Source organism: Sphingobium abikonense NBRC 16140 (assembly GCF_001598335.1).
GTDB lineage: Bacteria > Pseudomonadota > Alphaproteobacteria > Sphingomonadales > Sphingomonadaceae > Sphingobium > Sphingobium abikonense.
Genome location: NZ_BCYT01000014.1, coordinates 1 through 57671, shown reverse-complemented (window position 1 = coordinate 57671; position 57671 = coordinate 1). Strand labels below are relative to the sequence as shown.

Here is a 57671-nt window from a genome sequence, read left to right as displayed (position 1 = left end):
TCGCCGCCCCGGTCGCGGCATCCAGATTGCCCGTGGGCTCGTCGGCAAAGAGCAAGGTGGGGCGCGGCGCCACCGCGCGCGCGATGGCAACGCGCTGCTGCTCCCCGCCCGACAATTGCGCGGGATAATGATCCAGCCGGTGGCCAAGGCCCACCGCGCGCAATTCGTCCGCCGCGAGGGCAAAGGCGTCCGCCTGCCCCGCCAGTTCGAGAGGGACCGCGACATTTTCCAGCGCGGTCATGGTGGGAAGCAGATGAAAGGATTGGAGGATAATGCCAATCCGCCCGCGCCGCGCGCGCGCCAGTTCATCTTCCCCCAAGGCGCCGAAATCGACGCCACCAATGTTCACCGTGCCGCCGCTCGCGCGTTCCAGCCCCGTCAGCACCGCCATCAGCGAACTTTTCCCAGAGCCGGACGCGCCCAGGATAGCGACGCTTTGCCCGCGCAGCACCTTCAGGTCGATCCCCTTGAGGATCGTAACCGGGGCCTCACGGGTTCCCAGCTGCAGCGTGACATTGCGCGCGCATATGGCGATAGTTGCAGGATCACTTGGCGAATGCATGAAGGGAATGGTCCTTGGCGGGCAGGTTGACGCAATATGGGTCTTTGGCGCTGATTGTCCATCTGACGACGGGCTGTTCGCGCGATGCCCCGCCCCCTCCCCCCGCGACGGAACAGTTGCAAAAGGCGCAGCCGCCAGCGGATGCGACCCCAGCCGCCGACCGCAAGCTGGTCGTCGCATTCGGCGACAGTCTCTATGCGGGCTATAATCTGGACCAGGGCCAGGGCTTGGCGCCTGTGCTGGAACATGCGCTGGCCGAGCGCGGCATCCAGGCGCGGGTGGTGAATGCCGGGGTGTCGGGTGACACCACCGCGGCGGGGCGCGCGCGGCTGGCCTTCACGCTGGACGGATTGCCGCGCACGCCGGACCTGATGCTGGTAGGACTGGGCGGCAACGACATGCTGCGGGGATTGTCGCCGCAGGACACGCGCGACAATCTGGACGCGATATTGCGTGAAGCCAAGGCGCGCGGGATCAAGGTGATGCTTACGGGCATGTTGGCCTCACCCAATATGGGGGCGCAATATGCCGCCGCGTTCAACCCGATCTTTCCCGACCTGGCGCGCAAATATAACGCGGCGCTCTACCCCTTCATGTTGGACGGGATTCTGGGCGACCGGACATTGCTGCTGGCAGACGGCATCCATCCCAATGCCCGTGGCGTGACCGTGATCGCCAGCAGGCTGGCGCCGCTGGTGGCACGCGCGCTGGAGCCTGCTTCGGCCGATTGAAGCTGCTTTTCTCGATCGAAATAACAGAAATGGGAGGAAGCGAGGGCCGAGACTGCCGACAGCCGATGGACTATCAAGCAGACTTTCTATAAAGTGCTTATTGTTAAATTATGTCATCTATCTGTCTAGGAAATGGTGTAATTTTAGGTAGCATTAAAGATATGGTCCGAGGCTGGTTTTGAAGGAAGATCCTGGTCTTACCTACGCTCGTGGACAAGAGGCATTGGGGCGTCTGGAGGAGCGGATGCGGCTTAGCCCGGTGCGCGCGGCCTTTCGCGTCCGCGCACAGATTGCCGAACGGCAGGCATTGGCGGCCATCGATATGGCGCCGTTGAGCGATCACGATATTGAGGTCGACGGCCGACGCGTAGTGAAGACGTCGGTTTTCGATCTCAGCATTGGGCGACGGTTGGTCGGAACAGCGATCAGCCTTGATGCGATGACCGGGGATGCTGCGGCCGTGCTGGACTGGCTTGGCGTCGACGGCGGCGCGGCGGACTTCGGTGACAGAGTCGCCCGTGTGGAATCATGGCAGCGCGCAATAGAGGGCTGGCGAACCTCCCCTCCCCTGACCGGCGGCGCGCATCTGGGGGCATCCTGGCGCCTGCATGCTCCGCTTGGCCAGAGCGACCTGGCCGCCAGCGTGCTGATTGGCGATCGCTGGGGACCGGGGCGCTGGGATGGGTCGCAAGGTGGGCTGGTCGCCATGGGTCTGGACAGGCAGCAGAGTGGATGGCGCGTGGCGCGAGGCGAGGAACTGGAGGCGCTTTGGCTCGACGCCATTCGGAGCGGCGCGGGCATGTTGCTGGATATGGAACAGCGCTTGCGCGGCTTTGCCGGACGCGCGCGGCATTTTTTGGAGTCAAGGCGGCGCCCCGGCCGGTTGGGCGAACTGCTGCACCTCGCGATGGTGCGGCCCTATGTCACGAGCGCGATGGCCGCGAGGCAATTGGGCCTGACCAGCGCCGGCGCGATCAAATTGCTGACCATCGCAAGTGATGCAGGACTGCTGGTCGAACGCACCGGCCAAGCCAGCTATCGTCATTATTCGATCCCGGTAGCGCCGCCTTCGGAGGTCCCGCGCAAAAGCGACAACCCGTTTGAGCTGTCGGAACCCATGGCCTGGGATTGACGTAATACTAGGCGATCCGCTGGAATGGGATGATGAAGACATACTCTGTTGAAGACGCCCGGCGCGGCAGCGGCGGGGGATTCTCCGATTCAAGGGATTCTAAGATTCGGGCGCAGCAAGCTTCTCTTTTTATTGCAGGATTCGAAGTGATCCTGACCCGATGGGGGCGAATCCCTGTCTTGGCGGGGGCTTTAGGCTGACCTTCTGGGGGACGGTTCCTGTCCTGTTGGGGCCTATCCTGACCTGCTGGGGGCCGAAGCGTGATCTTACTTTGCAGCGGTAATCGGGGCGAGATTGTGGTTGGGATTCCCAATCAACGCGACTCGCGGAGCTGCAAGCCTTGTTCGGATGATTCACCGTAATTCCATCCTGACCTCATGGGGGCAGCGGGCGGTAGCCATCCTGTCCTGACTTGACGCGCCACGGCAGGACAGGCATTTTTATCGCCTCACCGGGGTGTGCCATGACCGATTCTGCCAGAGCCGAGCAAGGGGAAGATGACGAACAGGCGGCGACGCCGCGATCCATGCGGGTCGCAACCGCGCTCGCGCGCAAGGGTAGCGATGAGTTCGTCAAACCAGGTCGCCTGGTGGAAGTGCGGTTCGTCAAAGGCCAGTCGCTCAGCCTGACCGCCTCGCGCTTGCTGGCACTAATGATCCTGACCGCGGGAGGCGATGCATGGCGCGACATTCCCCACCGCATGCGCAAGGCCGATATCCGGCGCGGCCATAAAGGCAATGAGCGGATCGTCGATATGCTGGAGGAACTGCATCGCACCTTGTTTGCGGAGGATGACAAGAGCTGGCGGGGCAAGCGCGCAACCAAGCGGTTCAACCTGATCCAGGCATCCTGGGAAGAAGTGGAGGATGGCGACAAGGAGACCGGCTGGATCGAATGGCAGTTCACGCCCGATGCCCGGCGATTGATCCAGGAATCGGAAACCTATGCGGTCATGAACCGGCAGGCAGTGCTGGGGTTCCGCTCTGCCTATGCGCTAAAACTATATGAGGAGGGCGCCCTTCGCCTGCACCGCCGGCAGCCGGTCTGGAAGGTCGATATCGTCGGCTTGCGAGCAGCGTTGGGCATCGATCCCGATAAATATGGCGATTTCGCGCAGTTGCGCCGGAAGGTGTTGAAGATCGCCAAAACGGAGATTGACCAGCTCGCCCATTTTACCGTGGAGTGGGAAGAAGTGCGTCGGGGGCGCGCCGTGGTGGAGATCGAATTTCGTTTCGCGCCAAAGGGCGCGCCATCGCAGATCGCCACTGTTGACGAGCTGGCGCGCCATTCTGCCGGACGCAAGGCGCGGCGGGAGCAGGCGGTAGAAACGGTGGTAGCGATCAGCGACCAGAAAGCTGCCGATCCCGCTGAGGTCACGCACCTGCTGAAGGCTGTGACGACGTCACTGTCGACCAAGAAGGACAGCGAGCCCGACACATCGGCACAGCCATGGGCGCGATTCCCGCGTGGGAAACTGCATTTCGGAGTGACTGAGCAAGCGGCGCGAGCGATCGGCCTGCGGCACGGCGGTGGCTGGGACGTCGACTTGATCGCTGATGCCTATCGCGAGACGATGGGCGATCGGCTGGAGAGCCTGTCCGGTAGCAAACTGGAGAAATCCTGGAAGGGGTTTTGCGAGGCGTTCTTCGCGCGGCGCGGCCGTCCCGGATAGCCAAATTGCAGCCCTGCAATTTCGGCGCTTTTAAAATTTGGCGTAACCGATCGGGATCGGGTCTTACCAAGGAAGTCTGCGCGGTTCTTCGAAACATTCAGTGGTGTGATCGGCACCGACCGTTTCTGGGGATCACATTAGCGCGCCAGCGCCCTTCCCCACTGTCCTAGCAGCCGGCGTCTGCTTCGCTTCATGTTCAGGATCGTTCCATGAAGGCAAACCGATTGGCTTTGCCATCAGGCAAAACCAACATCGAACAATGTGCGACGAACCACCCGGTCGGGGTGGCGAGGCCGCAGTAACGATGGCGAATGCCCTACAAAGCGCGCCGAGCTTTAGATCGCAATTGGCCCCATTGGGGGCTGCGCTCATGCCACCTCTAGTCCAAGACGGAACGCCCCGCAGAGCGACTACAAGAAGCAAATTGCAGCCCTGCAATTTCGTGTTGGCTTCCCCCAATAGGTCAGGTTGCTTCGCCCGCGCTCTGCTATATTGCCCCCAATAGGTCAGGCTACGATCAGTTGCTTGCGTCGCAAATGTCGCGTTATCCTGATTTGCGAAAGAGAGGCCCATATTGACGAGAAAGTGAAAATCGGGGATGTAACACGCTAGTTTCACAAGGAGCAGCTATGGCTTCCGCATTTGAACAAGTGCGGCTGGGGGAAGCACTGGATGTTGCCACTCTAGCCGCGCGATCATCGTCTGTCCTCGAAAAACTGCGCAATTCTGCGCGCAATGCCCGCGCAGACGAACGGCGTGAGCCGACATTTCAGATTGGCAAGGCGGCCGATCTGGTCGGGCGGACGACAGCGGCGATTCGGGAAGCGGAGAGCGATGGTCGGCTCGTCCCCCCTCCCCGCGCCGACAATGGACGACGCATGGGCTATACGCTGGCGCAGCTCAACGACATGCGCGGCACGTTCGGCACGCGGCCCTGGCGCGATCGCGAGGATCCTTGTTCGATCATCGCCGTGCAGAATTTCAAGGGTGGCGTGGGCAAGTCCACGATATCGGTCCATCTCGCTCAATATCTGGCGATCCGCGGCTATCGGGTGCTGCTGATCGATTGCGACAGCCAGGCGTCGGCCACGACCCTGTTCGGCTATGTTCCCGACCTTGATCTGGACGAGAATGAGACGCTCTACCCCTATCTGCGCGAAGGGGAGCGGGCGTCGCTCGACTATGCGATCAAGAAGACGCATTTCGATGGCCTGGACCTGATTCCCGCCAATTTGCGGCTGTTCCAGTCCGAATATGAACTGGCCGCGCGGATGGCGCGGGGGCAGGGGGCGTTGCTCGACCGGATGGCGCATGGCATCGCGTCGGTGCAGGATTTGTACGACGTCATCATCCTGGACCCGCCGCCCGCGCTTGGCGCCATTTCGCTGTCGGTGCTGCGGGCGGCCAATGCGCTGGTCGTGCCGGTGCCCCCGACGGTTATGGACTTTTCCTCAACCGCTGCTTTCCTGGCCATGCTGGACGAGACGATCCAGGAACTGGCGTCCTACGATCTTGCGCCGCAGCTCGCGTTCCTGCGGTTCGTGGCGTCCAAGGTGGATGAAGGCAAGTCGATGCAGAAGGGGCTGCTCGACCTGATGCGGCAGGTCTATGGCAATGCCATGGTGCGTACCCCGCTCAAGGACTCGGCGGAAATCGACAATGCGACTGCGCGGTTGATGACGGTCTATGAACTGGAAGGGCCGATGACCAGCAAGGCGGTGCGCGACCGGTGCCTGACCTATCTGGACGGGGTGAATGCGGAGATAGAGCTGGATATTCGCAAGACTTGGCCCAGCCATCTGGGGCGGCTGCGCAAGGAGGGGCATGCATGAGCGCGCCAAATTGCAGCCCTGCAATTCGGGATGAGGGAGGGGTGGCATGAACTCCAGAAACAAGAGTTTCATGGCTGATCTGGTGTCTGCCGTCGATCCGGGCGCCGAAGGGCAGGGCAGGCCGACGCGGCTGGGCGTCGGCGTGCTGGGCGGTCGCAACAATCGTCTGGCAGAGCTGGCGTCGGGATCGGTTGTGAACAACCCCCAGGAACTGGTCGACCCCGCGCGCTGTCGCATATGGCATCGGCATAATCGCGACTATGCCGCGCTGAACGAGGATCGGTGCAACGATCTCATTGAAAGCATTCTGGCGCAGGGTAAGCAGGAAGTGCCCGCGATCGTTCGGCGGGTTCAGGACCCGGATTATGATTTCGAGGTGATTTGCGGCGCGCGGCGACATTGGGCGGTGTCGTGGCTGCGGCAGCATAATCATCCCGAGATACGCTATCTCGTTGAAATCAGGGACTTAACTGACGAGCAGGCGTTTCGCGTCTCCGATCTGGAGAATCGTGCGCGCGCGGACCTTAGTGATCTGGAGCGCGCGCGCGATTATTTGAAGGCGCTCGACCTCTATTATGGCGGCAGTCAGAAGCAGATGGCCAAACGGCTCAACCAGTCGGAAGCATGGCTAAGCCGCTATCTTGACCTTGCGCGGCTGCCGCAGGATTTGGTGCAGGCGTTCCCCGATCCCTTCGATCTCAAGATTTCGCATATCGGCAGTTTGAAGCCGATCCTGAAAGCCGACGACATGCGCGCGGCGGTGCTGGGCGAGGCAAGGCGGATTTACGAGGCGCGACTGGCAGGGGAGGGGGATGGTCCGGCCAATGCGCCGGAAATGATCCGGGCTCTGGTGGCGGCGGCCGGCATGACCGGCACAATGCGGGACAAGGCGCGCCCGCCCAAGGCCCCCAAGAGGACAGGATCGGATGCGGTCATCATTCATAGCGGCAGTGGTGCGCCGCTGTTGCGCGTCGATGCGAAAGACCGGCGCGGCGTGACCGTGACCTTGTTTCACAAGGGTGGGGGCGAACGGGCTGAGGTTGAGGCGGCATTGCGCGATCTGTTGGACAATCACTGGCCCGCCGGATGAGGCGAATGCCGCCAATGGCAAGAGGTCCTGTTCAAAATTGGCAAGTGCGGACCAACCGCTCCGTTGGTTGGCGCGTATTTGTTTGAATAGCCTTGCGTCGTCGCGACCGGCTTGCAATATGGCGGCGCGGCGTGGGGGCGCTGTGACGAAAGAATGAAGACACGATGCCCTCCCTGTTCGGGATGACCCCGGCGCGATCAGCGACGTTGCTCCCTCTAGCCCTTCTGATCCTGATGATCCCGCCTTTTCTGGCGGATACGGCATTACCGCTCGGCATGTCGGTATGGGTGCTGTACCTGCTCCCCATAACATTGTCCTACATGACGTCACGGGCGATCATTCCGCCGTTGCTGGCGGCAATCGCGACGTTGCTGATGGTGATCGGCTATCAGATTGCGCCGGCGGGCGTCGATCCGGTGGTGGCGCAGGTCAATCGCTCGCTTGGAGGCCTGACGGCCTGGCTTCTGGGTGGCCTTGGCTATCTGTTCATCCGCACCAAGCTCGCGGTGCGGCGCGAGGAGTGGGTGCAGCGGTCGCAGATCGGCATTGGCCGGGCGATGGCGGGCGAACGCAGTCTGGCCACGTTGGGCGAAGACCTGCTCCGTTATCTCACGACCCGGCTGGACGCGCAGGCGGCGTTGCTGTTCGTCGATGATGGCGCGGCTTATCGCCGGATCGCCAGCATCGGGGTGCCGCAGGGCGCTGACATCATTGCGTCGACCGGGCCGGACGATGGCTTGATCGGCGTTGCCATCACGGAACGGCGGACTGTTCGGATTGGCCCGGTGCCATCTTCCTATTTGTCCTATGGCACCGGCATGGGTCAGGCCGCGCCCACAACCATGCTGGTCGCGCCCGCTTGCGCCGACGATGATGTGGTTGCCGTGCTGGAGATCGGCTTTGCGCAGGAGCCTGACGCGCAGGCGTTGGTGCTGTTGGAACGGGCGGGGGAAGCGATCGGCAAGGCGATCCGCGCCGCGCGCTATCGTGAGCGCTTGCAGGAACTGCTGGAGGAAACGCAGCAGCAATCGGAAGAATTGCAGGCGCAAAGCGAGGAATTGCGCAGCGCGAACGAGGAACTGGAGGAGCAGAGCCGGGTGCTGCTTGATTCGCAGGCGCGGCTGGAAACGCAGCAGGCGGAACTGGAACAGACCAATGTTGAGCTGGAGGAGCAGACCCAGCAACTGGTCCAGCAACGCAATGACCTGACGCGCGCGCAGGCGTCGCTGGAGGAACAGGCGCGCGAACTGGAGCAGGCGAGCCGCTACAAATCCGAATTTCTGGCCAATATGAGCCACGAACTGCGCACCCCGCTCAATTCCCTGCTGATCATGGCGCGATTGCTGGCCGATAATCGGGCTGGCAATTTGACTCCGGAGCAGGTGCGCCATGCCGAAACCATCGAGACGTCCGGCAACGACCTGTTGCTGCTGATCAACGACATATTGGATATTTCGAAGATCGAGGCGGGGCATGTAGACCTTCAGACGCGCCCCATGCGCATCGCGCCGATGGTCGAGAAGCTGCATGCTCTGCTGGAGCCGGGCGCCCGCCAGAAAGGGATTGCGTTGCGGATACCCGCGGTCGGGGCGATGCCGGTCGAGATTGAGAGCGACCCTCATCGGGTGGAGCAGATCCTCAAGAATTTCCTGTCGAACGCGATCAAGTTTACTGACAAGGGCGAAGTGACGCTGACGGTGGAAGAGGCGGGCGACGATGCCATCGCCTTTACCGTGCATGATACGGGCATCGGCATCCCAGCCGAGCAACAGCAGACGGTGTTCGAACCCTTCCGACAGGCCGATGGGTCGGTCAGCCGCAAATATGGCGGCACGGGGCTGGGCCTGTCGATCTCACGCGAGCTGGCGAAATTGCTGGGCGGCGAGATCAGTCTGGTGAGCGCACCGGGGGAGGGGAGTAGCTTCACGCTCACCCTGCCGCGCCATTTCGCCGAGACGCCCGTTACCCGTTCGCATTATCGGCCCGCGCCGCGCGAGGCGGCCCCGCTGCTGGCGACCCGCACCGACCTGCCAGCGCCGCTTCCCCGTGCCCGGTCCGTCGAGGATGATCGGGACGCGCTGACCGGCGACAGCCGCGTCATCCTGTTTGTCGAGGACGATCCCGCTTTCGCCCGCATATTGTGCGACTTGGCGCGAGAAATGGATTTTCAGTGCCTGCTGGCCGAAAGCGCGGACGAAGGGGTGACGCTGGCGCGCCAGTTCGTGCCGCAGGCGATCATCCTCGACATGGGGCTGCCCGACCATAGCGGCCTGTCCGTGCTCGACCGGTTGAAGCGCGACGTCAATACCCGGCATATTCCGGTGCATTGCGTGTCCGTGGCCGACCATGCCCATGCGGCGCTGTCCAGTGGCGCGGTGGGCTATATGTTCAAGCCGGTCAAACGGCAGGAGCTGGCCGATGTCCTGGAAGGCTTGCAGCATCATTTTTCCGCCCGCATGCGCCGCGTGCTGCTGGTGGAGGATGACGCGACCCAGCGGGAAAGCCTGCGCCTGCTGCTGGCGACGCGCGACGTGGACACGGTGGAGGCAGCCGACGCAAGCGAATGTCTGGACCGGTTGTCGACCCAGACATTCGATTGCATGGTCATGGACCTCAACCTGCCCGACGCATCGGGCTTTGAACTGCTGGAAAAGCTGAGCCGCGACGACAGCCTCTCCTTCCCGCCGGTCATCGTCTATACCGGCCGCGACCTGTCGGCCGAGGAAGAGCTGCGCCTGCGCCGCTATTCCAAGTCGATCATCATCAAGGGGGCCAAGTCGCCCGAACGGCTGCTCGATGAGGTGACGCTGTTCCTGCATCAGGTGGTCGCCGACCTGCCTGCGCGGCAGCAGGCGATGCTGGCGACCGCGCTCAATCGCGACGCGCTGTTGGAAGGGCGCAACATCCTGGTGGCGGAGGATGATGTGCGCAACATCTATGCGCTCACCAGCCTGTTCGAGCCGCATGGCGCGACCGTCCATATCGCGCGCAACGGCGTGGAGGCGCTTACATTCCTGGAGGGCGAGCGCGGTCGGGAAATCGACCTGGTGCTGATGGACGTGATGATGCCCGAAATGGACGGGCTGACGGCCACGCGCGAGATCAGGGCCAATCCGGACTGGCGCGACCTGCCGATCATCAGCCTGACAGCAAAGGCGACCGCGCAGGATCAGGCGCAGTGCATCGCGGCGGGGGCCAATGACTATCTGGCAAAGCCGCTGGACGTCGACAAGCTGCTGTCTCTGGTCCGCGTCTGGATGCCGCGATGACGATGGACATGGTTGTGGCGGACGACGCCGGCGACGAGCTGCAATTGCTGGAGCTGGACAGCTTGCTCGACCTGCTGTGGCGTCGGCATCAGTTCGATTTTCGCGGCTATTCCCGGGGATCGATGCTGCGCCGCATGGTGCGGGCGCAGCAATATTTCCGGTGCGAAAGCCTGTCCATGTTGCAGCATCGCATGCTGCATGAGCCCGCGATCCTGCCCGACCTGCTGAGTTTCCTGACCATCCATGTCAGCGAGATGTTTCGCGACCCCGCCTATTTTCGCGCGCTGCGCGAGGAAGTGATTCCCCATCTCGCGACCTTCCCCTCGCTCAAGGTCTGGGTGGCGGGATGCAGTACGGGGGAGGAACTTTATTCCCTCGCCATTCTGTTCCGGGAGGAGGGGCTGGACAGTCGCACGCTGTTTTACGCGACCGACATCAGCCCGGCCGCGCTGCGCAAGGCGGAACTGGGCATCTATGACTTGGACCGGCTGGCGGGCTTTACCGCTAATCATCAGGCGTCGGGCGCGCGCACGTCTCTTAGCGATCATTATACCGCCGCTTATGGCGGCGCGCGTTTCGACCCCGGCCTGCGGGCGCGCACGGTCTTTGCCGAACATAGTCTGGTCAGCGATCAGGTGTTCGGCGAGGTGCATCTGATATCCTGCCGCAATGTCCTCATCTATTTCGATCGGCCCTTGCAGGACCGGGCGATCGGCCTGTTCCGGGACTCGCTGGTCCGCGGCGGTTTTCTGGGGCTTGGTGCAAAGGAAACCTTGCGTTTTTCAACCCATGCAAATGCATTTAGCGAATTTGCCGCGCAAGAGCGCGTCTACAGGAAAGCTGCAAGCGCAGGAAATGTCATCCATGTCTGAAGAACCGCCGATCAATTTCCTGCTGGTGGACGATGTGCCGCAGAATCTCGAAGCGCTCGAAGCGCTGCTCGCCGCTGACGGATTGCGCCTGTTCAAGGCGCAGTCGGGGGCGCAGGCGCTGGAACTGATGCTGGAGCATGAATTCGCGCTGGCGCTGCTAGACGTGCAGATGCCGGAAATGGACGGGTTCGAACTGGCCGAGATCATGCGATCGACGGAGCGGACGCGCGCTATCCCAATCATCTTTCTGACGGCGGTCGCGACCGATGAACAGCGCCGTTTTCGCGGATATGAGGCCGGCGCGGTCGATTATCTGTTGAAGCCCATCGACACGCGCATGCTGCGCAGCAAAACCGATGTCTTTTTCGAATTGAGCCGGCAGCGGCAGACACTAGCGCGCCAGCGCGACGCGTTGCGCGACACGGCCGAGCAACTGGCCACCACGCTCAACCGGCTCAATGCCCATCGCGACAATTCGCCGCTCGCCATTGTGGAGTTCGAGCCTGATCTGCGGCTGATCAGCTGGACGCGAGGGGCAGAGCGGCTGTTCGGCTGGTCGGCGGAAGCTGTGCTGGGACGTCACGCCGGGACGATCGGGTGGATGGACGCGGAGACGGCGGGCGCGGTGACGCGCCATGTCGCTGCGCTCACACTGGGCGGCGAACAGCGGGACATGCAGGTCCATACGGTCAAACGGATCGACGGCGCCGCGCTGGAATGCGAATTTTATTATTCGCTGCTGCTGGATCATCAGGGCCGGCCGGCATCGGTCAGCGTCCAGATACTGGATATCACCGAACGGCGGCGGGCGGAGGAAACGCAGCATCTTCTGATCGGCGAGCTGAACCACCGGGTCAAGAATACGCTGGCGTCCGTGCAGGCGATCGCGTTCCAGACACTCAAAGGTGCGCCTAGCCCCGCTGAATTCGCCGACAAATTCACCGGTCGCCTGCAGGCTCTGGCGCAGGCCCATTCCCTGCTCAGCCGTCAGACCTGGCAGAGCGCGAGCCTGTCGCAACTGGTGCAGGACCAGCTGGACCTGGGCACGATAGATGAGGGGCGCTGTTCCGTGTCCGGCCCTCAGGTCGAATTGCCGCCCAATCTGGCGCTGCATCTGGCGCTGGTCCTGCATGAACTGGGCACCAATGCCGCCAAATATGGCGCATTGTCCAACCGCGAAGGGCATGTGTTCATCGACTGGCGGATAACGGATGACCGGTTGTTGCTGAGCTGGCGCGAGAGCGGCGGTCCTGCCGTCACCCCGCCCACGCGCAAGGGCTTTGGCACGGTGCTGGTCGAACGAAGCCTGTTGGGGGAGGGCGGGGTCGTCAGCGCCGACTATCCGGTGGAAGGCGTGCACTGGCAGTTCGACCTTCCCTGGTCGCCTGTCGTCGTGGCGGATATGGGACCAGCGCGCCTGTCGACCGGCGGCGCGGCTCCCGAGCCGGTCATCTATGGCGAGCGTCTCAACAGCCACACCATCCTGGAAGGATTGGACTTTCTGGTCGTCGAGGATGAGCCGTTGATCGCATTCGAACTGGCCGATGTGCTGACCGATGCGGGCGCGCGCGTTGTGGGCACGCCATCGACACTGGACGAAGCGGTCGATGCGGTCGAAACGCTTGCGTTCGACGCGGCGATCCTGGACGGCAATTTGCAAGGAGCGGCGGTCGACCAGATCGCCGAGGCGCTGGATCGCCGGGGCATACCTTTTCTGTTTCTGTCGGGTTATGGCCCCGAACATCTGCCCGTCGCCTTCAATGGGCGGCCGCTGCTCAACAAGCCGTTCGACCGGGGCAATCTGCTAACCCTTTTGCGCCACATCGTCGAAGCCGACGCACCCGAACCGTTGCCGGGCCGCCGGGTCGCGGGCTAGGGGGCCAGCACCGTATCGACCGCCTGGGGCAGCGTGTCGGGATAGTCGAGCGTATAGTGCAGGCCCCGGCTTTCCTTGCGATGGAGCGCGGAGCGGACGACGAGGCGCGCGACCTCCAGCAAATTGCGCAATTCGATAAGGTCGGGCGTCACGCGGAAATTGCCGTAATAATCGTCAACTTCCCGCGCCAGCAGGTCGATGCGGTGCTGCGCCCGCTCCAGCCGCTTGGTGGTGCGGACAATCCCGACATAGTCCCACATGAAGCGACGGATTTCCTTCCAGTTATGCTGGACGATGACTTCCTCGTCGCTGTTGGTGACGCGGCTTTCGTCCCAGGCGCGGATCGCGGGTGGTGGGGGCAGCTGATCCCAGGACCCGCGAATATGCTTGGCCGCCGCTTCGCCGAAGACGAAACATTCGAGCAGCGAGTTGGACGCCAGGCGATTGGCGCCGTGCAGGCCGCTTTCGGTCACTTCGCCGGCGGCATAGAGGCCGGGCAGGTCGGTGCGCCCGTCCAGATCGATGATGACGCCGCCGCAAGTATAATGCTGCGCCGGGACGACCGGGATCGGCTCTTTGGTGATGTCGATGTCGAGGTCCAGTAGGCGCGCATAGATGGTGGGGAAGTGATGCTTCACAAATTCGGGCGGCTGGTGGCTGATGTCGAGATGGACATAGTCCAGACCCAGGCGCTTGATTTCATGGTCGATCGCGCGCGCGACGATATCGCGCGGGGCGAGTTCGGCGCGATCGTCGAAACGCGGCATGAAGCGCTCGCCCCCGCCCGGCACCCCGGGGGGGAGCTTCAGATGGCCGCCTTCGCCGCGCACCGCTTCTGTGATAAGGAAATTCTTGACCTCCAGATTATAGAGGCAGGTCGGGTGAAACTGGTTCATCTCCATGTTGGAGACGCGGCAGCCCGCGCGCCAGGCCATGGCGATGCCGTCACCGGTCGCGCCGCGCGGCGCTGTGGAAAAGAGATAGGTGCGGCCCGCGCCGCCGGTGCACAATATGGTCGCGCGGCCGATAAGGGCATCGACGCGCTTGGTCGCCTTGTTGAAGGCATAGACGCCCCAGACATGGCCGTCGCCCGAATAGCGCTCGCCATGGCGTGAGGTAATAAGGTCGATCGCGACCATATCCTCCATCAGCGTGATGTTGGGATTGGCGCGCGCGGCTTTCAGCAAGGCGACCTGCACGGCGTGGCCGGTGGCGTCATCGACATGGACGATGCGGCGGTGGCTGTGCCCGCCCTCCCGCGTCAGATCCCAGCGCTTGCCAAAGGCCTCGCCGCCATCCGCGCTGGGGTTGAAGGGTACGCCCAGCGCCGCCAGCCGCTCGATCGCGGCGGGCGCTTCGGATACGACGAACTCCACCGTCTCGCGATTGTTGAGGCCCGCGCCCGCGACCATCGTGTCATCGACATGCGCCTCGAAACTGTCGCCTGCATCGAGTACAGCGGCAATGCCCCCCTGCGCCCAGTTGGTCGAGCCGCCATCGAGCGCGCCCTTGGCCAGCACCAGCACCTTGCGGTCCTGCGCCAGATTGATGGCGGCGGTGAGGCCGGCGGCGCCGGAACCGATGATGATGACGTCATGGGTGATTGTGGGCATGGATGCCGCTCCTAGCTACGGCTGAATAGCGAGCGAAAGAAGCTGCGCTGTCGGGGTGTGACGGATGTTTGCTCGATGATTGTCCAGTCTGGTCGGCGTCCATCTATTTCCCAAAGATCATGTCGAAAGCCTGTGATGCTTTGGGCCAACTCAATCGGAATTTCGAAAATGAAATCAACCTCAGCGCTATTCCGGTCCTCCTCCTGCTGTTCACGTAACAACCTGCTTCTGATTTCGGGAAGGGTGCTCGGCAAGTCACCGACTAAGGTAAGATCATGCAACGCGGTTTGCGTATCATGAGAGACGCTCCATTTTTCAGCTCCGTCATCAGCGCCGCGTGCCGCGCTGAACATTAGGCCTTCATGCAGTTGGCAGGCAATTGCTCTCTGGGTTGGAAAGGGAAGTTTGACGGATTGCGTTTCTATCCAGCCAAAATCATTCGACCAGATGATGCTCCACCCGTTAGGCAACTGAGCAGCGGAGAAGGGAGCTTCGTTAGCTTCGTCCGATACACCGGTGTCATGGAAGCCGAGCGCATCGAGCAGGGTGGCCTTGTCGAGCGCTTCAAATGCCAGCCATGAAATCTTGAAGCCCATAATATCCCCTCCCTCTTGCCATTTACGCCGCCGCCGTCAGGTGCAGGAAGACGTCCTCCAGGTCCGGATCGCGCGTCACTACGTCCACGATCGACAGGCCGCTGGCCTGCACGGCGCTCAGCACCTGGCCGGCATTGGCGCGGTCCTTGCTGTAGGTGATGGTGAGCGTGCGTTCGCCGGTCAATTCGACCTTTTCAAAGCAGGGCGCGTCCGGCGCGGCCGTGAGGTCGCGATCGACCGTCACCTGCACCACCTTTTCCTGCGCCATGGCGATGAGCTCGCGGGTCGGCTTGTCGGTGATGACCTTGCCATGGTTGATGATGCCGATGCGATCGCACAGTTCTTCGGCTTCCTCGAGATAATGGGTGGTAAGCACGATGGTGACGCCCATGGCATTGAGTTCGCGCACATAGTCCCATAGCTGCTGACGCAATTGCACGTCGACGCCGGCGGTGGGTTCGTCCAGCACCAGAATGGGCGGGGAATGGACCATCGCCTTGGCGACCAGTAGGCGGCGCTTCATGCCGCCCGACAGGGTGCGGGCATAGGCATTGGCCTTGTCATCCAGATGCACCGCGCGCAACAATTCCATCGACCGACGCTTGTCCTTGGGCACGCCGTAGAAGCCCGCCTGGTTTTCCAGCGTTTCCAGCGGCGTGAAAAAGGGGTCGAAGACGATCTCCTGCGGCACGATGCCGATCGAATTCTTGGCATTGCGTGGATTGACGTCGATGTCGAAGCCCCAGATGCGCACGTCCCCCGCGCTCTTGTTCACCATCCCGGCCAGGATGTTGATGGTGGTCGACTTGCCCGCGCCATTGGGACCGAGCAATCCGTAAATCTGGCCGCGCGGAATGGTGAGGTCGATGCCATCGAGCGCACGCTTTCCGCCCTTGTAAACCTTGGTGAGGTTACGGATTTCGATGGCGGCTTGCGGGGCAGGGCGGTCAGTCATTGCTGCTCTATGGGGATCGTGACGGCAGAAGGGAAGAGGGCGGAAGCTTTGATCGGGCAAGCCTGGACCGGCGCTTATGGGCGATTTGGGCCGGCGCGGTGCGGGGTGCGTCAATCGGGCTGAATATGGGCTTGATGATTTCCGCTGTGGCATTTTTCGTGTAGGGACGAGATTCCCAAGGTGTGGGCATGCGTTCCAAAACCTGCACCGCTAATGGCCTTTCCATCCGCCACTCATTTGGAGACTAATGATGAAAATCGCCCTGATTACGGAAAACAGCCAGGCGGCCAAGAATGCGACGATCCATTCGGCATTGACCGCCGTCGCCGAACCGCTGGGCCATGAAGTGTTCAACTATGGCATGTATACGGCCGAGGATAAGGCCTCGCTGACCTATGTCATGAACGGTATCCTGACCGGCATCCTGCTCAATTCCAAGGCGGTCGACTTCGTCGTCACCGGCTGCGGCACCGGCATGGGATCGATGCTGGCATGCAACGCCATGCCCGGCGTGTTCTGCGGACTGGTGATCGACCCCACTGACGCGTTCCTGTTCGCGCAGATCAACGATGGCAACGCCATTTCCATGCCCTATGCCAAGGGTTTTGGCTGGGCTGCCGAGCTGAACCTGCAGGATGTCTACCGCAAGCTGTTCGAAGGCGAGCGTGGTCTTGGCTATCCCAAGGAGCGGGCGGAAATCATGGCGAAGAACCGCGGCATCCTGAAATCCCTGAAGGACGCATCGTGCAAGGACATGGTGACCGTGCTGAAGTCGATCGATCAGGATCTGCTCAAGGCCGCGATCGCTGGCGAACGCTTCCAGGAATATTTCTTTGCCAACGCGCAGGATGAGGCGATCCGCGATTATGTGAAGGGCGTGCTGGAAGGCGCGCCCGCACTCGCAGACGCCTGAGCCTGACACAACCGGGCGGCCATCGCGCCGCCCGGTTCGCCCTCAAAAATCTTCGGCGATGTCCATGAGGCCGAGCAGCGTCTTCGGCGCGACCTGCCGCCAGCTGGCGCGAAGCCGATCGCTGATATGGTCCCAGTCGTTGACGCCCTGGTCCAGCCGGATGCCGACCCAGTCCGTACCGAAATAGGCGGGGCGGTAATAGCGGTCCGGGTCGGCTTCGATCAGCGTCGCCTGTTCATCCGGCGCGGTGGTCTTGACCAGCAGCGCCACTATGCCGTCGCCATGATGGTCGCGGGTGAACCAGGCGAATTTCTTGCCCTTTTCGATCCCGAAACACGGCATGCCGTGGGAGATGACCTCGTCCGCCTGGGGCAGGGCAAGGGCAATTTCCCGGACGCGATTGAGCATCCATTCGGGCTGCTGTTCGCGCGTGACGAACTCCGCCAGCGTGCGCGAATAGAGCTGATGTTCGGCGATAAGAATACGGGCGGCCAGGCTGTCGGCGCTGTCGCCGGGCAGGATGGCCACGGGGGTTTGCGCCAGCACCGGTCCATCGTCCAGTTCCGCCGTGACGATATGCACCGAACACCCGGCATGGCTGTCCCCGGCATCGATCGCCCGCTGGTGCGTGTCGAGGCCCTTATATTTGGGGAGCAGGCTGGGATGGATGTTGAGCATCCGGCCGTCCCATGCCCGCACGAATTCGGGCGACAGAAGCCGCATATAGCCCGCCAGCGCGACATAGTCCGCACCCGCAGCGCGCAGTTGCGCATCGATGATCGAATCAAATTCGGCGCGTTTCAGCCCTTTGTGACTCTGGCCAAAGGTCGCGATGCCCTCCGCCTCGGCCAGCGCCAGACCCGGTGCCGCCGGATCATTGGCGGCGACTAGCACGATCTCATAAGGACAGCTGTGCGCCTTTGCGGCGTAGAGCAACGCCGCCATATTCGATCCCCGCCCGGAAATCAGAACAGCGACCCTGGCCTTTGCCATCATTTTCCCTCCGTTCCGCCGGACAAGGTTGGTGGCATCACCCCAGATGGGTGGCCGACCAGGCGGCTTTGGCGCTCCAGCTTTCGGCGCTGCCCCGGACGGTGCAGCCCTTGTCCCCGGTCACGACGGCGCCGATGGCGAACACGGTTTCGCCCGCATCCTCCAACGCCTTTGTGACGGCGGTGACATGCGCTTCATCGACGGCGAGCACCATGCCGATGCCGCAGTTGAAGGTGCGCGCCATTTCTTCGGGTTCGATATGCCCCTGCGCCTGCAGGAAGGCCATCAGCCGGGGCTGGTCCCAGGCGTCAGCTTCAATCACGGCGTGGGCGCCGTCGGGCAGGACGCGCGGGACATTTTCCAACAGCCCGCCCCCGGTGATATGCGCCAGCGCGTTGACGAGGCCCGCCCGCACCAGCGGCAGCAGGCTCTTCACATAGATACGCGTGGGCGCCATCAGCGCGTCGACCAGCAGCATGTCCTGGTCGAACAGGGCAGGGCGGTCGAGCTTCCACCCCTTGTCGGCGGCGAGGCGGCGGACCAGCGAATAGCCGTTGGAGTGCACGCCCGAAGAGGCGAGGCCCAGCAGCACGTCGCCGGCCTTGACCCGATTACCGGTCAACGCCTTGGATCGTTCCACCGCCCCTACGCAAAAACCCGCAAGGTCATAGTCGCCGTCCGCATACATGCCCGGCATTTCGGCGGTTTCGCCGCCAATGAGCGCGCAGCCCGCCTGACGACATCCTTCTGCGATGCCGGCGATGACGCGTTCGGCGACGCCGCTTTCCAGCCGGCCGGTCGCGTAATAATCGAGGAAGAAGAGTGGTTCGGCGCCCTGCACGATGAGGTCATTGGCGCACATCGCGACCAGGTCGATGCCCACGCCATCATGGCGGTCATGGTCGATCGCCAGCTTGAGCTTGGTGCCGACGCCATCATTGGCGGCGACCAGCAGTGGATCGTCATAGCCCGCCGCCTTCAGATCGAAAAAGCCGCCAAAGCCGCCCAGTTCCGCGTCCGCACCCGGCCGGCGCGTCGCCTTGGCCAGGGGCGCGATGGCGCGGACCAGGGCATTGCCAGCGGCGATGTCGACGCCAGCCTTGGCGTAGCTGTAGGATTCGTTGTCGCTCATGATCAGCGCCCCTAGAACAAAGAGGCGCAAAACGGAAGCTTGGCATCCCGGGCATTACACGCCAAAAGGGCGCGCGTGAGCCTCAGCCCGTCCCTGTCCCGTCCCCTTTCCCGGCCCGTGGCGCTCTTGCGCCTCCTGTCCCGGCCCATCCAGATCGCGGTCGCCATCGCCCTTGGCCTGCTGGCCGCCGCTCTGTTTGCCCAGATGGAGGGGGAACGCGGCGTCCCGCCGATCGCCAGCGGCGGCGATTTTGAGGTGACGGGCGTCAAGGTGGACGTGGAGGCCAAGGACGCCGACAGCGCCCGTTATGCCGGCTGGCGCATGGCGCAGCGGCAGGCGTGGCGCATGTTATGGAGCCGCACCCATGGCGGGGCGGGCGCGCCTGCACTGTCCGATTCGCAGCTGGAAGGCATGATTTCTGGGATCGAGATCGAGCAGGAGCAGATCGGCCCGACGCGCTATGTCGCGACGCTGGGCGTCATGTTTGATCGTGCGCGCACCGGGCAGTTGCTCGGCGTGTCGGGCAATGTCCGCCGGTCGCCGCCGCTGCTCGTCATTCCAGTGATGTGGGATGGCGGTTCCGCCGTGTCCTATGAGCGGACCAATGAATGGCAGAAGGCCTGGGCGCGCTATCGGACGGGTGAAAGCGCCATCGATTACGTGCGTGTCGCCGGATCGATCGCCGATCCGATCCTGCTTAATGCCGGCCAGACCGGGCGGCGCGGCCGCCTGTGGTGGCGGGTGCTGCTGGACCAATATGGCGCGGCCGATGTCGTCATTCCGATCGTGCGGCTGGAGCGCGCCTATCCCGGCGGTCCGATCACGGCAACCTTCACCGCGCGCTATGGTCCCGACAACAGCCTGATCGGCAGCTTCGCGCTGCGCGCGTCCAACGCCAGCGGCCTGGCGCAGATGCTGGACGAGGGCGCAAAGCGGATCGATGCGCTATATACAGACGCACTGAACGACGGCCGCCTGCGTCCTGACCCGTCGCTCATCATCGAGGAGCCGGTCGATCCCGCCGCGCTGGAGATTGAGAATGCCATCGAGGCGCCGATCGAGGCGGTCGATGTGCCGGTGCCGGGCGCCAGCACGACGGGCAGCTTCACGATCCAGTATGACACGCCCGACGTCAGCTCCGTTGGCGCGGGCGAATCGGCGGTCCGGTCTATTCCGGGCGTACGCTCGGCATCGACCAGCAGCCTGGCGCTGGGCGGCACGTCGGTGATGCAGGTCGGGTTTGACGGCAGCATCGACATGCTGCGGACCGGACTTCAGGCGCGCGGATATCAGGTCGCCGTAGCCGGGACGACGCTGCGCATCACGCGGCGACAGGCGCCGCCGCCCGCCCAATGAGCCAGATCAGCCTTCCGTTCGAAGGCCATGGGGGGAAGGGCGACGACGATTTTCTGGTGAGCGAGTCCAATCAGGTCGCCGTCGCCTATTTGGAGCGCTGGCGCGAATGGCCGCTGTCCATCGCCGTGCTGGTCGGACCGGCCCGGTCGGGACGCTCGATGCTGGCGCGTCAGTTCGCCCGCATGAGTAGCGGAGATGTCATCGACGATGCGCAGGAGGCAGGCCGTCCGCTGGACGATCATCGGCTGTTCCACGCTTGGAACGCCGCGCAGACGGACCATCGCCCGCTCTTGCTGGTGGGGCAGGCGCCGCCGGCCAGCTGGCCCGCCACCTTGCCCGACCTGCGATCCCGGCTGGCCGCCGTTCCCCATGTCGCCATCGATGCGCCCGACGAGATGCTGACGCGCGCGCTCATCCAGCGCAGTTTCGATACCGCTGGCGCGGCCTATTCCCCCGATGTGCCAGACTGGCTGGCGCGGCGGATCGAGCGGTCCTATGCCGCCATCGACATGATCACGCGCCTGCTGGATCGCGCCGCCTTGTCATCTGGACGCAAGATTTCGGTCGCAATGGCGAAAGAGGCCCTGCAATCCGCGGGTATCCTGCCTATAGTCCCGTCCGATCCTTCCTCAGCGCAACGCGAGTAGTCCGTGGCCGAAGCCGATCCCATTGCCAATCTGTCGCTGCCCAGCGATCGCTATTTCAATCGCGAGCTGTCCTGGCTGGCGTTCAACCAGCGCGTGCTGGAAGAGGCGATGAACCGCGCTCATCCGCTGCTGGAGCGATTGCGCTTCCTGTCGATTTCGGGCGCGAATCTGGACGAGTTTTTCTCTGTCCGCGTCGCGGGCCTCAAGGGGCAGCAGTTGCAGAATGTCGACATGCGCTCCGCCGACGGGCTGACGCCGGCGCAGCAATTGTCCGCCATCACCGAGACGACGGGCACGCTGATGCGCGCGCAGCAGAAAGTATGGGGCGCGCTGCATGGCGAACTGACGCAGGTGGGGGTGGAGGTCATCGGGCCATCGGCCGAGATGGACAATGTCTGCGCCGCCTGGCTGCGCGAGCATTTCCTGACACAGATATTCCCGATCCTGACGCCCCAGGCGCTCGACCCGGCGCATCCCTTTCCCTTCATTCCCAATCAGGGGCTGTCGATCGTTTTCGATCTGGAGCGCCTGTCGGACAAGCAGCCGATCCGCGAGCTGGTGATGATCCCTTCCTCGCTCGCGCGGTTCGTGCGCGTGCCGGGGGAACCGGCGCGCTACATGGCGCTGGAGGCGGTGATCCGGCGCTTTTCAGCAGACCTTTTCCCCGGCTATCGCGTCCGCAACAGCGGCGTGTTCCGCATCATCCGCGACAGCGATATCGAGATCGAGGAGGAAGCCGAGGATCTGGTCCGCTATTTCCGCAGCGCCATCAAGCGCCGCCGGCGCGGGCGCGTCATCCGCATGGAGATTGAGGAGCGCATTCCCGAGCCGGTCGAGGAAATGCTGCAGGACATGCTCCAGGGGCATGAGGCGATCATCGAGGAAGTGGAGGGCTTTGTCGGCATCGGCGACCTGTCCGGCATCGTCGACGAGGACCGGCCCGACCTCAAATTCGAACCCTATGCCCCGCGCTTTCCCGAGCGCATCCGTGAATATGGCGGCGACTGTTTTGCGGCGATCCGGGCGAAGGACATCGTCGTCCATCACCCCTATGAAGCCTTCGACGTCGTCATATCCTTCCTGAAACAGGCGGCGTCCGACCCTGATGTGGTCGCGATCAAGCAGACGCTCTATCGCGCGGGCAAGCAATCGGCGATCATCCGGGCGCTGATCGACGCGGCCGAAGCGGGCAAGTCCGTGACCGCCGTGGTCGAGCTCAAGGCGCGATTCGACGAGGAACAGAATCTGATGTGGGCGGACGCGCTGGAGCGCGCGGGCGTTCAGGTCGTCTATGGCTTCATCGACTGGAAAACCCATGCCAAGGTGTCGATGGTCGTGCGGCGCGAAGGGGAGCAGTTTCGCACCTACTGCCATTTCGGCACCGGCAATTATCACCCGATCACCGCGCGCATCTATACCGACCTCAGCTTCTTTACCGCTGATCCCGATTATGGCCGCGATGCCGCCGCGCTGTTCAACTATATCACCGGCTATGTCGAACCGCAGGGGCTGGAGAAACTGGTGATGAGCCCGCGCGACCTGCGCAATCGCCTGTGCGAATTGATCGAGGCGGAAATCGACCATGTGCGCGCCGGGCGACCCGGCACCATCTGGGCCAAGATGAACAGCCTGGTCGACCCGGCCATCATCGAAAAACTCTATGCCGCCAGCAATGCCGGCGTGCGGATCGAACTGATCGTGCGCGGCATCTGCTGCCTGCGGCCGGGGGTGCCGGGCATGTCGGAGAATATCCGGGTAAAATCGGTCGTCGGCCGGTTCCTTGAGCATAGCCGCATCACCGTGTTCGGCAATGGCAAGGCGCTGCCCAACAATGGCGCGAAAGTCTATATCAGCTCGGCCGACTGGATGCCGCGCAATTTCGATCGCCGCGTGGAATTCCTCGCCCCGGTGGAAAGCGGCACCGTGCACGACCAGATCGTCGATCAGGTGATGGTCGCCAACCTCATAGATACGGAACAGAGCTGGGAGCTGGATGCCGAAGGCCATTATAGCCGCGTCGAAATGGGCGAAAAGCCGTTCAACCTGCATCGCTATTTCATGACCAATCCCTCGCTTTCGGGACGCGGCGCGGCGCTGGACAGCGACGCCGTCCCGACCTTGCGTTTGCGCAGCGGGGGTTGAGCGACGCCATGAATTCGATGCTGAGCCGTGTCCGGGCCGTAGCCGAACAGATGGTGACTTCGCCCGAGCCCGCCCATGCGCGCACGGCGATCATCGACATCGGATCGAACAGCGTGCGCCTGGTCATCTATGACGGGCCGCGCCGCATCCCCTTCATCCTGTTCAATGAAAAGGTGATGGCGGGGCTGGGTGCCTCGCTCGCCCGCACCGGAGCGATCGAGCCCGAAGCGAAGGAGCGGGGCCTGCGCGCCCTTGGCCGCTTTGCGCATCTGTGCCGGTCGATGAAGGTCGCGGAAATACGCTGCGTCGCCACGGCGGCGGTGCGCGATGCGACCAACGGCCCCGACTTCATCGCCCGCGCCAAGGCCATGGGGCTGACGGTCGAATTGCTGACCGGCGCGCAGGAGGCGATCGGCGCGGCCATGGGCGTCTTGTCGGGCATTCCGGGCGCGGACGGCATTGTCGGCGATCTGGGCGGCGGCAGCCTGGAACTGGCGCGGGTGCGGGGCGGGGCGGTGGAACAGACCATATCGCTGCCGCTGGGCGTGCTGCGCCTGCCGCAGATCCGCGCCAAGGGGCCGCGCGCATTGGAGCGCTCCGTCGCCAAGATGCTGGACAAGGCCGGATGGACGCCGGAGCCGGGCCTGCCCTTCTACATGGTCGGCGGGTCGTGGCGGGCGCTGGCGCGCTTCGACATGCAGCTCACGCATTTTCCGCTGCCGGTTGTCCATCAATATGAGATGACGGCTGCGCGCGCGGAGCAGCTGACCCGCATCGTCAGCCATGTCGACAAGGCGCGGCTGAAACAGATTCCGGCCATGACGGGATCGCGCGTGCCGACGCTGCCCGATGCCGCTGCCTTGTTGTCGGTGGTGGTGCGCCAGCTCAAATCGAGCCGGCTGGTGGTGTCCGCCTATGGCCTGCGCGAAGGATTGCTGTACGAAGCGCTGCCGCCCGAAATCCGGGGGCATGATCCCCTGTTGGTCGCGGCCGAGGCGGAAGGGGAGGCGCAGGCGCGCTTTCGCGGCCATGGGGACAGAATCGACCGCTGGATCGCCCCGTTGTTCACCGATGACGATGCCTCGGCGCGCCGCATTCGCCGGGCCGCCTGCCTGCTCGCCGATGTCAGCTGGCGCGCCAATCCCGATTTTCGGGCCGAGCGCGGCGTGGAAATCGCGCTGCACAGCAATTGGGTCGGCATCGACGCGGCGGAACGGGCGATGCTGGGACAGGCACTTTGCAGCCATTTTGGCGGCGGCGTTGCGCCGCTGCCCGCGCTGGAGCGAATCGCCAGGCCCGACCGGTTGCAGCGCGCCATCCTGTGGGGCCTTGCCATCCGACTGGCCCAGCGCATGTCGGGCGGAGTCGAAGCCCCCTTGGCGGTATCGCGGCTGGAGCGGCACGACGACCGCATCGACCTGTACCTGCGCGCAGAGGACGCCGATCTCTATGGCGAGGCCGTTGAACGTCGCCTGCGCCATCTGGCCCAAGCCATGACGCTCAAATATCGGATGATGAACAGCTGACGGGCGCGGGGGCGCCGCTGCCCGTCAAACGCTGATAGCGCTTATTCGCTCTCGCCCGTGGTCGGCGTGGCGGGGCCGCCGGCTGTGGCGGCACCGGCGGGTGCCGCGCCTTCGACGCTCTCGGCGGCATTGGTCGCGTTGCCCGCCGCTTCGGCTGGCGTGGCGCTCGCTTCGGCCGGCTCGGCGTCTGCAGCGGGAAGGGGGAGGTTGGACCCCTGCGTATTCAGCCAGGCGATCAGGTTGGCGCGGTCGGCGGGATTGCCAAGGCCGGCGAAGGTCATCTTGGTGCCCGGCGCGAATTCACGCGGGCTTGTGAGCCAGGCGTCCATATTTTCGAACGTCCACTGGCCGCCCTTGCTCTTGAGCGCGTCGGAGAAGGCAAAGCCCGCCTTGCCCACGGCGATTGCTTCGCCGACCGTTCCCCACAGGTTGGGACCGATGCCGTTGGCTCCGCCCTGATTCACGGTGTGGCACGCGGCGCATTTGGCAAAGACCTTCTCGCCCGCCGCGACGTCGGCGCTCGCGAGCAGCGTGTTGAGGCTGGGGCCGCTGTCGCCGCCTTCGCCCTCGGCCTCCACGCCTTCAATCGCGTAGCCCATCTTTTCGGGGCGTTCGGTATCGAAATATTTGGAACTGACGATCGCGCCACCCAGGGCGATAATGCCCGCAAACAAAGCCCAGCCCGCCACGGTATTGAAACGATCGCCCATCTCGCTCGACTTCCCTTGCTCTTGTCTGGCGGCTGTCAGTCGCGCCCCCTCTTGTGCGCTGCCATAATGGGGCTGGCGCGATGGTGCAAGCCGGGTTGATAGACGAATGCGCAGGGCGCTTGCGCCGGCCGGGGGGAAATCCTAAGCGCGCAGGCGCAAATGGAAAATTATCCTGCCCCCGCCCGCGCGATCGTCGCAGACCTGGCCGCCAAGGCCGCAGCCGATCCGGCGCGCGCCGTCGCCTATCAGGGCGCTCCGGGCGCCAATTCGCATCTGGCGGCGCTGGGCTATGCGCCCGATTGCGTGCCATTGCCCTGCTTTGCGTTTGAAGATGCGATCGATGCCGTGCGCAAGGGTGAGGCCGACCGTGCCATCATCCCGATCGAAAACAGCCTGCACGGGCGCGTGGCGGACATGCATTTCCTGCTGCCCGAATCGGGCCTCCACGTCATCGACGAATATTTCCTGCGTATCCGTCATTGCCTGATGGCGCCCGATGCGACGCCCGTGACGAGCGCGGTCAGCCATGTCCAGGCGTTGGGCCAATGCCGCCACTATCTGCGCGAACGCGGTATCCAGCCGGTCGCCTATGCCGATACGGCGGGCGCGGCGGCGCTGGTCGCCGAACGCAAGACGCCGGGGGAAGGGGCGATCGCGCCCTATCTGGCGGCCGAACTTTATGGGCTGCGGCTGATCGCGGAGAATATCGAGGATAGCGACGATAATATGACCCGCTTTCTGGTGCTGGCGCGCGAGGCGAAAAGGCCGGTCGCGGGCATCGGCCCGGTCATGACCACCTTCCTGTTCGAAGTGAAGAATGTGCCGGCCGCGCTATACAAGGCGATGGGCGGCTTTGCGACCAATGGCGTCAACATGACCAAGCTGGAAAGCTATCAACGCGGCGCCAGCTTTGCCGCCACGGAATTTTTCTGCGACATCGAAGGCATGCCGGGCGATGCGGCGGTCGATCGGGCGCTGGCGGAGCTGGAATTCCACACCAAATGGGTGCGGCAACTGGGCAGTTATCGGCAGGCGCGCCCGCGCACCTGAGGCGCGACGCTCCAGTCGGCGGCTGGGCAAGCGTCGAGGAAAAGCCCGGCGCGCTCCACCCTTTCGCCCGCCTTGCTTCAAGGCTATAGGCCGCCCATGGTCGCAGCTATCCTTCTGTCCGCCCTGGCGATGAGCGTCATCGTCGGCGTGCGCTACCTGGTGGCAAGCGGCGGCTTTGCGCTGGCGACCCGTATTCGCCAGCCCGGTCTCTACCGGGGGCTGGAGCGGCAGATGGGCCGCGAAATGCGCTGGTCGCTTCTTTCGGCCTTCATCTACGGCGTGCCGGCGGGGATCGTCGCCTGGGGCTGGCAGGCGCGGGGCTGGACGCGGATATACAGCGACATCAGCGACTATCCGCTCTGGTATCTGCCGCTGTCGGTGCTGCTCTACCTGCTGGCGCATGACTGCTGGTTCTACTGGACCCATCGCTGGATGCACCAGCCACGCCTGTTCCGCATCGCCCACGCCGTCCATCATGCCAGCCGCCCGCCGACCGCCTGGGCGGCGATGAGCTTTCATCCCTGGGAAGCGCTTACCGGAGCGATCGTCATTCCAGGCCTCGTGTTCCTGATCCCCATCCATGTCGGCGCGTTGGCCGTCGTCCTGACCGTCATGACGATCATGGGGGTCAGCAATCATATGGGGTGGGAGATGTTTCCGCGCTGGATGGTGCGCGGTCCGATGGGCGCCTGCCTGATCACGGCGAGCCATCATCAGCGCCACCATGAATATTATGCTTGCAATTATGGGCTATATTTTCGTTTCTGGGACCGTCTATGCGGCACCGACAAGGGGCTGGGTGAATTTGTGAAGGGGCGCGCGTGAAGGCGGTCAGTCTCAGTCTGGTAGCATATCTGGTCATGGGCGCGGCGCCCGTCACCCTGCCGCAGCCGCTCAGCATGGCGCTGGAGGGGCTGCGGTCGGCCAAGGGGCAGATATTGATCTGCGTCACCCGCGACCCGGATCATTTCCCCGATTGCACCGATGATCCCGACAAGCGGCATTTCGCCATCCCGGCGTCCAGCGACACGGTGACGCTGGGGCAGTTGACGCCGGGCAGTTATGCCATCGCCATCATTCACGACGAAAATCGCAATGGCCGGCTGGATACCTTTGCCGGCATTCCGCGCGAAGGCGTCGGCTTTTCGCGCAACCCCGTGCTGCGTTTCGGCGCGCCCAGTTTCCGCTCCGCCAGTTTCACGATCAGCGGCGCGCCGGTCGAGCAGGATATCCAGCTCAAATATTTCCTGTGATGGCAATCGGGAACCTGTAACCCCCCCGAAACATTCTGCCTTCCGAAGTAATATTGGAAACAGGGGTCTTCATGCCATCCATCCGTAGCCTTGTGGCCGCGACTTTTGTCGCGTCCCTGTCCTTTGCGGCGTCCGCCCAGGCACAGGAGGTGGAGGATCACAGCAACCTCACGGTCGGCGTCGGCGCCGCCGTGATACCAAGCTATGAAGGGTCGGACGATTATCGCGTCATTCCCGTGCCGCAGCTGCGCGGCAAGGTGCATGATTTCGCCTTCTGGACGCGCGGGCCGGCCTTGTTCGTCGATGTCATCCCCAATCGCAGCGACGACGGCATCGATGTCCAGCTTGGCCCCGTGGTCGGCGCACGATTCGATCGCACCAGCCGCAAGCGCACCAAGGACGACGCGGTTGCCGCGCTGGGCAAGCTCGACACCGCGATCGAGGTGGGCGGTTTCGTCGGCATTGGCAAGACCGGCGTGATTACCAGCGCCTATGACAATCTGTCGGCGCGCGTCACCATCACCAAGGATGTGGCCGGCGCGCATGACAGCATCATCGTGACGCCTGCGATCGAATATTTCACCCCCCTGTCGATCCGCAGCTTTGTCGGTCTGGGCGTGTCGGCCGATTATGTTGGCAAGAAATTCGGCCGCTATTATTTCGACGTAACGCCCGATCAGGCGGTGGCGAGCGGGCTGCCCGCTTATGATCGCGCTGGCGACGGGTCCGGCTTTCGCAAGATCAACCTCAACCTGACCGGCGGCTATTCCCTGTCGGGTGACATTCGCCGGGGTTGGACGCTCTTTGCGCTTGGCGGCTATTCGCGCATGCTTGGCGATTATGCGGACTCGCCTGTGGTCGCGATTGCCGGGTCGAAGAATCAGTGGATCGGCGCAGTCGGGGTCGGCTACACCTTCTAAGCGCCATTCTGCCTTGTTCCTTGGGGGTGACGCCCCACATAAGGCGCTGTAAGGCAGCGGCCTTGACGGACCAAATTGGCAGGAGATGACGACGTGGCGACCCTGGGACTGAGCGACACCGAAAAGGCGGCGGTTGAGGCGTTTCGCCGCGATGTCGTCGATCCTTCGCGCACCAGCCTGGTCATTGTCGATTTCTGGGCGGAATGGTGCGGACCGTGCAAACAGCTGGCGCCGGTCATCGAAAAGGTCTGCGCCGACTATGCCGCCAAGGGCGTCAAGCTGGTCAAGGTCAATGTCGATGAAAATGGCTTTATCGCAAGCCAGTTTCGCGTGCAGTCCATACCCACGGTCTACGCCGTGTTTCAGGGTCAGCCAGTAGCCGATCTGTCGCAGGCGCGGACAGAAGGACAGTTCAAGCAATATCTCGACCAGTTGCTGGCCCAGCTGCCGATCGAGTCCGATGAAAAGGCGTTGCAACAGGAGGTCGCGCCGCTGATCGCCATGGGTGAGGAAATGCTCGCGGGCGGCGAACATGAGCGTGCTCTGTCGATCTTTTCCCAGATCGCGGAGATGGACCCGGACAATGCCGAGGTCGTCAGCGGTCAGGCGCGTGCCCTCATCGCTCTTGGCCAGTTGGACGACGCCGAAGCGCTGATCGCCAGCTTGTCGCCAGAAGTGGCGAAGCATCCGGCCATCGATCAGGCCCGAGCGGCGATCGCGTTGAAGCGCGAAGCGCGGCCCATGACCGATCTGTCCGACCTCGAATCCAAAGTCGCGGCCGATCCCGACGATCATCAGGCGCGGTTCGACTTGGCGGCGGGCCTGATGGGCAATGGCGATCGCGATGGCGCCGCCGACATGCTTCTGGAAAGCGTCCGACGCGACCGCGCCTGGAACGATGGTGCGGCGCGCGCGCAACTGGTCAAGATTTTCGAGGCCGTGGGTCTGGAAGATCCCTGGGTGGCGGCGCAACGGCGCAAGCTGTCGCAGATATTGTTCGCGTAACGGCGATGGCGACGACGCGCGTCTCCATCTTTCCCTTGTCCGGGGCTTTGCTGCTGCCGGGCATGGACTTGCCGCTGCACATTTTCGAGCCGCGCTATCGCGCCATGATTCATGACGCGATGGCGCGCGATCGCCGGATCGGCATGATCCAGCCGCGGGGCGAAGGCCCGGTGCCGACGCTCTATGATGTCGGATGCCTGGGTCATGTGAGCCATATCGAGGCGCTGGAGGATGGCCGTTTCAACATCATCCTGACGGGACTTGCGCGCTTTCGGGTTCTGCGCGAGTTGCCGGTCGCGACGCAATTCCGCCAGATCGAGGCGGAGGTGGAGCAGGCGCCGGACGAGGACGAAGTGCTGTCGGCCGTGGAGCGTGCGGCGCTGGAGCAGGAATCGCGGCGCTTTGCCGACATGCTGGGCTATGTCGTCGACTGGACGGCGGTGTCGCGGTTGGATGACGTGGCTCTGGTGAATGGCATCGCCCAGATCGCGCCCTTTGATCCTGCATCCAAGCAGACGCTGCTGGAAGCCGACAGCCTGTCCGAACGATCGGAACGGATCATTCAGCTGATGCAGATTATCGGCCGGATCGAGCGCGACGGCGGCGCGACGTTGCAATGAACGATGCGACCGATGAGGTGCCACCAATAGACCCATGGCTGCTGGGCAAGCTGGTCTGCCCGGTGACACGCACGCAACTGCGCTGGGATGCCGGGAGGCAGGCTCTGGTGTCAGACGCGGCCATGCTCGCCTTTCCCGTGCGCGATGGCGTGCCGGTGCTGGTGGCGCGGGAAGCGTCTGCGCTGTAAGACGCGGTTAAGCAGCCGCTGATATGAGGTGCCTCGCGCCGAGCCGTCACAGCTGTTAGGGTGATCCCGATGTTCTTGCAATTGGCCCTTCTTGGTCTGGCGACCCCGAGCGTCGCGGCCGCAACGGCTGCTCCGCCGGCCGCCAACCCGGTCCCCCTGGTCGAAACCCGGGGATTGACCTGCGCCGACGAAAGCTCCGTTCGCGATATCGTGATTGATTTCACTGCGGGGCGCTGGCGCGAAGCCGGGCGCGAATGGAGCAAGATCGTCGCGCAGGACGATGCGACGATCACATTGGTCAAGCAGGGCGGCGGGCTGCTGAGCGACCTGCGCCGGGTCGAGCGGTTGGACCGCGCGACGCTGGTACTGTCGACCGAACTGCACACGGGCCTGATCGACGAGAAACGCGCCTATCATTGCCGCATCGTGCCGCCTTTCGATGCGGAACGGCAGATTTAGGGCAGCGCTAGTTCACCGCAGCGCGGCGATACATTCGACTTCCAGGGGCGCGCCCAACGCCAGGCCATTCGCGCCGAAGGCGCTGCGGGCGGGTAGGCGCTTGCCCTTGAAATAGGGCAGATAGGCTGCGTTGAACCGTGGCCAGTCCGTCATGTCGGCCAGCATCACCGTGCATTTGACGATGTCGCCATAATCCAGCCCGTTCGATGTCAGGATCGCGCCGATCGCGTCCATCGCGCCTTTGACGGCGGCATCGAATCCGTCGGTATGCCGATCCATGCCTTCAGGCACCTGACCGATCTGGCCGGACAGGAAAAGAAGGCCGCCCGCGGGCACGGCAGGCGAAAAGGGCAATTGCGCGGGCACAGGCGGCGGGGCTGCGGCGGGCTGGGCCAAGGCCGGCGCGGCGGTGCACAGCAGAAGAGCAGTGAGGGCAGATTTCATGGTGATCTCTCCTTTAAGGGTCAGGCGCGGGGCAGCGCGCCGAGCAGCCGCTCGACATCGCGCATATCGGTAAAGACCGATGGGGCGATCCGAAAATGATGATCGTGCAGCGATAGGCGCACCTGCGCGCGCGTCAGGGTAGCGGCCAGCCTTGCCCGAGCGTCGGGCAGAAGGGCGGTGAGCAGGGGCGTGCGCGCGTCGGCGGGCGTGATGAGACGATAGCCTTTGGCTGTCAGCCCTTCCCGCAACGCGCCGATCATCTGCTGCGCATGGGCCTGGATCGCCGGGACGCCGATGGCCGCGATATAATCAAGGCCATGGTCGATCGCGGGGATGACGGCCTGCGCATAGGTGCCAGTGCCGAAATGGCCGAGCGCGCCGGTCCGGTGGACATAGCTGGTGGGGGCTGGCCCTGGCGGGTCCATGGGATAGACATGGGTTTGCGGCGGCGACAGGCCGATGCCCGGCGCAGCGCCGGGCGCGGCAAAGCCATAATAGCCAAAGTCCGCCAGCCGAAGGTCATCCAGAATGCCGCGCCGGGCATAGAGAAAGCCCAGGCCAAAATCGCCCATCAACCATTTATAGGTGGCGCAGGCGGTGAAATCGACGCCGCTGTCGTGCAGGTCGACCGGCACCGCGCCGGCGGCATGGATGATGTCGGCATAGACCAGCGCCCCGACCGCGTGGGCGAGCGCGCAGACCGCCTTCAGGTCATGCTGGAACCCGTTATAGGTTGATACGAGCGAGAGGCTGACCAGCCCGGTGCCAGGCGTGATCGCGCGGGCCATGTCCTCCAGCAAGATGCGCCCGTCGCGCGCCCGAACCCAGGTTACGTCGACGCCTTGGCTGGCCAGTTCCTGATACATGGGGAAGGCGGCGTAGAAATGCAGCGTGTCGGTTACGATGCGGCCGCCAGCGCCGGGAAACCCCAGCGCGCGCAGCACGGCCTGTTCGCCCATGGTGGTCGATTGCACCCATGTCACTTCACCAGGATCGGCATTAACCAGCCGCGCGAAACGGGCGATCGTGGCGGCGCGATCCACCGGCGGCGGCGCGGCAGGATCAAGCGTGCGGCCCGCGGCATAGGCATCCATTGCGCGCCGCGCGCCAAGGATCATCGGGTGGATCGACGCGCTGTCCAGATAGGCGACGGGGGTCGGCGCGAAACTGGACTTGTCGGGCAGGGCAGGGGGACTGGCGGCTGCTGCCTTGACCGCCACCGGTGTCGCGAGCGCAGAGCCGATCGCCTGCCGCCGGGACAGCGTCACGCCAGAACTTTGAGCAGGGCGGTCTTAAACGCCTGCATCTCCGCTGCCGTACCGATGGATACGCGCACCCAGTCGTCCATATGCTTGCGCGGTCCGCCAATGAAGATGCGATCGCGCGCGAGCGCGGCCGTCACATCGGCCCCCGGTCGGCCGACATGGATCATCAGAAAACTCGCTTCGCTGGGCAAGGCGCGCAGGCCCTGCGCCGCGCACCAGGCAATGAGGTCGTCACGCACGGCCTTGTTCTGCGCCTTGCGCATGGGCACCAGATCCGCGTCGAGCAGGCTGGCTTCGGCTGCGATCACGGCGGGCATGGGCGTGATGTTGACGCCATGGCGCGCCATTCCGTCCAGCAAATCCTTGCGCCCGGCGATCAGGCCGCAGCGCAGGCCTGCAAGGCCATAAATTTTGGAAAAGGTGCGCGTCACCAGCAGGTCGGCACCCGATGCCACCAGGTCGAGGCAGCTTTGCGCGTCGCTGAACTGGATATAGGCTTCGTCTACAAGGAGGATGCTGTCCTTTGGCTTGTTGGCGAGCAGCCAGTCGATGTCCGCCCGCGCCACCGGCAGGCCGGTCGGGTTGTTGGGATTGCACAGATAATAAACGCCTGCATCGGGCGCGGCGGCCAGCAATGCCCTGGGGTCGGCCTTGAAATCGCCCGACAACGGCACCGCGACCGATCGCGTCACGCTTTCATTGCTAAGGCCGAGGAATCCCTGATCGAATGTCGGTTCGAAATAGGCGATTGGCCGTTCCTGCGAACTGTAGCTCAGCGCGACCGAGCGCAGCGGCATGAAGGAACCGGGGTGAACCTGAACCTGGTCGGCGGCGAGGCCATTTTGCCGGGCGAACAGGCTTTCCAGCTTGCCGGCAAAGGCCATGCCATAACGCCCGGACAGGGGCGGCAATCCGGCCAGCGCCGCCAGCGCGGCGGGGCCGGGCCCCACGGGATGTTCGTTGCTGTTGATATAGACGCCATCGGTCAGCGTGGCGATCATGCCGGCCGGATCGTCGGGCAGCGCAACCGCGCGGCCGCGTTGCGCGATGGCGGGCACTGCGGACATGGCGCCCGCCGCCGCCACGGCGCCGCGCATCATCATTCGTCGGGACAGGGACATGAGCACCTTCCAATGGCCAAAAGCAAAAGGGCCGATCCATCGCTGGACCGGCCCTCCTTCGTGACGGCGTCAGAACTTGAAGTCGAGACGCGCGTAATAATAGCCGCCGGCCGAGCCATAAGCGCCATGGCCATAATAGCTGTTCCACGTGGTCGTGCCATTTTCATAGGGCGACTGACCCGGTAGCACGGTGACGCCGCTCAGCAGCTTGGGCTTTTCCGGCCGCTTGTCGAACAGGTTATTCGCACCGACCGAGAATTTGACGAAGTCGGTGAAGTCATAGCCCAGTTCCAGATCGGTGATCCCGGTCGCCTTGACGACGCCGTCCCGCTCGATCGACTGGCCGTTCATCGCCGCCGCCGACAGCGCCGAACGGACGAGGATGCTGGTTTTGCCATAGAAGGTTTGGCGCAGATTGGCCGAGAATGGGCCGGTCGAGAAGTTGATATTGCCAACCACCTTATATTCGGGCGACGCGTCCTCGATATAGCTTTCCGACACGGCGCTGAACAGCGCAGTATTCTTGTTATCCGTGATCTTGGTCTTGTTGTAGTTGGCCGTCAGCGACAGGTCGAGCTTGCCGAAATCGAGCATGACCGGATAACGGGCGGCGAAGTCGATGCCGTAGGTTTCAGTGTCGATGAGGTTGGTGAAGCTCGCCACGCCCAGCGTCTGAAGGCCGGTGTCGAGCACGAGGCCGGTGGACGCGATCGCGGCAAGGATGCTTTCCGCGCCAGCAACCGGAACACCGCCCTGGATCGCGGGCAGCGTCGCCGTCGCAGAGATGCGGTCCTTGATCTTGATATAATAGCCATCGATCGTGATCGCGAGCTTGGGCGTCGGGTGAATAACGATACCGGCCGAGAAGTTGGTGGACTTTTCAGGACGCAGGGAATTGAACCCGAGCAAGGTCGCTGCTGGCGAACCGGCGGGCAATTGCAGCACGGCGCTGGTGGGGCCGACATTCACCGTCGAGTAGAAGGATTCGGCCAGTGTCGGTGCGCGGAACCCGGTGGAGGCGGTGCCGCGGATCGCGAAGGCGTCCGAGAAATCATAGCGCGTCGTGATCTTGCCGATCGTCGTATCGCCAAAGTCGGTATAATCTTCATAGCGGCCGGCAATGTCGATGGTCCACTTGTCGATCGGTTCGGCGATCAGGTTGATATAGCCTGCGCGCGAACTGCGGCGATGCTTGCCGGCGTCGATGTCCTTGTAGCCGGGGAAAGACTGCACGCCTTCTGCCAGGGTGGAATAATAGTCGCCCTGCATGATTTCATAAGTGTCGCGCCGATATTCGCCGCCAAAGGCCAGGGTCAGCGGATTGGCCATGCCCACGTCGAATTCCTTGCGGATGTCGAGCGTGGTGGTGAGCTGGCTGAGCTTGAAGCCGCCGTCATAGGCGTCGCTCACCGTATTGGGCGTGATGGTGGGGTCTGTCAGAGAGGCGTTGTAATTGGCGATCCAGAGCGACCGGTGGGCCGATTCAATGGTCCAGATCTTGTTCTGGTCATAGCCGTAGGTGACGCTCAGATCATAATTCCAGTCAGAGCCGAATTCACCCTTTGCACCAACGGTGAAGCTATATTCCTTCTGCTCCACCTTCTGCTGCGGCACCATGCCGAAAGTGCCGGTTTCGCCATAGCAGGTCGACAGGTCGGTCGCGTCGGCGCAGATGCGGTTGGGCGGACGATAGCCCTGATAGGCATAGCCCACGCGCCGCGACACATCGCCGAAGCTGTAGAGTTCGACGCCGCCGAAATCATAGCCCATATTATAGAAGAGGATGTTGAGCTGCGATTTCGCCTGCCCGCCGTTGATGCCGTTCAGATCCAGATTGGCCCAGGCAGGGTCATAATAATTGCTGGTCGACGGGAATTGTCCGGGATAGGTGCCAGCGGCATTTACATAAGGATTGCCGTCGATGTCCGACATGATGACCTGGCCCGTGCCGGTGGTCGTGTAATCCTGACGGCGGTGGAAGGCGGTGACGTTGAAAAAGCCGTCTTCGCCCAGTTTGAAGCCGACATTGCCCGATGCGGAGAAGAGTTCGCCTTCGCTGTTATAATATTGGCCGCCTGTCACCTTGAAGGTGCCGCCGTCGGACTGGTCCTTCAAGATCATGTTGATGGCGCCGGCGATCGCGTCGGTGCCGTACACTGCCGATGCGCCGTCCTGCAAAATTTCGATGCGCGACACGGCGTCTGGCGGAATGAGATCGATGCTGGGCGCCGCCGAACCCTGGAACGGGCCAGCGATCACCTGAAGAATGGCCGAACCGTGGCGGCGCTTGCCATTCACCATGACTAGCGTGTGGTTCGGGCTGAGGCCGCGCAGACGGGCCGACAGCGAGAAGTTCGACATGTCAACGCCCTGCGTCTGGGCAGTGAAGCTCGGCACCAACTGCGTAAGGGCCTGATTGAGGTTGGGCTGGCCCACGCTCGACAGCGCCTGTTCGCCCAGCACCGTGACGGGCGCGGCGCTGTCCGCCGCCTGCATGCCCACGGCACGGGTCCCGGTGACGATGATGGCCGCGCCGTCGTCGGCCTGCGGTTCCTGCGGCGCTTCCTGCGCCAGCGCACCGGCTGACCAAGACGACGCCAGGATAAGAGAAAGTTTGAACGCGGACAGTCTTGTCATTCATGCCCCCTGTTTTTGCAATGTCGATGACAAGGGGATGAACGAATGGTTTCAGCCGAGCCGCTATTGCAGCGCAGCATTTTCATCAAAGGCGGAGTCTGTGTCGCAAAAGACACAAGCGCCAATGCGAAGATATTGGCTTTGCGTGCGTGCAGGCATTACCGCGCCAGAAAATTTATCTTCAAGGCAAGTTTGCATCGGCTGACATGGAGGATTTTCGTGGTAGCTTCGTTTTTATGGTCTTGCGCCTTGTAGATCAGGAGGCGAGCGCGTCCTCGATCAGCGCCCTGGCTTCCGCGCCTTCCCAGTCCATCGCGCCAATCACGCGCAGCATCTCCTTGCCCTGCGCGTCATAGAGGACGGTCGTGGGCAGGACGCCGGTCGCATAGGAAAAGCCGAAACGATTGTCCGGATCGGTATAGGCCTTGAGATGCGGCAGATCATGTTTGGCGAAGAATGCGCCCGCCGCCTTTGCGCCCTGCACATCCTGCGAAATGGTCAGCACGGCGAGGCCTTTGGCGCCGTGCGCAGCTGCAACACGGTCCAGCGTCGGCATTTCCGCGACACAGGGCGCGCACCATGTCGCCCACAGATTGACCAGCATCGGCTTGCCCGCGAAATCCTGCAGCGTCATGTCGCTGCCATCGGGCGCCTGAAACACGAAGTCGGGCGCGGCGGTGCCGGCCTTGCTTTTGTCGATCTTGTAATTGAACGCCGCCTCGCCCTTCGGCTCTGCGGTTGCTTCGCCGGGCGTCGGCGCGACTTCGCCGCTGATGGCGGCATTGGCTTGCTCCTTGGGCGGTGATTGCCTATCGCATGCCGCCAGCAACGCAGGCAGGAGCAATATCATTAGCGCGCGGGACGACGACAGCATGGGTTCAGGCTCCAACAGCATGTGGGGCGGCCGCTTCGCTGCCGGCCCCGCCTCGATCATGCGCGAGATAAATGCCTCCATCCCATTCGACAAGCGCTTGTGGAAACAGGATATCGCCGGGTCCAAGGCGCATGTGGCGATGCTGGCGCGTCAGGGGATCGTCAGCCAGGCCGATGCAGACGCGATCAGCGCCGGGCTGGACACCATCGCCGCCGAATATGAAGCGAACGGGGTTCCGGTGAACCTTGATCTTGAAGACATCCACATGGTGACGGAATCGCGCCTCGCGGAACTGATCGGCCCGGTCGCCGGGCGGTTGCATACCGCGCGCAGCCGCAATGACCAGGTGGCGACCGACTTTCGCCTGTGGGTGCGCGATGCCATTGACGAGGTGGAGGCGGGGCTTGTCGGCTTGCAGCGCGCGCTGGTCGCGCGGGCACAGGATCATGCCGACGCCGTGATGCCCGGCTTTACCCATTTGCAGTCCGCGCAGCCGGTGACGCTCGGCCATCATCTGATGGCCTATTATGAGATGGTGCGTCGCGACCGCAGCCGCTTTGCCGATGCGCGCGCGCGCCTCAATGAATGTCCGCTGGGCGCGGCGGCGCTTGCCGGCACCGGCTTTCCCACCGATCGCCACATGACGGCGGCGGCGCTGGGCTTTGCCAAGCCAACGGACAATAGCCTGGACAGCGTGTCCGACCGCGATTTCGCGCTCGACTATCTGATGGCCGCGACCCAGGCGTCGCTGCACCTGTCGAGGCTTGCAGAGGAATTCATCATCTGGGCGAGCCAGCCCTTCGGCTTCGTCAAGCTGCCCGACGCCTATTCGACCGGCAGCTCGATCATGCCGCAAAAGCGCAATCCCGACGCCGCCGAACTGGTGCGCGGCCATGCCGGGCGCATCATGGGCTGCATGACCGCACTCTGCGTCACGATGAAGGGGCTGCCGCTCGCTTATTCCAAGGATATGCAGGACGACAAGCCGCCGGTGTTCGAGGCGCACGACCTGCTTGCCCTGTCGATCGCGGCGATGACGGGCATGGTGGAAACCGTGACGTTCCGCACCGACCGGATGCGCGGCCTGGCCGAAAGCGGTTTTGCGACCGCGACCGACCTTGCCGACTGGCTGGTGCGCGAAGGCGGCATTCCTTTCCGTGAAGCGCACCATATCACCGGTCGGGCGGTGGCGGCGGCGGAAGAGGCGGGCGTATCGCTCGACAAACTGCCGCCCGAAAAGTTGCGCGCGATCGACGACCGGATCGATGACCGGGTCTATGCCGTGCTGACGGTCGATGCGTCCGTCGCCAGCCGGAAAAGCCATGGCGGCACCGCGCCCGATCAGGTGCGCGCCCGCATCGCGCAGGCCATGGAGGAACTGGGATGAAGACGCTGCGCATCATCGCGGGCCTCGGCCTGACCATGCTGGCGCTCGCTGGCTGCGGGGGTCGTCAGCCCCTGAAACCTGTTGAGGGGCAAAGGCTGCCCGCAGTGCCGGTCGGTGCGGCGACCGCGCCCACCAGCACGCAATTGCTGACGCCCTCCATCCAGGCGCGCCCGGAGCGCAATGTCGAACTGCTCACCCAGTCGCGCGAGCGCACCGACGACGAATTCGACCTGCCGCCCGAAGCGCAGCCCAACTAGACCACAGGATCAGAGCGTGGACCATTTCTCTTATGTCGACGGCGCCATGCAGGTGGAGCAGGTGCCGATGGAGGCCATCGCCCAGGCGGTCGGCACCCCCGTCTATGTCTATTCCACGGCGACATTGGAGCGCCATGTCGGCGTGTTCCGCGATGGCCTGGCACAGCTTGATGATCCACTGATCGCTTTTGCCGTCAAGGCGAACCCCAATGCGGCGGTGCTGGCGACGCTCGCGAAACTTGGGCTTGGGGCGGATGTCGTGTCGGGTGGCGAATTGCTGCGCGCGGTGGCGGCGGGCATTCCGCCGAGCCGCATCGTCTTTTCCGGCGTCGGCAAGACGGCCGAGGAAATGCGCTTGGCGCTGGACCATGGCATCTACCAGTTCAATCTGGAGAGCGAGCCGGAGGCAGAGATGCTCTCGCAGGTCGCCATTTCCCTCGGCAAGTGCGCCCCGGTCGCCTTTCGCATCAATCCGGATGTGGATGCGGGCACCCATGCCAAGATTTCGACCGGAAAGTCGGAAAACAAGTTCGGCATTCCCTATGACCGCGCATTGGACAGCTATGCCGCTGCCCGCGATCTGCCCGGCCTGGATGTGCAGGGCGTCGCGGTGCATATCGGCAGCCAGCTAACCGACCTCGCCCCGCTGGAGGCCGCCTTCGTCAAGGTCGGCGCGCTGATCGAAGCGCTGCGCGCAGCCGGCCATGACATTCGGACGGCGGATTTGGGCGGCGGTCTTGGCGTTCCTTATGACCCCGCCCAGCCACTACCACCCAGCCCGGCGGACTATGGCGCAATGGTGTGCCGGGTGACGCAGGACTGGCCCGTCCGCCTGATGTTCGAGCCTGGCCGTGTCATCGTGGGCAATGCAGGCGTCCTCCTGTCGCGCGTCATTCGGGTGAAGCAGGGCGCGCAGGCGCCTTTCGTCATCGTCGACGCGGCGATGAACGACCTGATGCGCCCCAGCCTTTATGATGCCTGGCATGACATTCGGGCGGTGAAGCCATCGGGTGAGCGTGCGACCGCCAATGTCGTCGGCCCGGTGTGCGAAACCGGCGACACCTTCGCCATGCATCGCGACATGGACGTGGTGCAGGCGGACGATCTGGTCGCCTTCATGACCGCGGGCGCCTATGGCGCGACGATGGCGGGCACCTATAACAGCCGGCCGCTGACCCCCGAAGTGCTCGTATCCGGCGACAAATGGGCGGTGGTGCGTGATCGGCCGCCGCTTCGCGCGCTGATCGACGGCGATATCATTCCCGACTGGCTGGCGGATTGATGCACAGCCTGCCGGTCTTTCTGCGGCTGGCGGGATGCCCGGTCATCCTGACGGGCGAGGGGGAGGCTGCGGAGGCCAAGCGTCGGCTGCTGGAACGCGCGGGCGCGCGGATCGTCGATGAAGCAGATCAGGACGCATGCGTCGCCATTGTTTCCGATGGTGATGAAGCCACCGCGAAGAGGCTGCGGGCGCGGGGCATCCTGGTCAATGCGACCGACAATCCCGATCTGTGCGATTTCACGCTGCCCGCGATCATCGATCGCGATCCGGTGCTGATCGCCATCGGCACGGGCGGCGCATCGGCGGGTCTGGCCAAGGCATTGCGGCAGCGGCTGGAGGCATTGCTGCCTGCCGGGATGGGCGCATTGGCGCGGACCTTGTTCGATGCACGCTCCGCAATTCGTGCGCGCTGGCCGGACGCGAGCGACCGGCGACGCGCGATTGACGCGGGGCTGTCGCCGGGCGGGTCGATCGATCCACTGGCGGAAGGCAGCGCTGACCGGCTGGCAGGCTGGTTGGCTGAGCCGGATAGGATGCACCTATCCCGGCTGGAAACGATCCGCCTGTCATCGCACGATCCTGATGAGCTGACGCTGCGCGCGGCGCGTTTGCTGGGCGAGGCGGATCGCGTCTATTACCACGCGGATGTTCCAGGCGAGATCCTCGACCGCGCCCGGGCCGATGCCGCGCGCATCCTTGCCCCGCATCCGCCCGGCGAATCGGAACCGGGCCTGTCGCTCTGGCTTGTTATGGCGGACTGACCGTCAGCGGGCGCTGAGGCGCGCGACTTCCGCCTGCAACTGATCGACGGACACCATGAGGCGCGCCCGTTCGAGCTCAACCTGCCGCAAAGCCTCGCGCGTTTCGCCCAGTTCCATGGCGCGCCGGGCAATGCGGGCATCGAGTTCGGCATATTGGCGCGACAGCAGGGCCATCCGATCAGCACGCGCGTGAACGCGCCGCATCCGGGCGTCGAGCATGTCGAAATCAAAGGGTTTGACGATATGGTCGTCTGCACCCGCATCCAGCGCCGCGATCATCCTTGCGCCGTCACCCCCGCAGCCGATCATCACGATGCAGACATGGCCGACGGGATGCGCCGCGCGGATTTTCTCCATGGTCGCGATCGCGGGCAGCAGGCGCAAATCCATGTCGATCAGGATGATGTCCGACGGTCGCGTCATCAGCGCCTTTTGCGCTGCAAATCCGTCATCAACGGCGGTCACGTCATAATGGCGATGCGACAGCCGACGGGCGATGACCGCGCGTGCGGTCGCATTTTCATCCACCAGCAACAGGCGCAGGCGACGGGGCGCTGCCTGGGTCGCCGTGCCCATCCGCGCGTCACGCTGAAAAAAGGACATGAAAAGGCTCCTGCCGTGGCACCCGACTTTAGGCGGACCGCACCAAAAAATGCTTAACGCCTTGGTCCATTATTAAATTCATTTAATTGGCCTGCATTCGGCCCCTGCCATAGCCTGCTCGCGCTCGTTCTAGAGGAGGCCTGCATGCCCATCGTCATTCCCCAGCTTGCGATTGAAGACATCGCCGATCTGCCCGATCCCGTCAGCCCGTTTGCCCTGTCGGACGGGGGCGAGCTGGACATTAGCCTGATGGATGTCGTGATCGCCATCATCGACCAGCCGTGACGCTGGCAGCGCTCACCGCAAGCGCGCAGGCGGCGGCCAACGCGCCGCTTGACGAAGCGGTGGCGATGATCCGCCCGTTTGTCCACGACATTGGCTGGTTTGGTGCGTGGCTGACGGATCAGATCGCAGGAATGCGCGTCGATCCCCTGCACCTTCCCCCGGTTCGGGCTAGCAGCAACGGTGCGGTGCGGCATCTGGTGTTCGTGCGGACCGAACGCATCTGGGTGACCGCGACCGTCATCGACCTTTCGGCGCCACTGTCTGACCGGCTGCATTTTTCCGGCCGTCATGCGCTCTGCCGTCCGCTCAACAAGGCGTTGCAAGGGAAGCTGTTTCAGCTTGAAGGGGTGCGCCCGGTCCATATTCGGCCGATCGACTGTCAGCCCGGCAAAATGCTCGAACTGGACGAGCGGCATCAGGCCTTGCGCCTGACGCCGGGCGCCGGCGCGCTCATGATGCTACGCGCGCAGATCGCCCCGCGCGGCCCGGTCCTCGCGCGCACGATCGATCTCGCCAGCGGCGGAATGACCGCGCAGGCGCAGGTGGATGAGGCGCATGCGAGAACGCTGATGCTGCTGTCGCTGCTCCGGATTCAGCGGCGGCGCGACGCCGCGCCGATGTTCGCCGCCGCGCTCGACGCGCCGCTGCCGGCACAAAGATGGGCGGTGATGCGGGAATATCTTGCGCTCGATACCGCGCAGGCGCTGGAGCCTCTTACCGTCATGGCGCGGGCCGACGCTGATGGGAAAGTGCAATCGCTGGCGCGGCAGACGCTGGCGCAACTGGAACAGCCGCAATGCCGCGCCTGATGGAGCCGGAGGACAATGGCTCAACCATCGATCTCGATGCGCTGGTCGACTGGTGCGAAAGCCCGGCCTTCGACCCTTCGTGCGAGGATGGGCTGGCGGCGGCCGCACCCGTGCTTGCCGCCCTGGCGCGCAACCGCCACTTTCTGGCGGACGCTGCGATGGCCGAACTCAAGACGCGATGCGCGAGCCAGCGTCACCACAACCCCTATTCCGCGCAAGTCATGCTGTTGCGGCCCCCGGCGGGCAAATATGTGCTGCGCGCGGCCTTCTGGCCGGCAATGGGCGATCATGTCGTGCGCGCCAGCGGCACCGCGCCCTTTTTCTATCATGTGCCGCACGACCATGGCTTTGACTTCCTGACCGTGGGCTATCTGGGGCCGGGCTATGGATCGGACTATCATGATTACGATGCCGCCGGCATCACAGGTTGTGAAGGCGAAGCCGTCAGGCTCCGGTGGGCAGGGCGCAGCTGGCTTCACGAAGGGCGGATGCTGCTTTATCGCGCGCATCGCGACATCCATAGCCAGCTTCCGCCCGAGCGCATGTCCATATCGCTCAACATCCTCGCCAGTCCGCCGGGCCAGGGCTGGCGGCGCCAATATCGCTTCGATACGGCGCGCGGCGTGATCGCGCAGTCGATGACGGTTGCGAGCGCGCAACTGCTGCTCGAACTCGCGGTCGGCTGCGGGGACGACAATGCCATGGATCTGGCCGAAGCCTTTGCCCGCCAGCATCCGCACGATGCCATGCGCCTCACCGCCTGGAATGCCATGGGCGATGTGTTGGAAGGACGGGCGCGGCTGGATCATCTGGAGGGCGGCGCGCGCAGTGACAGCCCGCTAGTGCGCGCGCGGGCGCGTTCGATGATGGAAAACCTCCAGAATGGATAGGAAACGGTTTGTGTTCGCCCTGCCGTGGCTGTCGGATGGGATCGGGCGCTAGACGACAGGGCGAATGTGGGCGGGCGCGTGGAATGTCATGGTGTGGGAAGCGATTTCGGACCCGTCGCGCGCGCATTGAGCGCGCGGGGCGTCGATCTGGCGATGCGACACGCGCCCGGCCAGCCCCATGTCCGTGCGGGCGACGCCATGATCCTGTGGCAGCGGACCGACGATCCGCTCGCCCGCGCACAAGCGCTCGACAGCGGCGCACAGGACGTGGTTGGCCCATGGATGCATGAAGCGGAAGCGGCGGCGCGTATCATCCGTCTGGCCCAGGGGCAGGACGCTAAATTGGTCCTGGGGGATCTTGTCATTGATCTGCTGGAGCGCCGGGTCGAGCGAGGCGGGCGGACCATAGCCTTGCTTGCCCGCGAATATGCGCTGCTGGTCCATCTTGCGCGCCATGCCGGGCAGCCGTTCAGTCGCGCCGAATTGCTGCGTGCTGTGTGGCAGCTGGACTTTGATCCGGGCACCAATAGCGTGGAAGTGCATATGTCGCGCTTGCGCGGCAAGCTGGACCGGCACGATCACCAGCCCCTTCTGCGCACGGTCAGGGGACGCGGCTATATGCTGGTTGCGGGTCTGGAATCAGGCGCATAGGCGCGCAGGAACAGGTCTACGGCAAAAGCAGCGTCCCGATCGATGTCCTCCGGCTCAAATTGCGTAATCTGGCCCATTAAAAGCTGATGGTGGATGCCTGCCATGCACAGCGCCATGAGCGCGCGGGCGGCATCGAGCGCATTCGCTTTTCGAAGGGCGCCGCGCCGCATCGCCTGTTCCAAAAAGTCCGCGAGCAACGCGCGCGTATTGCGCGGCGCTAGTTCGAAGAAAATACGGCTAAGTTCGGGGAAGCGCCCCCCTTCGGAAATGACAAGACGATGCAAGGCAATTGCTTCGGGTGATGTCACTTTGGCCACCAGGCTGACGCAGGCGCCACGCAAAACCTCCTCTAGCCCCGCGTCGGGGTCCAGAATCTTGGATAAGCGTGTGCGATACGCTTGCGCCACGCGATCGAGCACTGCGGAGAACAGGGCGTCCTTGGACGGAAAATGATTCCAGAGCGTGCCTTTTGATCCGCCCAAGGCTGCGGCAATGCCGGACATGGTAGTGCCGGCATAGCCATGGTCCAGAAAATATCGTTGGGCGACCTCCAGGATCATTTCCTGTCTGTCCCGTTTCCGCGCCTCCCGGCGGCTGCCCGATACTGGTTCTTTCGACGCCGTCATAAAATCGTACCATATAGTACGATAACAATATTGACAAGCTGCCGTAACCGGCGCAATGGCGATTTCCATACTATATGGTACGATATTTATGGCGTCGATTCGCATGATCTCTTTCCCTCGCACGCTGCTCGCACCGGCGATGGCCATGCTGCTGGCGAGCTGCGCGGCGGTCCCCAAGCTCGGCCCGGAACCAGAGATTCGCTCGGCCCAGAGCGTTGACGCCCGGCAGAGCCTGGCCGCGCCTGAAGCCGCATGGCCCGCTGATGACTGGTGGAATGCCTATGGCGATCCGCAACTGAGCGCCCTCATTGAGGAGGGGCTGAAGAACGCGCCGGACATGGCGATCGCCGCCGCGCGATTCCGGCAGGCACAGGCCGTGGCGCAGCAGGCGGGGGCCGCGACGTTGCCGTCGGCCGATCTGGAGGCCAGCGCCGACGCCACGAAGCAGAGCTATAATATGGGTCTGCCTAAGGAATTCGTGCCGCAGGGATGGCTGGGCACCGGGCGGGTGGCGCTGGACCTGGGCCTGGATCTGGACCTGTGGGGCAAGAACAAGGCGGCGCTGGCCGCCGCGACGTCCGAAGCGCGGGCGGCGCAAATCGACGCGCGACAGGCGCGGCTGGCGCTCACCACCGGCATCGCCAACGCCTATGCCGATCTCGCCCGGCTGTATGATGAGGCGGAGGTGCAGCAGCGCGCACTCGACATTCGGATGGCCAGTCAGAAACTGGCGGCGGAGCGGCGAGCCAATGGACTGGAAACGCGTGGCAGCGTTCGCCAGGCCGACGCGACCGTGTCGGCGGCGAAGGCGCAGCTTGCCGGCGCGCAGGTCGCGATCGCGCTGCGCCAGCACCAGATCGCGGCGTTGATCGGCGCGGGACCGGATCGCGGGCTGTCAATCACGCGGCCGGTCAAGGGTCGTCTGTCGCCGCTCGGCCTGCCGGCGGATGTCACGACCAATCTGGTCGCGCGCCGGCCGGATATCGCGGCGGCGCTGGCCCGGACGGAGGCTGCTGCGAAACGGATCAAGGTCGCACGCGCTGATTTCTTTCCGGCCGTTCGGCTGGGCGCGCTGATTGGCGTGCAATCGCTCGGCTACAACACGGTGTTCACCGGCAATGGCGCACAGGGCGGGGCGTCGCCTTTTCTGGATACCTTGTTCAAGAAGGATTCGATTTTCGGCAATGCCGGGCCCGCGATCAGCCTGCCCTTGTTCCATGGCGGCGCCCTGCGTGGGCAGTATCGGAGCGCCCGCGCCGTCTATGATCAGGCAGTCGCGACCTATGACAAGACGGTCCTGACCGCCTATCAGGAAGTCGCCGATGCCGTGACCAGTCGACGCGCGATCGAGCAGCGGCTGGCGGATGCCCGCGCTGCGCTCGCCGCTTCGCGCGACGCCTATGATGTGGCGCAGAAACGCTACAAGGGCGGGCTGTCCCCCTATCTCGACGTGCTGAATGTGGAGGACCAGCTGCTCTCCGCCCAACGCACAGTTTCCGATCTCGAAGCGAGCGCCTTCACGCTCGATATCGCTCTTATTCGTGCGCTGGGCGGCGGATTTACCGCCAGCGCTGCTTTGCCCAAGGACGACATCCATGGCTGACGCCGAAAACTCCACCCCGACCAGCGAGCCGCAGGCTACGCAGCAGGACGCGCAGCAGACTGAGCGCAATAGTGCCCGGCGCACCTGGCTGATCCGGCTGGGCCTTGCCGTGCTGGTAGCCGCCCTGCTCTGGGGTGCATGGTATATGCTGTTCGGTCGCAATCATGTCAGCACCGATAACGCCTATGTGAATGCGGAAATGGCGCAGGTGACGCCGCTCATCGGCGCGCAGGTGATCGACGTGCTGGTCAGCGACACGCAATCGGTTAAGAAGGGCGACATTCTGGTCAAGCTGGACCCGACCAACGCCAAAATCGCGGTTGCGCAGGCGGAAGCCGATCTGGCCGAAGCGCGCCGTCGTTTCCGCCAGACAGACGCCACGAGCGATTCGCTCGCTGCCCAGGTGGAGGCGCGCAGCGCGGACATCGTCCAGGCGCGCGCGCAGCTCGCCACCGCGCAGGCGGACCTGGAAAAGGCGCGCGTCGATTTGCAGCGCCGCGAGGCGCTGGTGGCTGATGGCGCGGTTTCGGGGGATGAGGTCACTGCGGCCAGGACCGCCTATGCCAGCGCGCAGGCCGCGCTCCGGCTGGCGCAGGCGGGCGTCAAGACGGCCGAGGCCACACGCGGCGCGGCGACCGGCCAGCTGGAAGCCAATCAGGCGCTGGTGCGCGGTTCGACCGAAGACACCGATCCGGCGGTCCTCGCCGCCAAGGCGCGACTGGAGTCCGCCAGGCTGGACCTTGAACGCACGATCATCCGTGCCCCGATCGATGGCATCGTCACCAAACGGCAGGTGCAGGTCGGCCAGCGCGTCGCACAAGGCAGCCCGATCATGTCCATCGTCCCGATTTCCCAGGTCTATGTCGACGCCAATTTCAAGGAAAAGCAGCTGCGCGGCGTCCGGGTCGGCATGCCTGCCAAGGTGACGTCCGACCTTTACGGTGATGACGTCGTCTACCATGGCAAGATTGTGGGCTTTTCGGGTGGCACGGGGTCTTCCATGTCGCTGATCCCTGCGCAGAATGCGACCGGCAACTGGATCAAGGTCGTGCAGCGGCTGCCGCTGCGGATCGAACTGGACCCCAAAGAACTGGCTGCGCATCCGCTGCGCGTCGGCCTCTCGATGGAAGTCGAGATCGATCTGGCGGCGGACTGAAAGGGGCGCGCGGCATGGCGGGCGACGACGATATCTTCTCGCGGCTGTCGCCGCGCACCCGGACGCTGGCGGGGCTGGTTCTGGCTCTGAGCAACCTGATGGTGGTGCTCGATCTGACCATTGCCAATGTGTCGGTGCCGCATATCGCCGGCAATCTTGGCATTTCCCCCGATCAAGGAACGTGGATCATCACCTCCTATGCCGTGGCGGAGGCGATTTGCGTGCCGTTGACAGGCTGGCTGGCGCAACGCTTTGGTGTCGTGCGGGTCTTCACCCTGGCCATGGCTGGCTTCGGGCTATTTTCCGTGCTGTGCGGCCTGTCGACAACGCTTGGCATGCTGGTCGCCTGTCGCATCGGACAGGGTATTTGCGGCGGCCCGATCATGCCCATGTCCCAGACGCTGCTGATGCGCATCTTCCCGCCCGAAACGCGCAATCGCGCCTTGGGCATGTGGGCGATGACGACGCTGATGGGGCCGGCGCTGGGGCCAATCGTCGGGGGATATATCAGCGACAATTGGAGCTGGCACTGGATTTTCTTCATCAACCTGCCGATCGCGGTGCTGTGTGTTTTTGCCGCGCAGGCCTTGCTGCGCCCGGTGGAAACCGAAACGGCCAAGGTGCGGATCGACAAGGTTGGCCTTGGCCTGCTCGTCTTCTGGATTGGCTGCCTGCAGATCATGCTGGACATCGGCCGCGACCATGACTGGTTCGCCGATCCTACGATCATTGCGCTGGCGATCATGGCCGGACTGGGCTTCTGCGTGTTCGTCATATGGGAACTGACAGAAGAGCATCCGGTCGTCGACCTGCGGGTGTTTCGCCATGTGGGCTTCAGTTCGGCGCTGTTCACCCTGTCCCTATGTTTCGGATCCTATTTCGCCAGCATCGTCGTCATTCCCCAATGGCTCCAGGTGTCGATGGGCTATACCGCGACCTGGGCCGGGATCGTAACCGCGCTGACCGCCATGGCGGCGCTTTTCACCGCGCCGATCGCCGCGCGAATGATGGCAAAGACCGATCCGCGCCTGCTGATTTCCTGCGCCGTCGCCTGGATCGGCATGATGTCGCTGTGGCGCGCGCACTGGACCAGCGGCATCGACTTTTACGGCATGGCCTTGCCGCAGTTCATTCAGGGCTTTGCCTTGCCCTTCTTCTTCATTCCGCTGACGGCGCTCAGTTTGGGATCGGTGCTGCCCAGCGAAACCGCTTCGGCCGCCGGCCTCCAGAATTTCGTGCGGACGATGGCGACGGCGATCGCGACCTCCCTGGTGCTAACCGAATGGGGCGATTCCCAGCGCGTGTCGCGCGCCGAAATGACGCGCGTGCTTCAGCCTGAACAGACCCAGTCGTTGCTGTCATCGCTGGGTCTGTCGCCCGATCAGATCCGGCAGATGATCGCCAACATCGTCGAGCAGGAGGCGACGGTAATCGCCATCGACCGTGTCTTCTTCATTTCCGCGATCATCCTTTTCGTGGCGGCGGCGATCGTCTGGCTGGCGCCAAAGCCGGTGGGCAAGGTCGATACCTCGGCCGCGCACTGACCATCGGCTGCGGCGTCAGCCGCGCCACCGCCCAAAGATCGCTCCGTCCCGCAATATTGCGCGCGCCGCATTATGGCCAGGCGCGCCGGTGACGCCGCCGCCTGGATGAGTCCCGGCCCCGCACATATAAAGGCCGCGCACCGGCCCGCGATAGGCGCCGTGGCCCAGCACCGGCCGGGCCGCCCACATCTGATCGAGCGTCAACGCCCCATGCATGATATCGCCATCGACCAGCCCGAATGTGCGTTCGAGGTCGAGCGGGGAGAGTATCTGGCGCGCTATGACGCTGCCGGCGAAGCCGGGCGCATGGGCATCGACCGTCGCGATGATGGCGTCGGCCGCCTCGTCTCGCGCGTCGTCCCAGCTACGTCCGCCCGGCAGGTCGGGCGCGAATTGCTGGCAGAACAGGCTGGCGACATGGCACCCGGCGGGCGCCAGGCTGTCATCCACTGTTGAAGGGATCAGCATTTCGACGATGGGCGCGCGCGACCAGCCTTGGCGCTTCGCGTCCATGAAGGCGCGGTCCATATAATCCAGGCTGGGGGCAATGATGATGCCTGACTGATGATGCACGCCTTCCCCCGACAGGCATCGAAAATCGGGCAGGGCGGACAGGGCGACATTCATCCGGAACGTGCCCGACCCCGTGCGGTAGCTTTTGATACGCCTGACGAAGTCTGCGGGAAGATCGCCCGGGTCCATCAGTCTTTCGTAGAGCAGTTTCGGTCCGATATTGGCGATGACCCTTTTGCCCATCACCGCCTCTCCGCTTTCCAGTCTCACGCCCACGGCCCGATCGCCATCGACCAGCACACGCGCGACGGGCGCGTCCAGACTGATCTCCACTCCCATAGCCTGCACGGTTCGCGCCATAGCCTGGGTGATGAATCCCATGCCGCCGGCGACATGACCCCAGGCGCCCTTCTTCCCGTTCACCTCACCGAACACATGATGCAGCAGGACATAGGCGCTGCCGGGCGTATCGGGCGACGCATAGTTTCCGACGACCGCGTCGAACCCGAAAGCGGCCTTGACCGGGTCGGACTCAAACCAGCTATCCAGGAAGCCGCGCGCCGATTTGGTGAACAGGTCCAGCGCGTCACGTTGCTGCTCGATCGAGAGCGCGGCAAAGCGCCGACCCTGGCGCAGCGCATCAATCATCATAGTCAGACCATCGTCGACATTGGGCGGGCAGGTCAGCACCATGTAGCGCAGCACATCCGCCACCGTTTCCAGCGCCGCATAATAAGCAGGCAGGGCGTCGGCATCGCGCTGACTGAACTTCGCGAACTCCGCCTGCGTCTTCGCGATGCCGCCGCCCAGCATCAGATATTTGTCGTCGGGCAATGGCAGGAAATTGCTGACCGGGCGTTCGATGACGCGATAGCCCTGATCGGCCAGCCGCATGTCGCGAATGATCCTGGGATGAAGCAAGCTGACCGTGTAGCTTGCGGTCGAATTGCGGAAGCCGGGATGAAATTCCTCGGTGACGGCTGCGCCGCCGACGATCGCGCGGCGTTCGAGGATGCGAACTTTGTAGCCTGCGCGCGCCAGGTAAAAGGCGCAGACCAGGCCATTATGCCCGCCCCCGATGATAACGGCGTCATAATATGCGCCCATGCCCCTTACTCCATCCTATAGCTTTACGACCGTATAACAGTCGTCTGTGCAAAGTCGATGCAGCTGTCGCCATCGGCGTCGGGATGGTCAGGCGGTGCGGTCCGGCTCCTCGCCCCAGTCCGCCAGAATGTTCGCATCGCTCGCCGGCTTTTCCCAGGGGAAGACGAACCAGTCCTTCGTTACCGCGCGGTCGATCGTCTCTGCGCTATAGTCCACCCGCGCCCCGGACCGGCTGTTGTCGATCAGCACGGCCAGGCGCAGCACAGTCGCGTCCGCGTCCCCGAGTGCGCGGCGCACGCGCAGAATGGTGCGACCGCTGTCATTGATGTCATCGACGATCAGCAACTGTTCGCCGGCCTGCGCCCGCACCCGCAACGCTTCGAGCAGAGCGTCGGAGAAAGCCGGGACCTGCGCCGAAAGATCGACCGACAGCATCGGCCGTCCCAAGGCGTGGCTGAGCCATGTGGCCGGCGCCAGTCCGCCGCGCCCGATGCCCACGATCCAGTCCGGGCGCCATCCCGACGCGACCACGGCATTGGCCAACAGGTCGATCTGCGCCAGGAAGCGCGCCATGTCGATGTCGGTCAGGATTGGGTTCCGCATCGTCATCCCCTCACCACCGCGATCTCTTCCTCCACATTAGCCTGCGCCCCATAATGCCGTGCCAGCCAGGCGCAGGCGATGAGTTGAAGCTGGTGAAAGACCATGACCGGTAACAGGATCGGCCCCACCATCGCGGCCGGAAACAATACGCCGGCGATCGGCACGCCCGACGCCAGGCTTTTCTTGGACCCGCAAAATTGCAGCACGATCGCGTCCTCGCGCGACAGGCCGATCAGCCGTCCCATGCCCCAACTGGTCAGCAGGATGATGAGCAGCAAACCGGTCGATACCGCGACCAGCATCACCAATTCATCCCGCGACACCGTCTGCCACAATCCTTCCACGACCGCAGCGGAGAAAGCGGCATAGACCACCAGCAGGATCGACCCCCGATCGACGCGCCCGATCTTGGCCCGGTGCCGGTCGATGAAACCGCCGATCCACGGACGCAGCATATGGCCGAGGATGAAGGGTAGCAGCAATTGAAGTACGATCCCCTCCACGGCGGACAGCGACACGAAGTTTCCGCTTTCGGCGCGCTGCATCAGCAGCGCGACCAAAAGCGGCGTCACGACAATGCCGAGCAGGTTGGAAAAAGATGCGCTGACGACCGCGGCGGCGACATTGCCGCGGGCGATCGCGGTAAAGGCGATGGAAGATTGGACCGTCGATGGCAGCAGGGTCAGGAACAGCAATCCGGGACGCATGGCTTCTGGCACAGGGCCGAACCGGCCGAGCAACCATCCCAACAGCGGAAAGATGAGGAATGTGGTCGCCAGCGTCGCGGCATGAAGTTTCCACGCACGCGCCCCCTGCCAGATGGCGGCGCGCGACAATTTTGCCCCATGCAGAAAAAAAAGCAGGACGATGCCGGCGTCCGCCATGCCCTCGGCCATGCGCGCACCCTGGCCGCGCGCGGGCAGGATGGACGCTAGGGCGACCGTCGCAATCAGCATCAGCAGGAACGGGTCAAGCGCCTGTCGTAATCGGTTCATCATCAAATCTGGCACAAAGGGATCGGATTGCAGGGGATAGACGCGCGCGCTAGACTGCGCCAACAATTTCCCCTTGGCACCAGACAAGGGAGAGGCCGGGCGTGAGCGAGCATGTAGCGATCATCGAACATCAGGGCGTGATGGAAATCCATCTCGATCGCCCGGACAAGAAGAACGCCCTTACCGCTGCCATGTATCGCGCAATGATCGCAGCGCTGACGGATGCCTCGACACGCGAAGCGATTGGGGCGGTGCTGATCGCCGGCCGGGGGGACGCCTTTTGCGCCGGCAATGACCTTGCCGATTTCAGGGCCGGTCCCGAAGGGGGGGTGGCGGCGTTCGACTTCATTCAGGCGATTGCGGCCTTCGACAAGCCGCTGGTTGCAGCGGTGCAGGGTTTGGCGGTGGGCGTCGGCACCACCATGCTCTTGCACTGCGACCTGATCTATGCCGCGCCTGACGCGCGCTTCATCATGCCCTTCGTCAATCTGGGCCTCGTGCCCGAAGCCGGCTCCAGCCTGCTCGCGCCCGCTATTCTGGGCCATGCCAAGGCGGCGGCGATGCTGATGCTGGGCGAGCCGCTGGATGCCGAGGCCGCGGACCGCGCGGGCCTGGTCACGGCTGTGGTGCCCGGCGACAGCCTGCTGGACCATGCCCGGACCAAGGCAGCCGCGCTGGTCGCCAAACCACCCCAGGCTCTCGCCGCGACGCGCCGGCTGATGCGGGGCGACCCGGCGTCCCTCGCCAGCAGAATGGCGCAGGAGGCCGACCTGTTTCGACAGGCCATGGCCTCGCCCGAGGCGCGGGAAGCCTTCACCGCTTTTTTCGAGAAACGCCCGCCGGTGTTCCGGCGGAATTGAGGCATCCGTGCGGATCGCAGTGTTAGGTACCCTCGTCCTCCGTCACGGATGAAGCATGCGCATCCAGCGCGCGAAGTCGAGACTGCGATTGTCCTGGTTCTGCATGTCCGGGTGCGACCAGAAATCTCCGCCGCGTTGACGCGCCTGTCCTGCCGTGATGCCAAATGCGCTTTTGAAAGCCCGACTGAATGCCGACTCGCTGGCAAATCCGCAATCGCGGGCAATCTCCCCCATCTTTCGCCGACTATTGGCGGGGCTCGACAGGATGATCGCCGCAGCGGCCAATCGACGGCGGCGGATATAGTCCGCGATGCCTCCAAAAGGCTGAAAGCTTCGATACAACGTCGCGCGTGACATGCCCAAAGTCCGTGCCAAGGCCGTCGCGTCGAGCGAAGGATCACGCAGCCGCCGATCAATCTCCCGCGCGACTTTGCGGAAGGGCGACAGGGGCGGCGGGGCGGCTGGCATGATCCCATCGCCTTGGTCGGCCAGCATGGTTGTTATCAGGGCGACGGTCGAACGCGCGGCAACCCGTGCATCCGCCATGGTTAGCGTCGGCAATCGATCGACCAGCGCGCGCATATAGCTGCCAAGCATCGCTGCCATCGCCCCGTTTGCTGGCAGGACCTTTCCATGGAGACGGGACGCATCCTCGTCATGATGCGCCAGGAACGAGCGTGGTATCAAAACCGATATGTTTGCGAAATCCGTGGCCTGGGTCTTCAACTCATGAGCCAGATCGAAAATGACGATATCACCGGCTGTCACGACGACCGGAAGATTTGCCGCCGTACCGACAAAGCCGCCTTCGACGTAGAGTTGGACGAGGAGATGGTCGAGGCCGCTTGTCGCCACCAGAGCGGCATCCCGATTAAAGGCCAGAGCGGTGGACTGAAACCGACCCGCCATGATGGTGCCGAGGTGCCAGGCGGACAGGCGAAGGCGATAATGGCTCTGATCGCCAAAGTAGGTCAGTGCAAACACATCCTGCACCGATTGGCGGAATGCCGCCAACGCTTCGGCCCCCGCCATGTCGTCAGTGCAAATTTCAAAAGATGGCACAGACGTGATTTCCGGTTTGTCCATCGGCGACGACCCCCCTTTTCCCCGACCATTAAGCATAGTTTGTCGTGGTTTAGCGAGGGTGAGGCAATTTGTCTCAAACTTGCTGCGGCATGTGTCAGCAGGACGGGCTGGCGTTGACAATATGTCGTCCGCCGAATGAAGGCCGGCCTTGTGGAAGATTGGCCAGCAGGGAGCGTATCGAGGAACGGGCTGGGATAAGAGCGGGGAAAAATCTGGCTTCGAACGGCCGAAGCCCGCCGTCCGCTTGAAGTCCTCAGCCCATATCCGCGTCACGCGTCACCTCTTCGCGCCTTTTTGCACATAGAGCCATGCAATCTTCTGATGGCAACCGGGCGATGGCTGCGACCCCCATCGCCTGCCATTCGAAGCGGCGCTTGCCCCGTGGCCATGGTGCCGGGGGCAAGCGCCGGATTTTGTGTCTTGGTCCAAGGCTCGCTATTCAGGCGCATATCGGCCTGTCGTTCAGCATAGGGTAAAAGTCGCTCGTTACGCTTTAGCCGCTGGTGAACTCGTCGGCGGCCTTTTGCGTTATGCACCGCCTTGGTTTGTCCATGACGATATGGGAAACGGACCGGCACCTTTGGCCCGATCGAACTGACAGGAATATACGCTTGCCCATCGACAAGATGACGATTGCTGGCTGGATCGCGGCTTTGCTGGCGATGACGTCGTCACCCTTATTGTCCGCCGCCGATCCTGCTCCGTTCGAGCTGTCCGGCCCCGCGCTGCGGATCATGGTGGCACGCGGCGACCAGACATTGCCGATCGGGCAGGTGCCGAGCCTGTCCGAGGGAGACAGGCTGGCGATTCGCGCGGACCTGCCGCCGGATCAGGGCGCGCGCTTCATCCTTGTGTCAGCCTTTCTGCGTGGAGCCACCAATCCGCCGCCCAAGGACTGGGTGCAGTTTGCCGAAACCTGGAAGAAAAAGGCGAAGGACCGAGAACTGACACTGACCGTGCCAGAAGGGGCGCGTCAGATGGTCCTCTTCCTGGTGCCAGATACCGGCGGGGCGGAAGGGACGCTGAGCGATGCCGTGCGGGGTAAACCCGGCGAATTTGTCCGCGCGACGCAAGACCTCAATCAGGCATCGCTCGATCGATCGCGGCTGGACAGTTTCATGGCCGCCATTCAGGCGCAGGAAAATACGCACCCGGAATATCTTCGCACATTGGCGCCCATCTTGGCGCGCAGCCTCTCCATGAAGCTGAACGAGGATTGTCTGTCGAAGGTGATCGAGATGCAGGCGGCCTGCCTGCTCGACAATCGCGAATCGCTTGTGTTGGCTGATGTGCACAGCAGTTCCATGGCGGAAACGTTGACCGGGGCGCCGACCGACCTTGCGCTTCAGCTGAGCGCTACGCGGGAGGCGGGCTATGGCTATTATAGCCCCTATATTGGGGTGGCGCGGGATATTGCGCGCATTTTCGGCGCGTTCAGCAACCCTGAATTCGACTATCTTCCGACCCTGACAGTTCGGAAAGGGGATGCCATGCAGCTTTTGCTGAATGCGGCGCCGTCTTTTCAGAAGCCCAAATCCGTGATGGTCGTCGCCATGCCTGCCATCGAGGCGGATAGTCCGCCACGACTGCGCAGCGGCGCGCAAGGTCCCATCTGCGCCCTGCGCCCAGACGCCGTCCTGCCGGTAGAAGGCGCGCCCTTGATATATTCCACGGCTTATGCCCGCGACATGAAGCTGACGCTCAAGCATGGGTCAGGGGACTTGGTCGACGTGCCCGTGGTCTCGCGGGCGGATCGTGGCGGTTACGCCTTTGCCGATAGCGCGCAACTTCGGACGATGCAGGGGTCGATCCGCGGACATCTTCACGGGCTATGGGGGTTCAATCGCTTCGACGGGCCGGACTTTACCGTTCAGCTTCCCGACGACAAGGGGTGGACGGTGGAGGGCGACAAGCCTTCTCTCGTGGTTGGACGTGACAACATGCTTCGTCTGAACGGCGGCGCGCCGGCATGTGTCGAAAGCATTACCCTGCGCGGGCCGGACGAACAGGCGCAATCGCTTGGCTGGAAGGTCAGAGATAGCGGATCGATCACCGTCACATTGCCGCTGACCGACAGGCGGTCAGGGGCGCTTGAATTGGCGGTCAAATATCTGGGCGTTGCAGAACCGTCCATTCTCTCCCTTCGTAGCTATGCCGAGCCCAGCCGCCTCGACGGCCTGACGATCCATGCCGGTGATCGGACCGCCACACTTGTGGGGCAGCGATTGGATCAGGTCGACAATATTGTGCTCGGTGACCTCCTGCTGCGTCCGGATGGTCTGACGCGGGAAGGCCAGTCCGACCGGCTGGCTTTGAAGGCGACAGACGGGCAGGCGCTAGAGCCGGGCCGCGCCCTGACCGCCAAGGTGGCTCTACGGGATGGCCGCAAGGTCGATCTGAACGTCAAGATCGCCGAGCCGCGCCCGCAAATTCGCCTTTTGGGCAAGACGGTCATGGTCGGGTCATCGGGTGACCAGGGAAAAGCGCTGATCTTGCCGACGGACACACTGCTACCGGACACCGGTGAGATGACGTTCTCGATCGCGGTTGACGGGGGTACGCGCCTGTCATCTGCTGACATAATTGAAGTCGCCGCGGCCGATGGCGGCGACATGGTGCGGCTGACATCCGGCAAGGACGTACGAATGGAGGGGGCGCATATTCTTGTGGCGCGGCTGGACCCATCGGCCTTTGGACCGGGGCTGTTCGGACCACTGCGGATGCGCCTTGTTCATGACGGAGAGGCGAGCGATTGGCAGCCGCTTGTGACGCTGGCTCGCCTTCCTCGCATCGATGCGGTCGCGTGCGGCGCAGCGGAGGATGGCTGTTCGATCAGGGGGCGCGACCTGTTTCTGATTGATGCTGTCGGGGCTACAGAGACGCTGAGGAACGCCGCAAGGGTTGCGCATGGCTATACGGGGACCACGCTCAAGGCGCCTCTTGCTCCGAACGGAAAGCTCTATCTGCGTTTGCGCGACGCCCCCGATGATGTCGTCATTCTGCCTGTTGGCTGATCGCCGTTCGTAAAGTCCGGGGTGGGGACCGTTTTCGTTGACGCCTTCTACCCGGGAATGGGGGTGGTTCCCGCCGCAGCAAGATTTTTTGAAATAATGCTGTTTTCCCTGTTGACCGACTCGTTTGGTGGATCTAGATGCCACTCCACCGACGCGGTGAGCGCCCCTGGTTCTCGCTTTGCAT

52 protein-coding genes (1 of these 52 running past the window's edge) are annotated in these 57671 nt (G+C 63.7%); 34 read left to right on the top strand and 18 right to left on the bottom strand.

All coding sequences use genetic code 11. The annotated features are described in order from the left end of the window. Positions 1-562 carry the 5' portion of an ABC transporter ATP-binding protein gene (locus SAB01S_RS14005; RefSeq protein WP_062733671.1) on the bottom strand. The gene continues 140 nt to the left of window position 1, outside the view, so only the first 562 of its 702 coding nucleotides appear in the window; the start codon lies at positions 560-562; its stop codon lies off the left edge, out of view. 14 nt (positions 563-576) lie between these two features. Here SAB01S_RS14005 and SAB01S_RS14000 point away from each other — a divergent pair, with 14 nt between their 5' ends. From SAB01S_RS14000 to SAB01S_RS13965, 8 genes are all read left to right on the top strand, one after another. Beyond that, positions 577-1293: an arylesterase gene (locus SAB01S_RS14000; RefSeq protein ID WP_062733669.1), complete on the top strand. Its 717-nt coding sequence runs from the start codon at positions 577-579 to the stop codon at positions 1291-1293. Positions 1294-1537: 244 nt separating this feature from the next. After that, a complete protein-coding gene (locus SAB01S_RS13995) occupies positions 1538-2425 on the top strand; it encodes a helix-turn-helix domain-containing protein (protein ID WP_062733668.1) in 888 nt (295 codons plus the stop codon). A gap of 526 nt (positions 2426-2951) precedes the next feature. Further along, positions 2952-4097, top strand: a complete 1146-nt coding sequence (locus SAB01S_RS13990; RefSeq protein WP_062733712.1) for a replication initiation protein — start codon at positions 2952-2954, stop codon at positions 4095-4097. Positions 4098-4726: 629 nt separating this feature from the next. Beyond that, the gene (locus tag SAB01S_RS13985) at positions 4727-5929 is read left to right on the top strand and encodes an AAA family ATPase (protein ID WP_062733666.1); all 1203 of its coding nucleotides are present in this window, start codon (positions 4727-4729) and stop codon (positions 5927-5929) included. Between the two features lie 46 nt (positions 5930-5975). Then, entirely contained in the window at positions 5976-7019 is a 1044-nt protein-coding gene (locus tag SAB01S_RS13980; protein ID WP_062733664.1) for a ParB/RepB/Spo0J family partition protein, read from the top strand. A gap of 164 nt (positions 7020-7183) precedes the next feature. Continuing rightward, positions 7184-10288 (top strand): response regulator, encoded by a 3105-nt coding sequence (locus SAB01S_RS13975; protein WP_083951355.1) that lies wholly within the window; start codon positions 7184-7186, stop codon positions 10286-10288. Positions 10289-10290: 2 nt separating this feature from the next. Beyond that, on the top strand, positions 10291-11160 hold the full coding sequence (locus SAB01S_RS13970) for a CheR family methyltransferase (RefSeq protein WP_062733661.1): 870 nt from the start codon (positions 10291-10293) through the stop codon (positions 11158-11160). Further along, positions 11144-13036, top strand: a complete 1893-nt coding sequence (locus tag SAB01S_RS13965; protein WP_062733660.1) for a response regulator — start codon at positions 11144-11146, stop codon at positions 13034-13036. The genes SAB01S_RS13970 and SAB01S_RS13965 overlap by 17 nt, the downstream gene beginning before the upstream one ends. Here SAB01S_RS13965 and nadB read toward each other — a convergent pair. From nadB to SAB01S_RS13950, 3 genes are read right to left on the bottom strand one after another with little or no spacing between them, the layout of a single operon-like run. Next, positions 13033-14649, bottom strand: a complete 1617-nt coding sequence (nadB, locus tag SAB01S_RS13960; protein ID WP_062733658.1) for an L-aspartate oxidase — start codon at positions 14647-14649, stop codon at positions 13033-13035. The genes SAB01S_RS13965 and nadB overlap by 4 nt on opposite strands. A gap of 11 nt (positions 14650-14660) precedes the next feature. Further along, positions 14661-15245 (bottom strand): hypothetical protein, encoded by a 585-nt coding sequence (locus SAB01S_RS13955; protein ID WP_062733657.1) that lies wholly within the window; start codon positions 15243-15245, stop codon positions 14661-14663. Positions 15246-15267: 22 nt separating this feature from the next. Further along, a complete protein-coding gene (locus tag SAB01S_RS13950; protein WP_062733655.1) occupies positions 15268-16200 on the bottom strand; it encodes an ABC transporter ATP-binding protein in 933 nt (310 codons plus the stop codon). A gap of 250 nt (positions 16201-16450) precedes the next feature. Between SAB01S_RS13950 and SAB01S_RS13945 the strand changes: the two genes are divergently transcribed. Beyond that, positions 16451-17113, top strand: coding sequence for an RpiB/LacA/LacB family sugar-phosphate isomerase (locus tag SAB01S_RS13945; protein WP_062733710.1), 663 nt, complete (start codon positions 16451-16453; stop codon positions 17111-17113). Between the two features lie 42 nt (positions 17114-17155). On the opposite strand, the gene purN is transcribed toward SAB01S_RS13945, so the two are convergent. Together purN and purM are read right to left on the bottom strand one after the other, a co-directional pair. Beyond that, the gene (purN, locus tag SAB01S_RS13940; protein ID WP_062733709.1) at positions 17156-18106 is read right to left on the bottom strand and encodes a phosphoribosylglycinamide formyltransferase; all 951 of its coding nucleotides are present in this window, start codon (positions 18104-18106) and stop codon (positions 17156-17158) included. A gap of 37 nt (positions 18107-18143) precedes the next feature. Next, complete coding sequence (gene purM, locus SAB01S_RS13935; protein ID WP_062733653.1) at positions 18144-19238, bottom strand: phosphoribosylformylglycinamidine cyclo-ligase; 1095 nt, start codon at positions 19236-19238, stop codon at positions 18144-18146. Between the two features lie 75 nt (positions 19239-19313). Between purM and SAB01S_RS13930 the strand changes: the two genes are divergently transcribed. The 4 genes from SAB01S_RS13930 to SAB01S_RS13915 are packed head-to-tail and all read left to right on the top strand — an operon-like array spanning position 19314 to position 24909. Next, positions 19314-20594 carry a hypothetical protein gene (locus tag SAB01S_RS13930; RefSeq protein WP_062733651.1) on the top strand — a complete coding sequence of 427 codons (1281 nt, stop codon included), beginning with the start codon at positions 19314-19316 and terminating at the stop codon, positions 20592-20594. Then, the gene (locus SAB01S_RS13925) at positions 20591-21241 is read left to right on the top strand and encodes a P-loop NTPase family protein (RefSeq protein WP_062733649.1); all 651 of its coding nucleotides are present in this window, start codon (positions 20591-20593) and stop codon (positions 21239-21241) included. Before SAB01S_RS13930 ends, SAB01S_RS13925 begins: the two co-directional genes overlap by 4 nt. Before the next feature lie 3 nt (positions 21242-21244). Beyond that, complete coding sequence (locus SAB01S_RS13920) at positions 21245-23383, top strand: RNA degradosome polyphosphate kinase (protein ID WP_021225947.1); 2139 nt, start codon at positions 21245-21247, stop codon at positions 23381-23383. 8 nt (positions 23384-23391) lie between these two features. Beyond that, positions 23392-24909: a Ppx/GppA family phosphatase gene (locus SAB01S_RS13915; protein WP_062733648.1), complete on the top strand. Its 1518-nt coding sequence runs from the start codon at positions 23392-23394 to the stop codon at positions 24907-24909. A gap of 41 nt (positions 24910-24950) precedes the next feature. On the opposite strand, the gene SAB01S_RS13910 is transcribed toward SAB01S_RS13915, so the two are convergent. After that, positions 24951-25619: a c-type cytochrome gene (locus SAB01S_RS13910; RefSeq protein ID WP_021225949.1), complete on the bottom strand. Its 669-nt coding sequence runs from the start codon at positions 25617-25619 to the stop codon at positions 24951-24953. A gap of 159 nt (positions 25620-25778) precedes the next feature. On the opposite strand from SAB01S_RS13910, the gene SAB01S_RS13905 reads away from it, so the two are divergent. The 8 genes from SAB01S_RS13905 (at position 25779) to SAB01S_RS13870 (ending at position 31114) form a co-directional block, all read left to right on the top strand. Next, positions 25779-26669 (top strand): prephenate dehydratase, encoded by an 891-nt coding sequence (locus tag SAB01S_RS13905; protein WP_062733646.1) that lies wholly within the window; start codon positions 25779-25781, stop codon positions 26667-26669. A gap of 96 nt (positions 26670-26765) precedes the next feature. Then, positions 26766-27494 carry a sterol desaturase family protein gene (locus SAB01S_RS13900; protein WP_062733644.1) on the top strand — a complete coding sequence of 243 codons (729 nt, stop codon included), beginning with the start codon at positions 26766-26768 and terminating at the stop codon, positions 27492-27494. 74 nt (positions 27495-27568) lie between these two features. Further along, positions 27569-27922, top strand: coding sequence for a DUF2141 domain-containing protein (locus SAB01S_RS13895; RefSeq protein WP_370308750.1), 354 nt, complete (start codon positions 27569-27571; stop codon positions 27920-27922). A gap of 71 nt (positions 27923-27993) precedes the next feature. Then, positions 27994-28842, top strand: coding sequence for a MipA/OmpV family protein (locus tag SAB01S_RS13890; protein ID WP_062733641.1), 849 nt, complete (start codon positions 27994-27996; stop codon positions 28840-28842). A 93-nt stretch (positions 28843-28935) separates the two neighbouring features. Beyond that, complete coding sequence (locus tag SAB01S_RS13885; protein WP_062733639.1) at positions 28936-29847, top strand: tetratricopeptide repeat protein; 912 nt, start codon at positions 28936-28938, stop codon at positions 29845-29847. A 5-nt stretch (positions 29848-29852) separates the two neighbouring features. Next, entirely contained in the window at positions 29853-30467 is a 615-nt protein-coding gene (locus SAB01S_RS13880) for an LON peptidase substrate-binding domain-containing protein (protein WP_062733638.1), read from the top strand. After that, entirely contained in the window at positions 30464-30655 is a 192-nt protein-coding gene (locus tag SAB01S_RS13875; protein WP_062733637.1) for a Trm112 family protein, read from the top strand. The genes SAB01S_RS13880 and SAB01S_RS13875 overlap by 4 nt, the downstream gene beginning before the upstream one ends. Before the next feature lie 69 nt (positions 30656-30724). Continuing rightward, positions 30725-31114, top strand: a complete 390-nt coding sequence (locus SAB01S_RS13870) for a hypothetical protein (protein WP_062733635.1) — start codon at positions 30725-30727, stop codon at positions 31112-31114. A 12-nt stretch (positions 31115-31126) separates the two neighbouring features. On the opposite strand, the gene SAB01S_RS13865 is transcribed toward SAB01S_RS13870, so the two are convergent. From SAB01S_RS13865 to SAB01S_RS13845, 5 genes are all read right to left on the bottom strand, one after another. Then, entirely contained in the window at positions 31127-31558 is a 432-nt protein-coding gene (locus SAB01S_RS13865) for a RidA family protein (protein WP_062733633.1), read from the bottom strand. A 20-nt stretch (positions 31559-31578) separates the two neighbouring features. Then, positions 31579-32826 (bottom strand): aminotransferase class V-fold PLP-dependent enzyme, encoded by a 1248-nt coding sequence (locus SAB01S_RS13860; RefSeq protein WP_062733632.1) that lies wholly within the window; start codon positions 32824-32826, stop codon positions 31579-31581. Continuing rightward, positions 32823-33944, bottom strand: a complete 1122-nt coding sequence (locus SAB01S_RS13855) for an aminotransferase class I/II-fold pyridoxal phosphate-dependent enzyme (protein WP_062733630.1) — start codon at positions 33942-33944, stop codon at positions 32823-32825. Before SAB01S_RS13855 ends, SAB01S_RS13860 begins: the two co-directional genes overlap by 4 nt. A 69-nt stretch (positions 33945-34013) precedes the next feature. Continuing rightward, positions 34014-36581, bottom strand: coding sequence for a TonB-dependent receptor plug domain-containing protein (locus SAB01S_RS13850; protein ID WP_062733628.1), 2568 nt, complete (start codon positions 36579-36581; stop codon positions 34014-34016). Between the two features lie 256 nt (positions 36582-36837). Further along, positions 36838-37455 carry a TlpA family protein disulfide reductase gene (locus tag SAB01S_RS13845; RefSeq protein ID WP_245646491.1) on the bottom strand — a complete coding sequence of 206 codons (618 nt, stop codon included), beginning with the start codon at positions 37453-37455 and terminating at the stop codon, positions 36838-36840. Positions 37456-37474: 19 nt separating this feature from the next. Here SAB01S_RS13845 and argH point away from each other — a divergent pair, with 19 nt between their 5' ends. Genes argH through SAB01S_RS13825 form a run of 4 tightly spaced genes read left to right on the top strand, consistent with a single transcriptional unit; the run spans position 37475 to position 41142 of the window. After that, complete coding sequence (argH, locus tag SAB01S_RS13840; RefSeq protein WP_062733627.1) at positions 37475-38842, top strand: argininosuccinate lyase; 1368 nt, start codon at positions 37475-37477, stop codon at positions 38840-38842. Next, positions 38839-39099, top strand: a complete 261-nt coding sequence (locus tag SAB01S_RS13835; RefSeq protein WP_021224489.1) for a hypothetical protein — start codon at positions 38839-38841, stop codon at positions 39097-39099. Before argH ends, SAB01S_RS13835 begins: the two co-directional genes overlap by 4 nt. Before the next feature lie 16 nt (positions 39100-39115). Beyond that, a complete protein-coding gene (gene lysA / locus SAB01S_RS13830; protein WP_062733625.1) occupies positions 39116-40381 on the top strand; it encodes a diaminopimelate decarboxylase in 1266 nt (421 codons plus the stop codon). Then, on the top strand, positions 40381-41142 hold the full coding sequence (locus SAB01S_RS13825; protein WP_062733624.1) for a precorrin-2 dehydrogenase/sirohydrochlorin ferrochelatase family protein: 762 nt from the start codon (positions 40381-40383) through the stop codon (positions 41140-41142). The genes lysA and SAB01S_RS13825 overlap by 1 nt, the downstream gene beginning before the upstream one ends. A 3-nt stretch (positions 41143-41145) precedes the next feature. On the opposite strand, the gene SAB01S_RS13820 is transcribed toward SAB01S_RS13825, so the two are convergent. After that, positions 41146-41745 (bottom strand): response regulator transcription factor, encoded by a 600-nt coding sequence (locus SAB01S_RS13820; protein WP_062733622.1) that lies wholly within the window; start codon positions 41743-41745, stop codon positions 41146-41148. Positions 41746-41889: 144 nt separating this feature from the next. On the opposite strand from SAB01S_RS13820, the gene SAB01S_RS18680 reads away from it, so the two are divergent. From SAB01S_RS18680 to SAB01S_RS18165, 4 genes are all read left to right on the top strand, one after another. Beyond that, entirely contained in the window at positions 41890-42030 is a 141-nt protein-coding gene (locus tag SAB01S_RS18680; protein ID WP_169802575.1) for a hypothetical protein, read from the top strand. Then, a complete protein-coding gene (locus SAB01S_RS13815; RefSeq protein ID WP_062733621.1) occupies positions 42027-42839 on the top strand; it encodes a hypothetical protein in 813 nt (270 codons plus the stop codon). Before SAB01S_RS18680 ends, SAB01S_RS13815 begins: the two co-directional genes overlap by 4 nt. After that, entirely contained in the window at positions 42827-43729 is a 903-nt protein-coding gene (locus tag SAB01S_RS13810; protein WP_062733619.1) for a hypothetical protein, read from the top strand. Before SAB01S_RS13815 ends, SAB01S_RS13810 begins: the two co-directional genes overlap by 13 nt. A 93-nt stretch (positions 43730-43822) precedes the next feature. Beyond that, positions 43823-44380, top strand: coding sequence for a winged helix-turn-helix domain-containing protein (locus SAB01S_RS18165; RefSeq protein WP_083951353.1), 558 nt, complete (start codon positions 43823-43825; stop codon positions 44378-44380). Here SAB01S_RS18165 and SAB01S_RS13800 read toward each other — a convergent pair. Further along, positions 44344-45006, bottom strand: coding sequence for a TetR/AcrR family transcriptional regulator (locus SAB01S_RS13800; RefSeq protein WP_062733616.1), 663 nt, complete (start codon positions 45004-45006; stop codon positions 44344-44346). The two genes, SAB01S_RS18165 and SAB01S_RS13800, sit on opposite strands and share 37 nt — an antisense overlap. A gap of 103 nt (positions 45007-45109) precedes the next feature. On the opposite strand from SAB01S_RS13800, the gene SAB01S_RS13795 reads away from it, so the two are divergent. The 3 genes from SAB01S_RS13795 to SAB01S_RS13785 are packed head-to-tail and all read left to right on the top strand — an operon-like array spanning position 45110 to position 49309. Continuing rightward, entirely contained in the window at positions 45110-46609 is a 1500-nt protein-coding gene (locus SAB01S_RS13795) for an efflux transporter outer membrane subunit (RefSeq protein WP_439646683.1), read from the top strand. After that, positions 46602-47765 carry an EmrA/EmrK family multidrug efflux transporter periplasmic adaptor subunit gene (locus SAB01S_RS13790; RefSeq protein WP_062733614.1) on the top strand — a complete coding sequence of 388 codons (1164 nt, stop codon included), beginning with the start codon at positions 46602-46604 and terminating at the stop codon, positions 47763-47765. The genes SAB01S_RS13795 and SAB01S_RS13790 overlap by 8 nt, the downstream gene beginning before the upstream one ends. Positions 47766-47779: 14 nt before the next feature. After that, complete coding sequence (locus SAB01S_RS13785) at positions 47780-49309, top strand: DHA2 family efflux MFS transporter permease subunit (protein WP_062733612.1); 1530 nt, start codon at positions 47780-47782, stop codon at positions 49307-49309. A 15-nt stretch (positions 49310-49324) separates the two neighbouring features. On the opposite strand, the gene SAB01S_RS13780 is transcribed toward SAB01S_RS13785, so the two are convergent. The 3 genes from SAB01S_RS13780 to SAB01S_RS13770 form a co-directional block, all read right to left on the bottom strand. Next, positions 49325-50929, bottom strand: a complete 1605-nt coding sequence (locus tag SAB01S_RS13780) for a phytoene desaturase family protein (protein ID WP_062733610.1) — start codon at positions 50927-50929, stop codon at positions 49325-49327. 87 nt (positions 50930-51016) lie between these two features. Further along, positions 51017-51532, bottom strand: coding sequence for a phosphoribosyltransferase (locus SAB01S_RS13775; RefSeq protein ID WP_062733608.1), 516 nt, complete (start codon positions 51530-51532; stop codon positions 51017-51019). Between the two features lie 2 nt (positions 51533-51534). Then, entirely contained in the window at positions 51535-52527 is a 993-nt protein-coding gene (locus SAB01S_RS13770; RefSeq protein ID WP_062733704.1) for a bile acid:sodium symporter family protein, read from the bottom strand. A 101-nt stretch (positions 52528-52628) separates the two neighbouring features. On the opposite strand from SAB01S_RS13770, the gene SAB01S_RS13765 reads away from it, so the two are divergent. Continuing rightward, positions 52629-53387, top strand: a complete 759-nt coding sequence (locus SAB01S_RS13765; protein WP_062733606.1) for an enoyl-CoA hydratase — start codon at positions 52629-52631, stop codon at positions 53385-53387. A gap of 42 nt (positions 53388-53429) precedes the next feature. Here SAB01S_RS13765 and SAB01S_RS13760 read toward each other — a convergent pair whose 3' ends face one another. Further along, positions 53430-54473, bottom strand: coding sequence for a helix-turn-helix domain-containing protein (locus SAB01S_RS13760; protein WP_062733604.1), 1044 nt, complete (start codon positions 54471-54473; stop codon positions 53430-53432). Between the two features lie 626 nt (positions 54474-55099). Between SAB01S_RS13760 and SAB01S_RS13755 the strand changes: the two genes are divergently transcribed. After that, a complete protein-coding gene (locus tag SAB01S_RS13755) occupies positions 55100-57487 on the top strand; it encodes a hypothetical protein (protein ID WP_062733702.1) in 2388 nt (795 codons plus the stop codon). The last annotated feature ends 184 nt before the right edge of the window (positions 57488-57671 follow it).

Coding starts and splice junctions, on each gene's coding strand:
- SAB01S_RS13795 (WP_439646683.1), top strand. CDS start 45,110: ATGATCTCTTTCCCTCGCACGCTGCTCGCACCGGCGATGGCCATGCTG.
- SAB01S_RS13950 (WP_062733655.1), bottom strand. CDS start 16,200: ATGACTGACCGCCCTGCCCCGCAAGCCGCCATCGAAATCCGTAACCTC.
- SAB01S_RS13870 (WP_062733635.1), top strand. CDS start 30,725: ATGTTCTTGCAATTGGCCCTTCTTGGTCTGGCGACCCCGAGCGTCGCG.
- SAB01S_RS13825 (WP_062733624.1), top strand. CDS start 40,381: ATGCACAGCCTGCCGGTCTTTCTGCGGCTGGCGGGATGCCCGGTCATC.
- SAB01S_RS13780 (WP_062733610.1), bottom strand. CDS start 50,929: ATGGGCGCATATTATGACGCCGTTATCATCGGGGGCGGGCATAATGGC.
- SAB01S_RS13955 (WP_062733657.1), bottom strand. CDS start 15,245: ATGGGCTTCAAGATTTCATGGCTGGCATTTGAAGCGCTCGACAAGGCC.
- SAB01S_RS13880 (WP_062733638.1), top strand. CDS start 29,853: ATGGCGACGACGCGCGTCTCCATCTTTCCCTTGTCCGGGGCTTTGCTG.
- SAB01S_RS13835 (WP_021224489.1), top strand. CDS start 38,839: ATGAAGACGCTGCGCATCATCGCGGGCCTCGGCCTGACCATGCTGGCG.
- SAB01S_RS13910 (WP_021225949.1), bottom strand. CDS start 25,619: ATGGGCGATCGTTTCAATACCGTGGCGGGCTGGGCTTTGTTTGCGGGC.
- SAB01S_RS13905 (WP_062733646.1), top strand. CDS start 25,779: ATGGAAAATTATCCTGCCCCCGCCCGCGCGATCGTCGCAGACCTGGCC.
- SAB01S_RS13785 (WP_062733612.1), top strand. CDS start 47,780: ATGGCGGGCGACGACGATATCTTCTCGCGGCTGTCGCCGCGCACCCGG.
- SAB01S_RS13790 (WP_062733614.1), top strand. CDS start 46,602: ATGGCTGACGCCGAAAACTCCACCCCGACCAGCGAGCCGCAGGCTACG.
- SAB01S_RS13980 (WP_062733664.1), top strand. CDS start 5,976: ATGAACTCCAGAAACAAGAGTTTCATGGCTGATCTGGTGTCTGCCGTC.
- SAB01S_RS13810 (WP_062733619.1), top strand. CDS start 42,827: ATGCCGCGCCTGATGGAGCCGGAGGACAATGGCTCAACCATCGATCTC.
- SAB01S_RS13875 (WP_062733637.1), top strand. CDS start 30,464: ATGAACGATGCGACCGATGAGGTGCCACCAATAGACCCATGGCTGCTG.
- SAB01S_RS13895 (WP_370308750.1), top strand. CDS start 27,569: ATGGCGCTGGAGGGGCTGCGGTCGGCCAAGGGGCAGATATTGATCTGC.
- SAB01S_RS13945 (WP_062733710.1), top strand. CDS start 16,451: ATGAAAATCGCCCTGATTACGGAAAACAGCCAGGCGGCCAAGAATGCG.
- SAB01S_RS13775 (WP_062733608.1), bottom strand. CDS start 51,532: ATGCGGAACCCAATCCTGACCGACATCGACATGGCGCGCTTCCTGGCG.
- argH (WP_062733627.1), top strand. CDS start 37,475: ATGTGGGGCGGCCGCTTCGCTGCCGGCCCCGCCTCGATCATGCGCGAG.
- SAB01S_RS13820 (WP_062733622.1), bottom strand. CDS start 41,745: ATGTCCTTTTTTCAGCGTGACGCGCGGATGGGCACGGCGACCCAGGCA.
- SAB01S_RS13770 (WP_062733704.1), bottom strand. CDS start 52,527: ATGAACCGATTACGACAGGCGCTTGACCCGTTCCTGCTGATGCTGATT.
- SAB01S_RS13755 (WP_062733702.1), top strand. CDS start 55,100: ATGACGATTGCTGGCTGGATCGCGGCTTTGCTGGCGATGACGTCGTCA.
- SAB01S_RS13900 (WP_062733644.1), top strand. CDS start 26,766: ATGGTCGCAGCTATCCTTCTGTCCGCCCTGGCGATGAGCGTCATCGTC.
- SAB01S_RS13890 (WP_062733641.1), top strand. CDS start 27,994: ATGCCATCCATCCGTAGCCTTGTGGCCGCGACTTTTGTCGCGTCCCTG.
- purM (WP_062733653.1), bottom strand. CDS start 19,238: ATGAGCGACAACGAATCCTACAGCTACGCCAAGGCTGGCGTCGACATC.
- SAB01S_RS13985 (WP_062733666.1), top strand. CDS start 4,727: ATGGCTTCCGCATTTGAACAAGTGCGGCTGGGGGAAGCACTGGATGTT.
- SAB01S_RS13965 (WP_062733660.1), top strand. CDS start 11,144: ATGTCATCCATGTCTGAAGAACCGCCGATCAATTTCCTGCTGGTGGAC.
- SAB01S_RS13850 (WP_062733628.1), bottom strand. CDS start 36,581: ATGACAAGACTGTCCGCGTTCAAACTTTCTCTTATCCTGGCGTCGTCT.
- SAB01S_RS13865 (WP_062733633.1), bottom strand. CDS start 31,558: ATGAAATCTGCCCTCACTGCTCTTCTGCTGTGCACCGCCGCGCCGGCC.
- SAB01S_RS13990 (WP_062733712.1), top strand. CDS start 2,952: ATGCGGGTCGCAACCGCGCTCGCGCGCAAGGGTAGCGATGAGTTCGTC.
- SAB01S_RS13760 (WP_062733604.1), bottom strand. CDS start 54,473: ATGGACAAACCGGAAATCACGTCTGTGCCATCTTTTGAAATTTGCACT.
- SAB01S_RS13975 (WP_083951355.1), top strand. CDS start 7,184: ATGCCCTCCCTGTTCGGGATGACCCCGGCGCGATCAGCGACGTTGCTC.
- SAB01S_RS13800 (WP_062733616.1), bottom strand. CDS start 45,006: ATGACGGCGTCGAAAGAACCAGTATCGGGCAGCCGCCGGGAGGCGCGG.
- SAB01S_RS18680 (WP_169802575.1), top strand. CDS start 41,890: ATGCCCATCGTCATTCCCCAGCTTGCGATTGAAGACATCGCCGATCTG.
- SAB01S_RS13855 (WP_062733630.1), bottom strand. CDS start 33,944: ATGTCCCTGTCCCGACGAATGATGATGCGCGGCGCCGTGGCGGCGGCG.
- SAB01S_RS13915 (WP_062733648.1), top strand. CDS start 23,392: ATGAATTCGATGCTGAGCCGTGTCCGGGCCGTAGCCGAACAGATGGTG.
- SAB01S_RS13925 (WP_062733649.1), top strand. CDS start 20,591: ATGAGCCAGATCAGCCTTCCGTTCGAAGGCCATGGGGGGAAGGGCGAC.
- SAB01S_RS13970 (WP_062733661.1), top strand. CDS start 10,291: ATGGACATGGTTGTGGCGGACGACGCCGGCGACGAGCTGCAATTGCTG.
- SAB01S_RS13845 (WP_245646491.1), bottom strand. CDS start 37,455: ATGCTGTCGTCGTCCCGCGCGCTAATGATATTGCTCCTGCCTGCGTTG.
- nadB (WP_062733658.1), bottom strand. CDS start 14,649: ATGCCCACAATCACCCATGACGTCATCATCATCGGTTCCGGCGCCGCC.
- purN (WP_062733709.1), bottom strand. CDS start 18,106: ATGGCAAAGGCCAGGGTCGCTGTTCTGATTTCCGGGCGGGGATCGAAT.
- SAB01S_RS13995 (WP_062733668.1), top strand. CDS start 1,538: ATGCGGCTTAGCCCGGTGCGCGCGGCCTTTCGCGTCCGCGCACAGATT.